The sequence below is a fragment of the Nostoc sp. genome (assembly GCF_036917675.1).
Taxonomy (GTDB): domain Bacteria; phylum Cyanobacteriota; class Cyanobacteriia; order Cyanobacteriales; family Nostocaceae; genus Nostoc.
The window spans coordinates 57,672-115,342 of the sequence record NZ_JBALCT010000034.1 but is presented as its reverse complement, the minus strand read 5'-3'; the positions used below and the strand labels follow the sequence as shown (position 1 = coordinate 115,342).

Genomic DNA, 57,671 nt, shown 5'->3' with positions numbered 1-57,671 from the left:
GAAATATTCTTTTTATATGGCAGCACTAGTAAAAAACAACGCGAGGAAATGATCGACCGTTTCCAAAACGATCCTCAAGGTCCACCGATTATGATTCTTTCTCTAAAAGCGGGTGGAGTAGGACTGAATTTAACACGAGCAAATCATGTATTTCATTTTGACAGATGGTGGAATCCAGCCGTGGAGAATCAAGCCACAGATCGAGTATTTCGGATTGGTCAAACCCGAAATGTGCAAGTACATAAATTTGTTTGCACTGGTACTTTAGAAGAAAAAATTCATGACATGATTGAAAGTAAAAAACAACTGGCTGAACAAGTTGTAGGTGCTGGTGAAGAATGGTTAACTGAAATGAATACAGATCAACTTCGCAACTTACTACTACTTGATCGTAGTGCAGTAATTGACGATGATCCAGAATAAGTTTGTAGTGAGCGATTTATTGCTCACTACAAACCCGTCAAAATTGGTGTAGCAGACTACTAAGTTTTGGAATTTATTATGACTAATTACACATTACAAGCAAGCCGCGAATGGTGGTCACAGCAATGGCTAGATTTACTAGATTCCTATCGTTTTAAAAAGCGTTTGGAACGTGCAAGAAATTATGCTCGTCAAGGAAATGTTTTGAGCATTGAGTTTAAAGGTGCAAAAGTATTGGCTAGGGTGCAAGGTAGTGAAATCGAACCTTATAAAGTTTCCCTTTCCCTTGAACCCTTTAGTGATGAGCAATGGAGTTATGTAATTGAAACCATGTCTCAAAGGTCTATTTTTGCTGCCAAACTTTTAGCAGGAGAAATGCCACAAAATATAGAAGAAGTGTTCACGGCTAATGGTCTTTCAATATTTCCTTTTACCCTTGCCGATATTCAGAGTAAATGCTCTTGTCCTGATAAAGCAAATCCCTGTAAACACATTGGTGCGGTATACTATCAGTTAGGCGATCGCTTCAGTGAAGACCCCTTTATACTATTTCAATTGCGGGGACGTACCAAAGAGCAAATCATCAGCGATTTGCGTCAGTTACGTAGTGCCAAGATTGAACCCAATACTACACAAACTCTTGATGTTCAACAGTCAATTCCTAATAACAAATACTCGGTAAAAATTGACTCTTTCTGGCAATACAATGAGCCACTAGAGTCAACCTTGGTAGTGATTGTGCCCTCCAGCAGCGAGACGATATTAGATGTATTAGGAGCAATTCCCCTAGCCAAGGAAGAGGAAAATGCAGTAAATTCAACTTCGACTGATGTGGTAATGAAGTATTTGAATACGGTTTACAGAGATGTGAGCCAGAAGGCTGTTCTAGCAGCAATGAATGTGGGAGGAAGTTGACACTAATTCGTAATTCGTAATTCGTAATTATGAATTAGGTTGACTGGGTAGTTCAATTTTTAAGTAGGTAGTCGTAATTAAATATAAGATCAAACCTCACCCTCAATCCCTCTCCGAACTCACGGAGAGGGAAGCCGGAGGCAGGGTGAGGTTTAATTTACTAATAATCGAATAATCCCCTATGCGATCGCTAATTCCCAACTCAACCACAACATTTAACTTCTCACCCCTAGCTTGACCTTTGATAAATACCTCTGCTTTTTCTTTTCCAGAAGAACACTGAATTTTTCTTCAAGACTATTTTCCAGTAGTTGCGGTTGAGGGGATCAAGTATTTATCATACCAAGCTAAATAACGCTCTAGAACATCACGTTGATAACTCGGTTTGCTGATTCCGTGGGACTGTCCGGGATAAACTACTAACTGAGTATCAATTCCGAGACTTTTCAGGGCTTGATACATCTGTTCAGAGTTTAGCAGTGGTACAGAACCATCCTTGTCACCTCCCAGAAATATTGTCGGTGTCACAATTCGGTCAGCGTGAAGAAATGGGAAAGAAATTCGCAGCCATGTATCCAGGTTCTTCCACGGTACGCCTAACTCCTGTTCGTAGTCATAAATATACTCATCTGTACCATAGGTCGCCAGAATATTTGATTCACTAGCCCCACTAACTGCGGCTTTAAAGCGAGTATCTTGAGCAATAGTATAGTTGGTTAACATCCCCCCATAACTCCACCCACCAATTCCTAAACGCGATGGCGAAGCAATTTTGCTAGCGATCGCATAATCAGCACCGGCAATAATATCTTGAGCGTCTTTGTTTCCCCAGTCTGCATAAATCGCTTTGGAGAAGGCTTCACCTCTTCCTGAACTCCCGCGTGGGTTAACACCGACAACGACATAGCCTTTGGCCGCAAACAGTTGCCAATTAAACATAAACTGATTTGTGAACTGCCCCACAGGTCCGCCGTGCAGCATCAGCAGTGTCGGGTATCTCTTCCCTGACTGAAAGTTAGGTGGCTTGACGAGAAAACCGTGAATTTCTGTTCCATCCTTACTATTAAAGGTGATTTCATTTGTAGTTGCTAAATTTAGTTGAGCTAGCAACTGATCATTTTGGTGCGACAATGGACGTAAATCTTTACCTTTGAAGGCAAAGACTTCATTTGGTTGTTGTGGCGTTGAAGAAAGTAAAGCGATTTTGTCATCGCGTCCTAAATCAAAGTTACTAATATTTCGCCTTCCTGCTAACAATCGCTCAATTTTGCCACCAGCTACGGGTATCTTTGCAAGGTGAACGTTGCCATCATCTTCGATTAAAAACAGTATTGATTTTCCATCTTTTGTAAAGTGCGGTTTGACAACATTGCGATCAAGCCTAGAAGTCAGTAGACGCGGAGTGCCGCCAAGGGCAGAAATCACCGCTAGATGGTAAACTGCGTATTCAATGAGTTTGGGTGAACCTCCTTGAAGATAGGCAATTGACTTCCCATCTGGACTCCAAGCTGGACGGCTACCCCAATCAGGATCGCTATCAGGCCCAGGAAAAGTGGTTAGCTGGCGGGCTTTTGCTCCAGGTTGGGCAGCGATGACATAAAGATCCCAATTATTGTTGCGATCGCTATTTTCACCGCGTTTGCTCACAAAAGCAATATTTTTGCTATCACTTGACCAAGCAGGTAAAGACTCATTAAATGAACCTGGGGTGAGAATCTCTGTTTTGCGAGTTGCTAAGTCCAATACATAAAGATGTTCTCGACTTTTGTCGATAAAACCGACACCATCTTCTTGGAAGTGAAACAGATCGATAACAATCGGTGATGGGGTTTTGCCATTAAAGGGAGTTTCTGGGGCTGGTTCAGAGGCAATTACGGCTAGTCGTTTACTGTCACCAGACCAGACAAAATCGCTAACATCACCAGCAAAGTCGGATATTTTTTCGGCTTCACCACCTGCTAGGTTGAGCAACCAAATTTGCTGTTTTCCAGATTCACGGCTGGAGGTGAAAGCTAGATACTTCCCATCTGGGCTGAACCGAGGGTTATATTCACTATCTTTACCGTTAGTTAAATGTAACGTTCGGGAAGCATCCCAAGAAGTCATGTAAATATGTTTATCTTGTGTATCATTTTTAAAATCGGTATTAGTTACTGTGTAAGCAATCCAGTCTCCAGTGGGAGAAAGTTGGGGATCGCTAATTTGGCGAAAGGCAAACTGATCCTCAAGCGTCAGTAGGCGTTTTTCTTGAGCTTGAGCCGAAATATTTATACCGAGTGCGATCGCTAAAACAGCACTTATTAAAGCGATTTTTTTTAGCTTTTTCATAACTATAGCAATCCTAATCATTCGTGAGAGAGAAAATCGCTGAAAAGCATGAAAATACGTACTTTTAATCTCAGTATTTTCTCACGTTTCAATTCGGATTGCTATAGATATCTTGAAGGAGGCAGCTATGCTGAAGGAATAATTGGATGGGGATTCAGACGCTCCTGATATGTTAAGCAATTTTAGGGGTTTAAGTTGCATAACAACTACTAAGGAATCAGAATTAAATAACATACAATTTATGTCCCTGGCTTACCTCACCCTCAATCCCTCTCCCTGGCTTACCTCACCCTCAATCCCTCTCCTTATAAAGGAGAGGGAAGCTAGAGATAGGATAAAGTTTTGCATTTTATTTAATCCACGTTCCTAAGCAGAGCGTTTGGTGTCGGAGTCTAAATCTCCGTCACCAAACGTAATTGCAAATTGCGAATTGGTTTAATATAGCCGCGACTTCAGTTGTTCGGCTCCTCCACACAACTTAGTCGGGTATTTTTGGTTAAGCTTTTTTCAACCAGCTAAACATAGCGCGTAAATCTTTGCCAACTTCCTCAATTTTGTGTTCAGCTTCTTTGCGACGCAAGGCGGTAAATCCTGGTTTACCAGCTTGGTTTTCCAGAACAAATTCCCGTGCAAATTGCCCAGATTGAATTTCGCTGAGAATCTTTTGCATTTCAGCTTTGGTTTGTTCGGTAACAATTCGCGGGCCACGGGTATAATCGCCATATTCAGCAGTGTTAGAAATGCTGTCGCGCATTTTCGCTAAACCACCTTCCACAACCAAGTCAACAATCAGCTTGACTTCATGCAGACATTCAAAATAAGCCAATTCTGGTTGATAACCAGCTTCTACCAAAGTTTCAAATCCGGCTTTGATTAAAGCACTCAAACCACCGCATAATACCGCTTGTTCGCCAAATAAATCTGTTTCGGTTTCTTCGCGGAAAGTAGTTTCGAGAACACCAGCGCGAGTACCACCGATACCTTTAGCGTATGCCATCGCGCGATCGCGTGCCTGACCACTGGCATCCTGATAAACTGCAAACAGCGCTGGTACGCCTTCACCCTGTTCATAAGTCCGCCGTACTATATGTCCCGGTCCTTTGGGCGCTATCATCACCACATCTACGTTATCTGGTGGTACAATTTGCCCAAAGTGAATATTGAAACCGTGAGCAAAGGCTAAGACATTCCCTTCTTGCAGATTTGGTTCAATCTCGTTTTTGTAAATTGTTTTTTGGACTTCATCAGGTAACAAAATCATGATGAAGTCAGCAGTGTTGGCAGCATCTGCAACATTTTTCACAGTTAACCCAGCAGCTTCAGCTTTTGCTACTGACTTACTACCCGGATATAATCCCACAATCACATTCAAACCACTATCTTTGAGATTGAGAGCGTGGGCATGACCTTGGGAACCATAGCCGATAATAGCAATAGTTTTTCCAGCCAAAAGGTCTAAATTGGCATCTTCGTCATAATACATCCGGGCCATAGAAGCATCTCCTGTCAGCAAGCATCATCAATTAGCAGACTTTTGATTGTACCTCAAATTGAGTAACCACTGTTAATATTATGTCCGTTTGATTGCTCATTAAACCCGAAGAACCCCACCCCGCCAAAGCTGTGCTTTGTCTCCCCTCCCCGCAAGCGAGGAGGGGCTGGCAGGGTGGATTAATTGTGTAGAGAGAAAATTTGGAATCCCCGTAACCTCGTCAGTCTGCTAACAGGGTAACTCGATTCATGAACGGAAGAATAAGGGTTTCAATTTTTCTAGGATGACAATTAATCCACCCTGGCAAGCGAGGAGGGGCTGGGGGTGAGGTTCTTTTATTATGGGTAATTTGGGGGACATGATATAACAATTCAAAATTCAAAATTCAAACATTTTAGACAATTTCAGACAGGGATTTAAACCCAGACTGAAATTTAAGCTATGTGTAATGTTACAGGTCTTAAACCCTTCGATTTCCGATGAACTGTGAGCCATCCCAACTGCGGGGTACTCCCGCTAAAACGGTACTCCGTTTAGCGGTGAGAGTTGTCACTGAATTTATCCGTTTTAACTCACGGGCTGGTGAAGCCAGGGAGCAAGAGGGAATGACAAATAACTAATGACTAACTCTGTTACATAAATCGCAACAATCCAGGCTTTGAGTTTTTCTTCAGTAATACTGGGTTTAACTTCATCCATCTGGGGGTAGATTATGTACGCTTCAATTAAATTACCGCGCACATCTGCTTTATTTGTGAGTGCGTTATTAGGAGGGGTGATTTTCACCAGTTGCGCCGCTTCCCATCAGTCAGGAAATCAGGCTTTACCTCAAGTTGCAGCCGATGGCGCGGCAAATAAAGCAATGGCACCTGCTAGTGAAAGCAGTATTTCTCAAAAGACGGAAGCTGCACCAATAGCCCGTTCTCGTCCCCAACTCATTAAGAAGGCAGCAATGTCTTTGACTGTCAACTCTGTAGATAAGAGTATTGATGCTGTTTCGCAAATTATCAATAAACAGCAAGGGGATTTGATCGGGTTGCAAGAACAACAACCCAAAAACGACAATCGGCGTTACACAGCAACAATCCAATTGCGGATACCAGAGAACCTGCTGGAATCTACCTTAGAACAACTAGCTAAATTGGGCACTGTCGAGAGTCGTAATATCACTGCCGAAGATGTGGGCGATCGCCTGGTGGATTTCCAAGCTAGATTAACTAATTTGCAGAAAACTGAAGTCAATTTGCAAAAAATTATGGATCGGGCGGGTTCCATTAGAGATGTGCTTAGTGTTGCTCAAGAATTGAATAATGTCCGCCAAACAATAGAACAAATTAATGCCCAACTCAAAAGCCTACAAAATCAAGTTGCATATTCCACTATTACACTGAACCTAGAAGCAGCAGTTTCTAGCACCAGTCCCCAACCTGCCTTTGGTTTGCAAGTTCAGGAAACTTGGAACAATTCTACCCACTCTTTGAGTGCATTTTCCATTGGCTTACTCAAGCTGGGTATTTGGTTAATTGTTTACAGTCCCTATTTGTTAATTTTTGTTGCTCTTGTCTATGGCTTTTCCCGTTGGCGGCGAACTCATTCACCACGTTTGATAAAAACACCAGAATCAACTAATTCTGGGTGAAGTTACATAAATCCTACATCTACCTTTGAGAAATTTACACAAGTAAAGAACAATTCAAATATTCCCAACTCTTATTGTCTGCGCCTTTATCTAGAAAAGTTCTGTTTATCCTGTAGTTTTGATTACTTTAATCATTCTTCAAATGTAAAGAGCAATACAAAATATCTGATGACAAATTTGATACAAATTTGTTAAGAATAGTTACAATAGACAGAATACAGGATAATATTTCTTATGGAAAATTCACTTGACAATAATCCACCCCATCAAGTAGTGATTGTTGGCGGTGGCTTTGGTGGACTTTATGCGGCAAAAACACTGGCGAAAGCGGCAGTAAACGTTACTCTGATTGATAAACGTAACTTTCATCTATTTCAACCTCTTTTATACCAAGTCGCCACAGGTGCGTTATCTCCTGCGGATATTTCTTCGCCGTTGCGTTCTGTACTCAGCAAGAGCAAGAATACGAAAGTGTTGCTGGGAGAGGTGAATAATATAGATCCAGAAGCGCAAAAAGTGATTGTGGGCGACAAAGCAATAGCTTACGATACGTTAATTGTCGCCACAGGTGCCAAGCATTCCTACTTTGGCAAAGACAACTGGGAAGAATTCGCCCCAGGTTTGAAAACTGTAGAAGATGCCATAGAAATGCGTCGCCGGATTTTTACAGCTTTTGAAGCCGCAGAAAAAGAAACTGATCCAGTAAAACGCCGTGCTTGGTTAACTTTTGTAATTATTGGTGGTGGTCCAACTGGTGTAGAATTAGCAGGCGCGATCGCAGAATTGGCAAACCAAACTCTCAAAGAAGATTTCCGCAACATCGACACATCGGAAGCTAAGATTTTGCTATTAGAAGGTCTGGATCGCATTCTGCCACCCTTTGCACCAGAATTATCACAAGAAGCCGAAGCATCTTTAACGCGGTTGGGGGTGATTGTCCAGACAAAAACGCTGGTAACGAATATTGAAAATGATCTTGTTACCCTCAAACAAGGCGATCAAGTTAAAGAAATTGCCTCAAAAACGGTATTATGGGCAGCAGGTGTGAAAGCTTCAGCAATGGGAAAAGTGCTAGCAGAACATACAGATGCTGAGTGCGATCGCGCTGGGCGGATTATCGTCGAATCTGACTTAACTATTAAGGGACATCCCAATATTTTTGTAATAGGCGACTTAGCAAATTTTTCTCATCAAAATGGGAAACCCCTACCTGGTGTTGCACCTGTAGCGAAGCAACAAGGAGAATATGTCGCAGAACTAGTCCAGCATCGGCTTGCAGGTAACAGTTTGCCACCCTTTTCTTATGTTGATCACGGTAGTTTAGCGATGATTGGGCACAACTCTGCTGTGGTAGATTTGGGTTTTATCAAGCTGAAAGGTTTCTTTGCATGGCTGTTTTGGCTGTTGATTCACATTTATTTCTTAATTGAATTTGACAACAAATTAGTAGTGATGATTAAGTGGGCTTGGAACTATTTCACCCGTAGTCGCGGAGCCAGATTGATTACAGGACAAGAATCCCCACCCACTCAGGAATTGGCGATCGCAACAGTTATTACAACATCAGAAAATAGTAAACAGCCAGTAAATATCTAATTGGGCATTGGGCAATTCAATTTTGGATTTTGGATTTTAAATTTTGGATTAAATTTCAATCTAAAATCCAAAATCTAAAATCTAAAATTCTTACTCCCCGCTCTCATAAATTAGCAGTAAGCTGTTTGAGGGCGTTTTTCATAATCTACACATGGCAACTATTAACGACAACTACCTGAAACTGAAAGCGGGCTACCTGTTTCCAGAAATTGCTAGGCGGGTGAATGCCTTTGCAGAAGCGAATCCTGATGCTAAAATCATCCGGTTGGGCATTGGCGATGTTACCGAACCTCTGCCGGAGGCTTGCCGGACAGCGATGATTAAAGCTGTGGAAGAAATGGGCGATCGCAATACTTTCAAAGGCTACGGTCCAGAGCAAGGCTATGCTTGGTTACGAGAGAAAATTGCTACTCACGATTTCCAAGCACGGGGAGCAGCGATCGATGCTTCAGAAATTTTTATCTCCGATGGTTCCAAGTGCGACACAGGTAACATTCTGGAAATCTTTGGTCATGACAACATCATCGCCGTGACTGACCCCGTTTATCCCGTATATGTAGACACTAACGTTATGGTGGGAAATACGGGAGATGCTAACGATAAAGGCGAGTTTGAAGGCTTAGTTTATCTAGCAATTACGGCTGAAAACAACTTCACCGCCGAGATTCCCTCAAATAAAGTCGATTTAATTTATCTCTGCTTTCCCAATAATCCCACTGGCGCAACTGCTACCAAGGAATATCTCAAAGCATGGGTGGACTATGCCAAAGCTAATAACTCGATTATTTTCTTTGATGCAGCCTACGAAGCTTACATTACCGATCCGTCGATTCCCCACTCAATTTATGAAATTGAAGGTGCAAGAGAAGTTGCGATCGAATTTCGGTCTTTTTCCAAGAATGCAGGTTTTACGGGAACCCGTTGCGCGTTAACCGTAGTACCGAAGACACTCACAGGAAAAGCCGCCGATGGTTCCGATGTGGAACTCTGGAAACTGTGGAATCGTCGCCAGACTACCAAATTCAATGGTGTTTCTTACATCGTCCAACGGGGAGCCGAAGCGGTTTACTCTGAAGAAGGACAGACACAAATCAAAGGACTAGTTAGTTTCTATCTAGAAAACGCCAAAATTATCCGCGAGAAACTCACAGCCGCCGGATTATCAGTTTATGGTGGCGTGAATGCACCTTACGTCTGGGTAAAAACGCCTAATGGTTTATCCAGTTGGGAATTCTTTGATAAGCTGCTGCAAACTGTCAATGTTGTCGGCACACCTGGTTCTGGCTTTGGTGCTGCGGGTGAAGGTTACTTCCGCATATCAGCGTTTAATAGCCGGGAGAACGTCGAAGAGGCGATGAAGCGGATTACTGAGAAGTTTAAAATGTAAGGCGATCGCTTTTAGCCGCTTTTGTTAAACTCATTCTATTAATCTAAAGGTTACGGTGGGCTGTATTCTCCACCGCAACCTGATAGATAATTATTGAGATTCAGCTTACTTATATTTTGGTTATGACTGCTGCTATCCCCGTTTTCAAGCCTGTTAGCCAGATGCAGTTAGCACCTGGTAGCACGGTGACTATTCCAGATGTTAGCTGGGAAGAATTTGAATCTATTTTACAAGAATTGGGAGAAAAAAGAACTATACGAATTGCCTATAGCCAGGGTACTTTAGAAATTATGGCTCCTTTACCAGAACATGAAATACCCAAAGATTTAATTTCTGATATTGTCAAAATATTGCTGAAGGCTAAAGATATTAGATACCAACCTTTTGGTTCCACCACCTTTAAACGGCAAGGTGTAGCAGGAGTTGAACCTGATGCTTGCTTTTATATTCAGAATTATCAACAAATGATTGGTCATCGCCGCTTACAACCTGATGATCCGCCGCCAGATTTAGCGATTGAGACTGATGTCACATCGAAAACTACTCTTGATGCTTATGAAGCCATTGGAGTCCCAGAATTATGGGTTTACGATAGTGGAAACCTTTCTATTTATTTGCTGAGAGATGGGAAATACATAAAATCTAATACTAGTCCTAATTTTGAGGATATAGCTCTTACTGAGATTATCCCGGCTGCTGTGGAACGTAGTTGGCAAGTAGGAAGTTTTCAAGCTTTGGAAGAATTGGAAGCGATGATTTAGTAAATAATAAAGTAGCCACTGGATGATGTAAAAAATAATTAATGTAATCTCAAAGATAAGCATTATCGAATAAACTTATTTAGCTCCTCAACTAAAAGATGTACTGTTGTTGAAGGATTATCATTTACTGGATTAGAAGGGTTATATTGCTTAAGAAGACTTTTAGCGTGTTTGATGGCAGTAGATTGCCGATTTTCTATTTCCTCATAGATTGTTGCACTATTTTTTTTATATTTGTGTGCAAGTAATTTATCGTTCTCTAACTTATCGATGTAATCTTTGCGAGGAAGTCCAGTATTTAAAAATTCAAAATGCAATACATACCATAATTCAAAAGCTTCATTAGAATAAGCAACTTTAAATCCTTCTCTTTCAGCGTTTGCAATAGCGTTGTTAAAATCTTGCTTAGGCCAATCATCCCTATCAAATACGCACCAAACTTGATCGTAATCTTCTTCAGCCTTTAATTTTTTCGCCTCTTGTACTAGTTTACTTGGATTGTATCCAAATCCTCTAACATCAATTTTCTTGACAGTCGTGGGAACGCGAAAGCTCTTGAAGTAATTTGGCTCGGTTTTTTCACCTTCACAAATAATTAAAAATATTTGCCTAAGTTCTCTTGTTTCAACTTTTCTATCAGCATAGCCACGGTTTTTAGGCATCAGGCTCACCAAGAATTTGACTTAAGTCACCAATAAATGGAATAGCACCATATCTGCCTTTGATATAATCACTTTCAAAAGAAGCATCATTTGGTATTTTATATTCAACTAATGAATATAAATCTGTAGCACCATATTTATTTTTTTCAGTAAACCAAATCTGATCTCTGCGAAAGAGTTTATTACTGAGCAAATTGGTGTCATCAGTCATAAATATTAATTGTGCGTTATTAGAATTTGTATTTTTGGAGTTAAATAATTCAACAATTGCTTTACTGATTAGTGGGTGAAGTCTCGCATCAAATTCGTCAAATATTAAAACTTTGCCATATTTAAGAGTATCTATTAAAAGTCCAGCAATAGAAATTATTTTTTTAGTTCCTTCCGACTCTTGACTATCTAAATCAAAAAATTTCCTAGAAACATAATTACCTTGCTTATTAAATTTTTTATGCCCAGTCTTAATTGAAGCTCCCTTAATTCTGATTTGTTCAATACCTAAATCTAGTTTTTTAATTAACTGAATAATTTCTGATTTATTATCATTATTTTCTACTAAAGAGTTTAGTGTATAACTCAAATGATCTTGATCGTCTAAACCTGAAACTATATTCACTTGTTTTGTAAGCCAATCTAGTATTCTCTCAGCTATTTCAACGTTGAATTGAGCAGCTACTGATAGAAAAAGTGCATTTTTCCTAGTTTTTGGGTAAATACCCTTACCTTTGAATATGTTAGATAGATATTTTATCTTACGTAAATTTCCGTCAGAAACTCGCTCAAAAAGACGAGTTTGGTTTGTCTTAGGAACGTAAAATAGCCACTCAGAAATAACCCTTTTTTGATTAGCTTCAAACCCATATCTATACTTTGTACCATCTAATAGAAACACAATTTCAAAAAAAGATGGTTTTGCTTCAGTTTCTGTACTTAGCTCAAACGGCTCAACTCCTATTTTTTCAGTACTTTGAGTCTCTTTAGAGGAATTGATCATAAACCACTTCATAAAGCTCAAAGCTTTTGGAAGATTACTTTTACCACTGGCATTAGCACCATAAATCACAGCCCTATTAAGTAATTTGAGGTCATCATCTAGTGCAAAAACATTATTATCATCAAGTTCTTTTTCTTTCGCAACAATATTGGCAGCTACCATACTAAAAGTGACTTTATCCTTAAAGGATCGGTAATTACCAATACTAAACTCTATGAGCATAGTAAATTTTTATCCAAAACACCATATTTGTGAGCATTTTACAAATATAGGACTCCTGTCTGATTTCTGAACAATATTTTAGATAAAACCCTGATAAAACGGGCTTTGCAGTCTCAGGATGTTTTCAAAAATATAATCGGAGTCCTATATATAAGTTAAGCATAGCGGTTATCGCGCATACATGACTACTCTGACTATGCGATGCCTACGGCGGTAAACTACGCACTTTTCCAATTATCCATTAATTACATCAAAAAATTATTTCTGAGAATTACTTCCACCTTCTTCGCCATCATCAGGTAAATCAATTTTTGGCTCAACTTTTTGTCGTCCATAATTAGCCAAAGTTATTCCTTCTTCTAAATATACAGCAGAGTATTTACTTAACCCGATACGCTGTGATGAGTAAATTCCCGAATGACCTGAAAATAAATAGCTCACTACACAGCCAATAGCAATAAATACCCCTGATTCCAAACCAAATAATTCAATTCCCATTAAGGTTGATGCCAAAGGTGTATTTGCTGCACCCGCAAACACACCAACAAATCCCATTCCTGCTAACAGTGGTGAAGGTAATGCTAAAAGCAACGACAAAGCATTACCTAAAGTTGCACCAATAAAAAACAAAGGGGTCACTTCCCCGCCCTTAAAACCTGCTCCTAGAGTTAGAGCAGTCAGACCTAATTTGGCTGCAAAATCCCAAGGAGGTAGCTGAGTGTGGAAGGAATCAACGATAGTAGGGATACCAAGCCCAATGTATTTAGTTGTGCCACTCAATCCAACAATTGCTGCTATCATCGCACCCCCTATCAAAGGACGCATTGGAGGATAAGATATCTTTGCTTTAAAAAATTGACTAATTTGGTGAGTTACTTTAGCAAAGAATCTCGCTACAATTCCAAAAATTGCACCTGCAATAATGGCAGAAATCAGCCCCCAAATTGTGAGCGTCGGTATAGACGGCGCGTGTTGGTATGCGGTATGATGCAAACCCAATAGTAAGGTTACTTGATTTCCAACGATCGCAGCAATTAAAGAGGGAAAAAGAGCATCATAATTAATTTTACCAATTGCTAAAACTTCTAGACCAAATACAGTTCCAGCTAAGGGAGTACCGAAAACTGAAGCGAATCCTCCACTGATACCTGCGGTTAATAAAATTCGCCGATTGGCTCCTTTAAAATGTAATATTTTAGTTAATTGGTCAGCCAAAGAAGCACCCATTTGTAATGCTGTACCTTCACGACCGGCTGAACCTCCAAATAAATGGGTGAGGTCTGTTCCTAGCAAAACAAGAGGAGCCATACGAAAGGGAATAATATTTTTGGGGTTATGGATTTCTTCAAGTAAAAGGTTATTTCCAGCTTCTACAGTCCGACCGAATTGATGATAAATCCAACCGCTCAAAAAGCCACCAAGTGGCAGCAAGGCGATGATCCAGCGATGGGATTCTCGCCAATCAGTTGCCCATTCTAATGATGCCAAAAGAGCCGCAGAAGCTGTTCCAGCAAGAATACCAACTACAACGGAAATAGGCAACCACTTAATTAAGTGTGGTAATGCAATAAACGGTTCAAATTGACGAAACTGTTTCATAAATACACTGGACAACATCCCATGACTCCTTGAGGCGCGATTTGTAGACTTATACTTTCTACAGGGGAGTCAGGTAATGCATTTAGCCAAGCCCTACTCTCCCGCAGTCAGCGAAGAAAGTAGGAGCCATCAGCCTTTCAGTGATGATTTTGGGGACTGAAAAGGCGGTTTTGGCGAGCTCCATCGCCATTGATTTGACTTTACAGCAGAATTCAAGTATTTGAACCACATCTGAAAAATTTCTTTTGTAGTTGCATATTCCCTGTTTAGCTGACTGCAATTATAGTATTTCACGAAATATCTGCTACATCTACATTCTTAATACCGCAAGGCGTATGAAGTACAAGGGATAAACTCAGAACCTCTATAAGTAACCGGATCTAAATTAATGGCGATCGCATCGTACTTGTAATTACTGCCTATATCAACAACTTATTCCTATAGATAGATGCGTTTTTTATATCTATTTTATTACCAATAGACAACGGAGCGAAAAAAACTAAATTAGTATTTAGAAAAGTTAAGTAGGAAAACCGTACTTATCTGATAGGTTTTCTATACCATATATCTAAGTTTATCTGGATACAATCAAAGTGTGGCTTAATTGATGCTGGTTTCTAAAAAATTTATACAGCATTAGCAGGAGAGCAAAAATATGACAAATCAATTGAAAACGGCTGCTTTGCTAGCGATGCTAAGTGGTCTTTTGATCGCAATTAGTTACTGGGTAATTGGCGGTTATAGTGGGTTGATAATCGGAATTGGCTTTGCAGCAATAACAAACCTATTTTCCTGGTACCAATCAGATAAGATTGCGCTGGCAGTATACCGCGCCCAGCCTGTGAGTGAAAGAGAAGCACCAGGACTTTATCGGATGGTGCAAAGATTGAGCGATCGCGCTCATATTCCTATGCCCAAAGTTTACATTGTCCCAAGCCAAGGTGCTAACGCTTTCGCTACAGGGCGCGATCCCGAACACGCTGCTGTGGCTGTCACCGAAGGAATTTTGAATATATTACCAGAGGATGAACTCGAAGGCGTTATCGCCCACGAACTCACCCACATTATTAATCGTGACACCCTCACACAAGCGGTTGCTGCTACTGTTGCTGGTGCTATCTCATTCCTAGCGCAAATTGTCAGTTACAGCTTATGGTTTGGCGGTGGTTCACGAGATGACAACAGAGGGGCAAATCCTTTGGGAGTTTTGTTAACAGTAATGCTTGCACCTGTGGCTGCAACGATTATTCAGCTAGCAATTTCCCGCACACGAGAATTCTCGGCTGATGCAGGTTCTGCTAGATTAACTGGTAATCCCCGTGCCTTAGCCAGGGCATTACAACGCTTAGAAGCCTCGGCAAAGCAGATGCCTTTAAATGCTAATCCAGCTTATGAGCCGTTATTAATTATCAATTCCATCTCTGGACAGTTTTTGGGTAACTTGTTCTCTAGTCACCCTGCTACAGAAGTGCGAGTTGCAGCATTGCTTAAATTAGAGCAACAACTGCCAACAAAAGCTTATTAATTTGTCATTTGTCGTTTGTGAAATTAACAATGACTACTGATTATCACTATAGAGTGCAGTTTTTATCCCAGAGTAAGGTTTGCAATTAAGGATATTTAACTATGACTGCTAACAACATTGAATCCTTTAAACCCAGAGCAATTGAATCTACCAAATCCATAGTAATTGGAGGAATTAGTTCCCAAAGCGACGAACTAATAGAAACCGAAATGGCTGGCGAAAGTGATGAAGTGAAGCGTGAAATCAAAGCGCTGATTGAGGCGCTAAAAAGACGCACTCAAGCTGATTCGGCGAGTACTCTGACGCGTGAAACGTATTTGAAAGCTGTGCGTCAAGCACGGGAATTAATTGAAGGAAGGAAACTGATGGAACGCGATCGCTTAGAAGACTCGTGGGGGATAATTCAGGACGAAGCTGAGAGAAACTGGCACTTAATGATGAAAGATGTAGTAGACTTCAGCTTTCGCCTGCAAAAGGCGGCTATTGCTGCTTGGGAAACCTTCAATAACCCTTACTCTCGTTAAATAGAGTGATGTGATCGCAGACAAATGTAGAGGCGCACAGTTGTACATGGGTATCAACTTAAGCTGACACCGAGTCTACACAAGGTTTTACCCGCCTTTGCAGGTTACAAAAACTCAATTTTTTCTTAGTCCGCGGAGGTGGACGAAAGTTTGTGTAGCCGCGAATCACCTTCGCCCTGGCTCTTGAAAACAGGGGCTTGCGCTCTATGATTTTCGGTCACGGATAAGATAAAGGAGTAACATAACTCCTCATACAAGTACCAATGACCTCAACCTTGCGGAAATTTCCTCGTCTTAATACCCCAACCCTGCATCAATTGCCCAATGGTTTGACAATCATCGCTGAACAGATGCCAGTTGAAGCTGTAAACCTGAATGTATGGATTAAAGTTGGTTCAGCAGTAGAATCTGATGCCCTTAACGGCATGGCTCACTTTCTAGAGCATATGATTTTTAAGGGAACAGAACAACTAGCTAGCGGCGAATTTGAACGTCGAATTGAAGAGCGGGGTGCTGTTACCAATGCCGCTACTAGCCAAGATTATACTCATTATTATATAACCACTGCACCCAAAGATTTTGCCGAGCTTGCTCCACTACAAATAGATGTAGTATCTAATGCTAGTATTCCTGATGATGCTTTTGAACGTGAGCGATTAGTAGTTTTAGAAGAAATTAGGCGTTCAGAGGATAATCCCCAGCGCCGGACATTTCGACGGGCGATGGAGACAGCCTTTGATGAGTTACCTTATCGCCGTGCGGTATTGGGGCCAGAATCGGTGATTGCCGAACTTAAACCCCAGCAGATGCGGGATTTTCATGCTAGTTGGTATCAACCTCAGTCAATTACTGCTGTAGCTGTGGGCAATTTGCCTGTAGAAGAATTAATTGCAACCATTGCCGAAGGATTTACAAAAGCCACTAAAACTCCCGACTCCCAAGCACAGACGCGATTAATCGCGTCTGTACCAAATCCCCACTCACCATTAAATCCTGAGTCAGCATTTACAGAAATTGTCCGTCAAGAATTTATAGATGAAAGTCTCCAGCAAGCAAGGCTAGTGATGGTTTGGCGGGTTCCAGGAATGACTCACTTAGATCGCACCTATGGACTGGATGTTTTAGCAGGAATTTTGGGACATGGACGGACATCAAGACTGGTGAGGGATTTACGAGAAGAACGGGGATTGGTTTCTTCAATTTCTGTGAGCAACATGAGCAATCAGCTGCAAGGGACATTTTATATTTCAGCTAAATGTGCAGTAGAAAATTTAGCACAAGTAGAGGATGCGATCGCACAACACATTCGCCAAGTCCAAACCGAGTTAGTCACAGAATCAGAAATTGCCCGCGTGGGGCGGCGAGTCGCTAACAGATTTATTTTTGGCAATGAAACACCAAGCGATCGCGCTAATTTGTATGGTTATTATCAGTCTTTGGTGGGAGATTTGGAACCCGCCTTTAACTACCCAGCGATGATTCAGAGCCAAGATGCAACTGACTTGATGCAAGCTGCCAAAGAGTATCTTTCTCCAGATGCTTATGGTGTAGTTATCGTCAAGCCGTAAATTAAAAATTGGGCATGGGGCATTGGGCATTGGGCATTGGGAAGACGAGAAGAATTAATAACTAATACCCAATGTCCAGTTACTAATCCAAAATCCAAAATCTAAAATCCAAAATTGCATGATGTGGACTCAAATCGATGCTCATATTAGCCAGGTGACGGGCGAAAAATTTCAGAGTCAGCAACGGCGATCGGTTGGTGGCGGGTGCATCAACCAAGGTTATGCTGTTTCTAATGGTGAGATAACCTACTTCCTCAAGCTTAATCAAGCATCCCAAATTGCGATGTTTGAGGCTGAGGCATTGGGTTTAAAGGAAATGCTAGCTACAGCTAGTATTCGCGTCCCAAAACCTCTAAGCTGGGGTGTAGCTGAGAATTCTAGTTACATCGTGTTGGAATGGTTAGAACTTGGTAGCGGTAACAGCAATTCATGGGAAGAGATGGGGCGCAAGTTAGCGGCGATGCATAAAGCTAGCAGTAGCGAAGGTTTTGGTTGGAAAATTAACAATACCATTGGTTCAACGCCCCAAATCAATACTTGGACAGCAGACTGGGCAGAATTTTATATTAAACATCGCCTGGGTTATCAATTTCAGTTGGCAAGGCGACGGGGAGGAAATTTCCCTCAGCAAGAAAAATTACTCGTAGCTATCCCTGAACTATTGGCGAATCATCAGGTGCAACCTTCTTTAGTACATGGCGATTTATGGGGCGGAAATGCTGGGTGTACAGCATCAGGAGAACCCGTGATTTTTGATCCTGCAACTTATTTTGGCGATCGCGAAGTTGATATTGCCATGACAGAATTGTTTGGTGGGTTTCCCGCAGCATTTTACAAAGGTTACAACGAAGTTTTTCCTTTAGATCCAGGCTATGAGCAGAGAAAAACGCTCTATAACCTGTATCACATTTTGAATCACTTCAATTTATTTGGCGGCGGTTATGCTTCCCAGGCAAACCGGATGATTGACCAGATTTTGCGCTAACTACAGGATTGCCCTAGTTCGTAGCGAATTCTCAGCGTACCTTTGTGTTTCCCTCCGCGACGGCAGTCGCTCATGGGGAAACCCCCAAGACTGCGCTGCCTTCCCTTTGCCTTTAAATTTCCTCAATTCGTCTTCAACCCTCAATTCGCCACCATTTGATTTACCATCAGCACCAATGCCAGCAAACCCAAAATCGTCATTAATCCCGCAGGCATAAACTTGCGTGTTTTAGCCAGTCGAAATGCAAAGACTACCACTAAAACACCAGTAACTAACACTGCTAAAATCAAACCCCAGGTTTGCCCTTGGAGTTGAAAGTAAGCCGCAAGTATTAGCAATAAACCGCTAATGCTACCACTTAAGAGTGAAACCCTACTTCTAGCCTGAATGTAGCCAATAATGCCACCAGCGATCGCTAATATGCCGTAGGCAAAAGCAGCAACTATACCTAAATTCATTGTTGAAACCCATGTAGATTTTGACTTTAATGCCAGGTCAGCAGACAATTTACCATAGCTATTTAGCTATACCACACAGTTAATTGATGGATAATCAAGGGATGCCAATGGCAAGTACTTCTTCATATACAAAGGTTCAATATCTCCAGCGCCAAGCAGCCTCACTTTTACTGTACCAATCTGTTCTGCAAGGCGAAGTGGGGATGGCATTTCTGGAACTGTTGCAAGCTATACGTTATACTGACGCCGATGCACGGGGTTGCCTCCAAGCCTACGGCAGTTACTTCCACGCTTTGGCTGCTAAAAATCAAAACTGGGAAGACTATTTAATTACTCAACTTCTTTTCTCTGAGAATCCCTTTACAAAGCTAGCCCAACTACGAGAATTTGAAGATTTACCCCCAGCTTTAGTAGCAGCAGTTCAGCATGATTTACAAATATTGCAAAGTCTCTATGAATGTAGCAGCGCTTCTTTGAGTGAGTGGATACAAGGCATAGCTAATATGCCGATTTCACCAGTAATATGGTATAAAGAGCAAGAATTGGTAGGAGTAGAGACAAAGTTCGCTACATATCTACAAGAGTTAGATAATTGGGGTGATGCTGTAGAAGAGTTAGCAGCTTATTATCGGCAATATGGCTCTGGTTTATTTGCAGAATATCGCGCTTTACGCTGGCAAGCTGGACAGTTTATTGGTATTCGGTATTCTGACCCGATTAAGCTAAGTGCGCTTGTCGGTTACGAGTCTCAAAGAGATGCTTTGCTCAAAAATACAGAGTTTTTGTTATCAGGAGAGATGGCACTCCATGTATTACTTTACGGTAGTCGCGGTTCTGGCAAATCTTCTTTAGTGAAATCTTTGTTGAATGAATATAGCAATCGCAGCCTCCGCTTATTGGAAGTGGCAAAATCTGACTTAAAAGACTTACCAAAAATTGTGGAACATTTACGGGGAGTGTCACAAAAATTTATCATCTTTGTCGATGATCTTTCTTTTGAAGAAGATGATGATGCTTTTAAAGCCCTCAAGGTAGTTTTAGAAGGTAATTTAACCGCACGTCCTCAAAATGTAGTTGTGTATGCTACTTCCAATCGCCGTCACTTGATTCGGGAGTTTTTTGTGGATAGACCTACCCCCAAGGATAACGAGGAAATCCATGCTTGGGATACGATGCAGGAGAAGCTTTCGTTTAGCGATCGCTTTGGTTTAACCTTGACCTTTGAACCAGCCAATCAGAAAACTTATTTGATGATTGTACAGCATCTAGCCGCACAAGCTGAAATTAACATTACCCAAGAAGATTTGGAATTTCAAGCATTACAATGGGCAACTCGTCACAATGGTCGTTCTGGACGCACAGCACGCCAATTTGTTGATTTCTTAAAAGCAGATTTAAGAATTTTTGGTATAAATAACAATACATCCAACACCTAGCGTTAAGTCTTTTTATATGTGTTTTTTAATTACGAATTATGATGAGAGCTACTTATTCTGATAATTTAATTACGCTAAAAACCAGCAATATGCAATCAGTAATGATCAGCAATCGATTGATACTAGGGATAGTTGCTTTTAGTGTGAGTTTTGGACTTAGCCTTGTGCCAAACTGGGATTTTAATAAAGCCTTTCTCACAGGTGTAATTACTGCTGTTACTATCTATGCAGCAGCATTATTTGTAGATAGACGACGCAGAAATTATGAAATGTTTGTTTTAGGTTCTCTCCGCAAGCGGATTAAAGATATGGAGGGATTGAAGGCTCGTGTTGTCAGAGAAATAAATCAAATTGAAGAACATCATAATTTATTATATGCTGAGTCACAACAGCTGCAAAATCAAGTAACAGAAAGTCGTAACCAAAGGGATAATCTACATCGAGAATTAAGAACATTTGCCGGACATAAAAAGCAGTTAGAAACCGAAATTATTAGTCTGCAAACTGAAATTAATAACTTGCAAAAAAATCAAGTAGAATTAAACAATACTTTTTCTGTACTCACAGCAGAGAAGCGCCGTCTAGAGTCGAATTCTAATGTATCTCGCACTGAAATCACCCAGCTGCAAAATCAAATTTCCGAGCTCCAACAGGAGAAACAAGAAATAGAAAGCAATTTAACTCTTTTAGGCAGACTCAAACCCCAATTAGAAGAAAAATTACACGGACTGCGAATTGCAATTCAAGAGCTAGAAGTTGAGACAAACCAAAAAAATAAATTACTTATAGCGACAAAAACCGAAAGAGAAAATATCCAAGCTATCCTGAATTCTTCACAAACCCAACTAGCAGAACAAAAAGCCGAGTTGCAGCAGTTGCAAGGGCAAGTTTCATTATTGCAAGAAGAACGAGACTCATTGCAAAATCAAGTATGGGAATTACTCCAACAAATAGAAACATTTAACCCACAACCTTTGTCTAATAATTCCCAAGAAGATGATATTGAATTGTTTCCTTTCTCTGAAATGATTGAATCTTCAGCAATTATAGACACTTCGGAAGTTGATACATCGGATAATATACCCCAAGAATGGGCTAGTTTTTTAGAAAATTTACCAGGATATGAGTTACAAGTATTAAAAGCTATACTCGAACAAGATAATCCCAATGCTGCTATTAAAAAAATTGCCGAAGCAAACATTACCATGCCCAATCTATTAATCGATTCTATAAATGAACGGGCAAATGATACTATTGGTGAATTAATAATTAATACAGATTCGGAAAGTCCAGAAGTTTACCCTGAGCATCTGATGTATGTCAAAAAAATGATTGCAATATATGACTATCTCATGGCTAGACATACTTCGTCAAATTAAATTATTATTGCCGTCCTCAGATTAGTAGTAAAGTGAATATGTACCTTACCTACTTACTGCGTGCTTCTGCGTTGAGAATAAAGTGAAATGTAATACATGGCAAAGCTGAAAATCTCGAAGAAAATCTCCACTGCTTTAATCAATTCCCTTGGTGCGGGAGTAGTACCAAGAGTGGGAGTTGAATATATAGCAGTAGGTCGAGAAAAAGAACTCAAAAGCCTATTACAAAATCTCGATGATATTGCAGAAGGTGTAGCAGCATTTCGCTTCATAATTGGTAACTACGGTTCTGGGAAAAGTTTTTTACTGCAACTAATTCGTAACCGGGCTATGGAGCAAGGTTTTGTAGTAGCTGATGCTGATTTATCCCCTGAACGCCGATTAGCTGGAAGCAACAATGAAGGTGTAGCCACCTATCGAGAATTAATGAGCCACCTAGCTACAAAAACTCGTCCTGATGGTGGTGCTTTAGTCTCTATTTTAGAAGGATGGATTAATAAAATTCAACAAGAAGTGGTTAAAGAAACTGAAATGCGTCCGAATGACGATGGTTTTGATGACCAAGTTGAATCGAAAATTAGGGAAGTAGTTCAGTATATTGAAGACTTAGTTCACGGTTTTGATTTTGGTAGCGTGATTATTGCTTATTGGCGTGGCTACCGATTGGATGATGATAATTTAAAAAATGCGGCGATGCGCTGGTTACGTGGAGAATTTACTACTAAAGTTGAGGCGAAAGCAGCTTTAGGAGTACGCGTCATTATTGATGATGATAGTTGGTATGACTATATAAAACTGTTTGCTAAATTTGTAGCTGAAATTGGCTATAAAGGACTGTTAATTTTAGTTGATGAAGCCGTACATTTATATCAAATATCTACTACAGTCTCGCGAGAAAAGAACTATAATCGACTCCTCGCAATGTTTAACGATACCATGCAATGTAAAGCAGAACATCTTGGTATTGTTGTTGGTGGAACCACCAAGTTTTTAGAAGACCCCAAACGAGGACTTTTTGCAGACCAAGCTTGGCAAAGACGCACAAAAGAAAGTCGTTTTGTTGCACAAGCTAATGTTCAGGAACATTTAGGGCCAGTGATTCGCTTAAATCCCTTGAGTGAAGCAGAAATCTTGACGCTTCTGCAACGTTTAGCTGAGATTCATACACTCAATTTTGGCTATGAACAGACTTTGACAAATCGTGAGTTGAAGGAGTTTGTGCAAGAAATTATTAATCGCTTGGGTGCAGAAGCATTACTTACACCAGGGGAAATTGTGCGAGATTTTATGAGTGTGCTGAATATTCTTCACCAAAATCCAGGAATTGCGTTTGCTGAATTAATTCATGGTTCTAAATTTAAACCTACTGCTATGGGTAAGGATGCAGATGTGGATGAGGATAATGCAGCCGAATTTAGTTTGTGATTAGCAAACCACGGATGCGGAGGCAAATGTATGGTGTGTTACACTTTGTTTTTTTATGCTTTAGGTTAATCACTTAACTTGCTAGTACTATTCAGATAATTGTTTGAGTACATTTTGAACCTCATCTGCCTTTTGTGGATTAGGTTGAATGTACCTTTCAGCCGCTATTTTGAGATATTTTTTGAATATTTCCTGAGAAACTATTATTTCAAAGATACTAAACCAGAAGAACAAGCCGATTTAATACGCTTGGGTTAAAGCTTTATCCTCCCTAACCCTCCTTAAAAAGAAGCGAATTAGAGTAAGTCTTTTTAAGCAAGCAGTAGGACTGTTTCATTCGATTAGCTAGGGATTTTGTCAAGAGCATGAGCAACAAGCATTAGCATTTTTATTTTGAAGTTTAACAGTACTTGCCTAAGCGATCGCAAAAGCATAGATAGCTTAACTCACTTTAGGAGACAAGGAAAAACCTCGTTTCCAGCAAGAGGCCGGAAATGCGCCTCATTAGGCATTCCCACTCTCAGACTATTGGTGACAACTTAAGAAAAAGGTAATGTCAACAGGTGAATAACTCAATTAATGGTGTGAAGCTACAAATTTGGGTAACTTGGCTATTTTATGCTGTTTTAATTCATGTGGCTGATACAGTCGCTAACGGATCGTACTCAGAAAATCATCTGAGTCTTTAACAAATTTTTTGAAAAATTCACAATAACACAACGTTTTCTAAAGTGTGCGTAAATCATATTTACACCACTATCAGTAGTATGTAAACGTATATGAATATTTCAATAGTTATCTAGCTATTGCTCAATATTTTTTATGAGAAAATAACCGTAATTATATGGAATTATATTTTCTAATAAAAATAGCTACCTCTGTGTCTGTTCATGATAAATGCTGTTGACGAACTGAAAAAATTAACCTATGGTATCAACAATATTGCGATCAGATAGCGTTCCTTTTATAAAAATACAAGGGTAATAATAACTAACTTTAGGGGGATCGCCTTCTTGAAAGAGGATATTAAATTCTAGTGAAAGTGAAGGTTGGTGGTTAATTTCCATCCTGTAGCGATCGCCTCCGTGGTCGATTACGTGTGAGAATGTTGCTGTTGTCAAACTTTTTGGGAACTATAGGATTGTCAGACTAAAAACTTGTCAGTCAGTCTGCCAATAAAATAGAGATGACTTAGCTGCGATCGCAGGGCAATAGTGAATAAGTAACAATGAGTAAAAGTAATTTAAATACATGAATAACAAGCCAGATATAAAAATGCTTTATGTACCAGAAGATAGTTTGATTCTAGTAGTGGATGATACTAATACAAATCTAGAATTTGTATTTGAGGTATTAACTAATATCGGTTTTGAAGTTATTACAGAAAATGATGGGCAAAGGGCACTTAAGCAAGCTGAATATAGACTGCCTGATTTGATTTTACTAGATGTAATGATGCCGGGAATAGATGGATTTGAAACCTGTAAAAGACTGAAAAATAATTTAGCTACTTGTGATATTCCCGTAATCTTTATGACGGCAAATTCTGATACGGATAGTAAGGTAAAGGGTCTAAGTATCGGGGCAGTTGATTACATCACTAAACCCTTTAATGAAGAAGAATTATTAGCTAGAATTAAAACCCATCTTCAATTACGAAATCTTACAAAAACCTTAGAAAAACGAGTTGCAGAAAGGACAGCAGCGTTGTCTAGGGCATTAAAAGACCTACAAGAGTCTCAACTTCAGCTTGTACAGACAGAAAAAATGTCTGCCCTTGGTCAATTAGTAGCAGGAGTTGCTCATGAAATTAATAATCCAGTTGGTTTCATTCATGGAAATCTCGGACATGCTTCAGTATATTTCAAAGACATGATTAAGGTCATTGATCTCTATCAGCAGCACTATCCTAATCCGGTTCCAGAAATTCAAGAGGAAATTGCAGCGATAGATTTGAAGTATATGCTTTCCGATCTACCTAATTTAATTTCCTCAATGCAAGAGGGTGTTCAGCGCATTCGCAACATTAGTACCAGTCTAAGAACCTTTTCTCGCTCAGATAGCGATCGCAAAGTTTTTTGCAACATTCATGATGGCATTGACAGCACAATCATGATCCTTAAACACCGCTTAAAAGCATCCGAGCATCGACCCGATATTCAAGTAATTAGAGATTACGATAATTTGCCAGAATTAGAATGCTTTATCGGACAACTAAATCAGGTATTTATGAATTTGTTAGCTAATGCTATTGATGCTTTAGAGGAGTCTAATATAGGACGCACCTATAGTGAAATTGAAGCAAATCCTAATCAACTTTTGATTCAAACCACTCTGACTGAAGATAAAAATCATATCTTGATTCGGATTAAAGATAATGGGGTGGGAATGTCGGCTGATGTCCAGCAAAAAATCTTTGACTATTTATTCACCACCAAGGCTGTCGGTCAAGGCACAGGATTAGGATTATCAATTGCCCATCAAATTGTTATCGAAAAACATGGAGGAACTCTGGAGGTAAATTCAGCACTAGGACAAGGTTCAGAGTTTATCATTAAGCTTCCCATTTAAGAATCATGGGACGTAAGCTAGAAGAGACTTTGCAAAACCGGCAACTATCGCAACGACAAGGTTGAGAATTTGTGATCACCATCACAATTCATTCGGAACAAAAGCAAGCATCAAATTTTCTGAAGAAAGATATTATGTAGTTACTTTAGAGACATTTTGGGGAACTCTAGAACTATACTTCCAAGATTGTGTCCTCAAAATCTATGACCAATACACTTAACCGCTCAATAGCTACGCTTAATCTTTCTTTAGAACGCGATGTATTTTTACGTACATTAATCAGAGAATTATCTGGCACTTTGCAGGACGTAGTTGGCTTAGAAGAAGCTTCAGGATTTATTAGTGTAGTTGGTGAAAGGATGGGTTCACAGCTCAACCAAGATTACAAATCTGCCCTGGAAGTCTCCAACCTTTCCCGTAAGCAGGTAGCTGATGTCTTGGTTGATTTAAAAAAACGAATCCAGGGCGATTTTTATGTGATTGAGCAAAATGATCAAAAAATAGTCTTTGGCAACCGCACCTGCCCATTTGGTGACAAAGTACTTAATCGCCCTGCCATGTGCATGATGACTTCAAACGTCTTTGGGACGATCGCAGCTAGTAACCTGGGGTATGCAAAAGTAGAATTGCAAGAGACAATAGCAAAGGGTGCTTCTGGATGTAGAGTTATTGTCTACTTAAAAATTACAGAAGAGGCAGAAGATGCAGAAGGTCGAGAATACTTTCGGGGACTAGAATCTGTGTAAACTCTTCAGTGCTCAACCAACCCCAAGATACAAACTTGAGTGCAGATATGTAAAGTAGAGTCAAACCCTGAAATTGGAAACCCCATGACTCCTGAACAATTTCTTGAATTTGCCAGAGTTTTACCAGAACCTTTACTCTTGGTGAGTGGAGAGGGTCAGCTGTTGGCTACTAATAAACCAGTAGCAGATATGTTGGGGTTACGCCGTCAGGAACTGCGGGGAAAAATGCTGTTTGAATTTGTAACTGAGTCTGCTAACGGTGTTGTAAAGTACCTGCAAGCCTGTTCAAGTAGCAGGACAATGGTTATTGGCTCCTTGACTTTACGAAAGAATGATGGACAAACGTTAATATGTCGTAGTCAAGGAGCCGTTTTTCACCACTAAAGCTGTGGGCAAAGGTACTGGACTAGGGCTATATATAAGCTATCAGATTATAGTTGAAAAACATAAAGGACAACTTAGCTGTTTTTGTGTTCCTGGAAAAGGTGCAGAATTTGTAATTAAGATACCTATTAGCTCAGTCTAATAAAAAGCTAGAGGGTTCTAAAGCCCATCATCATTGAACAAGGACTCTATATCCCTGGTTCCGTTTCGTTTAGGACACGGACAACATCTATCCCCTTAGTTAAAAGATATGACAAACGCCTGTCTGCTCATTAGCAAACAGGCGTTTCTTGTAGCACAAAGTTCTATTGAAACTCGGTTAAATCTTAGTAGTAGAATCAGCTGAGGGTTGAGACTGACTAACCGAATCTAACTTTGGTAAAAGCAGGAGATTTTGTGCTTTTACACTACTGTTGATTGTTGCTTGCAAAATTGGGGTATGGGAGATGGAATTGTTAGCCAATGTAAACAGTGGATTTGACAAAATCCCTGCTATGGAAGTGGCAATTAATGTTACCACTAACCCGACCTGCAAAGGTCTTAGCCCAGGCAAATCCCAACGCACTTGGGGATAATTCTTCACCACGTCGGACATTTCATGGGGTTCTTTAACTACCATCATCTTAACTACGCGAATGTAGTAGTAGATGGATACGACGCTGGTAACTAAGCCCAGCAAAACTAACCAATAAAGTCCTGCTTGCCAACCAGCCCAGAATAAGTAAATCTTGCCGAAAAACCCCGCGAATGGTGGAATCCCACCTAAGGAAAGCAGGGAAATACTCAACCCTAGTGTTAGGAGTGGGTCTTTTTGATATAAGCCAGAATATTCGGAAATCTGGTCGGTTCCCGTCCGCAGTGAGAACAGAATGATGCAGGTAAAACCGCACAGGTTCATGAACAGGTAAACCAGTAGGTAAAATATCATACTGGCATACCCTGCCTGTGTACTAGCAATCAAGCCAATCATCACAAAGCCAGCTTGGGCAATGGATGAATAAGCTAGCATCCGTTTCATGCTGGTTTGGGCTAGGGCGACTACGTTACCCAAGATCATGCTGAGAACGGCCAGAGCAGTGAAGACAAACCTCCACTCGTCAGCAACAAGGGGGAAGGCTGTTGTCAGCAAGCGGATGGCGAGGGCAAATCCAGCTGCTTTGGAACCGACAGATAAAAAGGCGATGACTGGGGTGGGAGCGCCTTCGTAAACGTCTGGTGTCCACTGGTGGAAAGGTGCAGCAGAGATTTTGAAGCCAATACCGGCGATCGCAAAAACCAAGGCAATCACTAAACCTAAAGATTGACCGACTTTCGCTGTGGCAATGCCATTAGCGATCGCACTTAGTTCCGTTTGTCCTCCAGATAGTCCATACAGCAGTGATACACCGTACAAAAATATTGCCGTGCTGGAAGCTCCAATTAACAAGTATTTCAGCGATGCTTCATTGGAGCGGGGGTCACGCTTAGTATAACCTGTCAACAAGTAAGAGGAGATACTCAGGGTTTCTAGGGAGATGAAAATCATCACCAACTCACTAGCCCCGGATAAAAACATTCCTCCTAAAGTAGCACTCAGCAAAATAGCGATGAATTCGGCTAAAGGGGTGCCACTCTGCTCAACGTAGCGAATTGACATCAGTATAGTGGCAACCGCAGACAAGGCAATAATACCGCGAAAGACGATACTCAGGTCATCACCGTTAAAGCTACCGGTAAAAGAGATGGGATTAGGAGAGTCCCATTGAAAATATAGGGCGATAATCGAAGCAAATAAACCTGCGATCGCTAGATATCCAATCCAGCGTGCGGATGTACGCCCCAAAATCAAATCAACAATCAAAACCCCCAAGAGGGTGAGAATAACAATCCCCTCTGGCAAAATCGTTCCAGCGTTTAACTGGGATGCAATATTAGCAAAATCCATGAGATGTATAGGTTTTGGCGATTAGACATTAAGGCTAACTCTGTTCACTCTAGCAAGTTTTCTAATTCCGGGACTAGCTTTTTTGTTTAAGAGCCTCACAGCTTGGGTACAGATTGCGAACGCCTACGGCACGCTACGCGAACGCACCAACTCACTAGCTTACCAGCAGCTTTCTCAGTATCTAAGGATTCACCTAAAAACTTTTATGTAACAGTCTTTAAATTACGAATTACGTTAGCGTCGCGGTAGCGAGTCCGCGAGCGTCATAACGAATTACGAATTATTTTAACTTTGCCCGAATCCTTGACCCCGCAAAACCTTTGACCATACAACTAATTCGCCCTGATCACCGCCTGCGGCCAGTAACTTGCCTTGGGGATGCCAAGCTAGGCTAGAAAATCCTCCTGATACACCTGTGATAATTTGGGATACTTCCTGGGCTTTGTTCCACAAACATAACCAGCCATCAGCAGCAGCAGAAGCGAGGAGGAAGCTTTTGGGTGCAAAGGCGATCGCATTGATCACACCCACATGATTAGTTAAAACTCGCGCTTCCCAACCTAAAGAATCATCCTCTAGCTTTTCCCACACCACAATACCTTCAACGCTAGAAGATGCCAGTATTGGCGCACCTACTTTGGTAGTAGCTTCTGACCATGCCAATTGGCGAATTTTACCAGGGAAACCACGCATCACCCAAGGGTCGGGGTTGTTCCATTCTAAAACGGTGACACTGCGATCCATGTTGCCAGACGCCAGGAATTTGCCATCGGGCGACCAAGCCATAGCTAAACTGACAGTAGTCATATCTAAGATGTATGGGTCTTCATCCCAGTTTTGACTATGCCAAATCTTGACTCCCTTATAACCACTAATAGCTAAATACTGTCCATCAATGCGCCAATCTATACCCAATACTGAAGAGTTGTCGAAATTCAGCGTCACGACAATTTCATGAGTATCTGCATCCCAGACTTGGACGTAACGCCCCAAGCTAAAAGCCAATTGGTTGCTAGTGTAATTCCAAGCTAGCTTGTCAACCCATGCGGGAGCATTTGACAAAGTGGCGATTAATTCAGTATTCTGCCAAATTCTGACTTGTCCATCTTGTCCGCCAACGGCTAAAAATTTTCCATCTGGCGAAAAGGCCAGACAGTCTACTGATTTACCGTTAGCAGTTTGCAAAGTTGTGAGTTCGCCATTATTCCACAGAACAACTTCACCGGCGGCGGAAGTTGCTGCTAAAGTTTTACCTTGTGGCGACCAAGCGATCGCAGTTACATAATCTGAAAGTGTTCCCGAATAGTGTTGTTCAAATTCCTTAGATTTGGTTATGGAGTTCATATTTGTAAAGAGGGCATTGGGCATTGGGCATTGGGCATTGGGCATTGGGAAGAAAGTTATTTTCCCTCTGTCCCTCTGCTCAGGAACAGCTTGTTTTATGCTAGACACGCGAGAAAATCTTGCTTGAGTTGGGCTGCATCAAGGTTGCGACCGATGAAGACTAATTCGTTTTTGGGGGTTTCGCTTGGTTTCCAGGGGCGATCGGGTTTGCCATCAAATATCATGTGTACTCCTTGGAATACAAATCGATTATCTTCTCCAGCAATATTTAAAATACCTTTCATCCGAAAGATATCTGGCCCTTGGGTACGCAGTAACTCGGAAATCCAAGTGTTTAATTTTTCTCCATCGACTGCACCTGCTTCTACTAAAGCCACAGAAAAGACAGTTTCATCGTGTACGTGGGCATCTTCGCCTAAGAAATTTGGATCAATTTCTAATGCGCGGTCTAAATCAAAGGCTTTTACACCTAATAAAGCATCTATTCCTAGTTCAGAATTTTGGGTACGGTAGATTTTTGCGATCGCATTCATCGCCCGAATCCGTTTTTCTAATTCATCCAACTCTTCCGGTGCTACTAAATCTGTTTTATTAAGTAAAATCACATCAGCAAAAGCAATCTGTTCTTGGGCTTCGTCTGCATCCCAATGCTGCCAAATATGCTTGGCATCTACGACTGTCACCACCGCATCTAGAGACAGTTGACTTTGCAAGTCTTCATCAACAAAAAATGTCTGAATCACTGGTGCAGGATCGGCTAGTCCAGTTGTTTCAATCACTATATGGTCAAATTTATCGCGCCGCTTCATCAAATTGCCAATGATCCGAATCAAATCGCCGCGCACTGTACAACAGATACAGCCATTGTTCATTTCAAATATTTCTTCATCTGCATCGATAATCAATTGATTATCAATACCCACTTCCCCAAATTCATTGACAATCACAGCAACTTTTTTGCCGTGTTCGTAGGTGAGGATGTGATTGAGTAGAGTCGTTTTACCTGCTCCCAAATAGCCTGTCAGAACTGTAACGGGAACTAAATTGTTAATTACATCAGCCACCATACTCTAAATGCCTCTTGTTATATGGATAATCATTATCACCCATGATAAATCTTTTTATATTTTTGTGCTGACTTCTTTGCGATTGAAAATTGTTGGTCGAAGGTGAAAGAGTTTATTTTTTTTGCTGCTCCTCGTACTTATTATTGATTTAGCTAAATTATTCGTTTCCGGCTGACAATCCTCAATTTGCGTTCAATCTGAATATTGTTTGCTTCAAAGGCTTGCCGTACCCGTAGACGGAACTCTCGCCCAACGTTCCATTGTTCCATAGGTGCGGTTTTAATCCAGACGCGCACTAACATACCCATGTGGGATAGGTCATCAATCCCCAACACTTGGGGCAATTCTGGCAGGCGATCGCGCCATTCTACTTCCCTATACAATTGTTTGCATACTTGCTTGAGAATCTCTAAAACCTGCTTGGGGTCGTTTTCATAGGCCACCACAATGGAAAAGTCTACCCGTGACCAGAAGCGAGTTAGATTGCTGACATTCGTGATATTGCTATTGGGAATGGTAATTAGTTTACCTTCGTTATTACGTAGTTGAGTCACCCGCAGGTTGAGATTTTCCACCAGTCCGCTTTTATCCCCAATCTCAATTACATCTCCCACAGCAAATTGATCCTCCATCAAAATCAAGCAGCCATTGACCAAATCTTTAATCAGACTTTGGGAACCAAGAGAAATTGCAATCCCGATGACAGCACCCCCTGCCAAAATTGAACTGGTAGGCATATTAAAGATATTTAAAGACTGCAAGATACCCAAGGTGATGAAAACAAAAGTGATTAATCCTTTGAGTGCGCCGGAAACTGTTGCAGCTCGCAGTGCAATCCGTTGAGTTTCACTCAAGGGGAGAGAGGGATGGGTTATCCAGACATCAGTGAGGCGGTCAATTAAGGTTTTACCGATCCGAATAACAAGACTGATGAAAAACCAAATAATCAGTAGCGCCAGGGGCCTGGCTACAGCCTGCGTCCACCATCTCATGAGGTAGGGGACGCGATACATGATGACCACAATCCCGATGTACCACATCAGAATAAATGCCCAAAACAGTAGCAATGTGAGAAGAGAATAGATCCCCAGTTGGCGCTTGAGGCTGAACTGGTGTTGGATCATTTCTAGAAAGTGCGATCGCCCATCGGCGATGGTGTCTGGCTCTGTTTTGTTTTCGCTGGTCTCTATTGTGTGAATAGTTGTGGATGTTTCTGCCTCAGATCGCTTGACCACATCCTGTTTTACCGCAGCTATATGCTCTTGATGGCGTACTTGCAATGCCGTCTGTTTGCGAATTAGAGTTCGCCGCAGTAACCACAACATAACACTCCCCAACACTAAGCCGATGCTAATTTGCAGTGCCTGCCAAATCCGTTGCAACAATACCTTATGCGAGAAGAGTCTATTAATGCGTTCCACTTCTGCTTGTAATATTTTTTGCCAATCCTGCGCCAATTCCTCTAGAGTTTTCCCGTAGTAGTCAGCATCTGGATCTGTTACTGTCACCAGCCTTAAAGGACGGGTTGTTTGATCGTCACTTAGCTGTAGGATTAAGCCTTTATTCAGAATGGCAATAGAAACCAGAGGAGTTTGTTTGGCTTTGTTAGTTCGGTCGAGCGCTCGCATCAGCCGTTGCGTAATTTCTTCGGCACGTACCTCTACTGGAAGAGATCCGTCTGGCGGTTGACTACGATTAAAAACAGTGGGAGAGACAATCTCAAACAATAAGTTTCTATCTAAGGGTGAATGCACAGACGCAATTTCATACATACCGAGGCGGGTAACACCACTAGGTGGCTTGTGCGGATCGTTGGATGCTGCGGTAGGTAACAAAGGCAGTTGACTGTGAGCGATCGCACTCCAACCAAGCACCATTGCGATCGTCATCACACTGACTAGCACAAACCGAATTATTGAATAGAGGAAGCGATTAAACAAGAACATAATCTATGGGAAAGTGATTAAGCAACTGATATTAGTGTCGGTCATCGTCCTACTTTAATTTCCTCTCATAAATTAATTTTAGATATTTTAAGGTTAATAGAAAAAACTGGCGATCGCTTTTTATATAAAAGCTCTAAAATTCAGAAGTGCAAAAGCTTTCGGCGAGTTACAGAACAAAATAGTTTAAAAATATTTTTCAAATGTCAACTAGTGAACGCACATTTAAAGGATGATATAAAATGTCATCTTCGTTGTCACTAACTCAGGAGTTTGATGGTAATGAAATCTTTAAATTCGTTTTTAGCAGTAGCACTGGCGATCGCTTCTTTGAGTTTTCCCGTATCCGTCAAAGCCGATACTGTGAATGCCCGTTGCGATGTGTTCCCAAAAGGACAAGACCGCGCCACATCCTCTGGTCGGTGTACCTTTTCCCAACGGCAGGGTGCGGTTAGCATTCAACTGGAAAATGGTCGTAGCTATGACCTCCTCCCTGTGGGTAATCGACCCGGCAATTATCGCGATCAAAATGGTGATACTGCCTATCGACAAGCTGGACTTGGCGATCGGGGACAGATTTATCGCCTCAGTGGCGAGTCGATTTTTGTCTACTGGGATACATCTGCCAATCGACAAAACTCAGGTAACAGAAATGGTAGGGCTACTGCTAGACGTCAACCTGAGGCGGGTACTACCGTCCCTCCGTTGAGTGATTTAGTGGGGGCAAGGGCAGGACAGGCAGAAAACACAGTCAAAAAACGGGGTTATCGATGGGTCAAGAGTGATGATTCAGGCTACGGCTATTGGCTAGAAGACAAAACTAACTACTGTGTAACAATCCGAACAGACCAAGGACGCTACCAATCGATTGTTTACGCAGGGGGTCCACAGGATTGTCGGAATTAGTTGCTATCTGGACAAACAATCCAATTTAGCGCTCTTTAATCACTCTCCGCAGAAAATAAAGTTTAGTTTGTCAACATTTAGGCGAATAAAAATCATGAAACTGAAAACATTACTTGTTACCACTGTTTTATTTTTAGCATCAATTACTACTACTTTTCCAGTGAAAGCAAATATTACTAATGAACAAGTGCAAGGAATTAATGATGTTTCTGTAACCTCAAATCCTTCTGTTGTAAATCAGTTAAGCCAACCTTATATCATCGCTAAATCTAATTGGGTGAGGCTATCTGGAGGACGATCGAGAAGAATTAACCTACGTACAAGACCAACTATCAATTCACCGACTAGCGGCTACGGTTTAGGTGGCGATCGCGTCCAAAACTTGCAATGCGTTCAAGACAAAGATAGACGTGGTAGTCAGCTTAACTGGTGTAAAGTTAAATTCCCGAAATCGGGAGCATTTGGTTGGGTTCGTAGCGACAACATTATTTTCAGCGATGGTGGTGAATAAAATTGATGTCTTGATTTTGAGAGTGTACTAATCAGATTTCTTACAAGCAGAGTGATCGTAACCACAAAAAGTTTATCTAGTATAGGTTTCGACCGGATTTAATGGTTTTGAAAAATAACAAAGTGTTTTGCGGTTGCGATCGCTCTCAAGTCAGCCAGCTTTGGATTAGCAGCTCGTCACTCACATCTTTGTGAGAAATCCGGGACTAGACAATCAAAACTAGAAAAATTCTCATAGTAATTAATCTTATGCAGTGTCATCAAATATGACACATGACGCAAAAACTTCTTGTCTGTAACTTCCAGTGACACTTCACGATCGGCTTACGGATTCTGATTCGTTATTTTCCTCAATAATCACCAGACATTTTTAACATGAAGCTTCAAAATTTGCTTTTAGTAGTCGCAACCGCGCTCGCTGATCCAGTTCAAGCTGGATTAGCCGAGCAACCTTCACTGCAATCATCTCTCTACCGCACCACTCAAATCCCTTGCCCCGTTGCTGTTGGGCCAGAAGAAATCGACGGCAAAACGACGATCTGTGGCATTCTCACCGTTCCCGAAAACTACACCCAACCCAACGGACGCAAAGTTGAAATTACTTACACCATTTTCAAGAGCAAGAGTCTTGCACCCCAGCATGATCCCCTCTTAGTTTTACATGGAGGTCCGGGCAGCAGTGATATAACGAATCTATCAGTAGTCCCTCGATTTTATGAACCTCAGCGTCAGACCCGTGACGTGATTCTATTCGATCAGCGCGGCTCTCGATTTTCGGGCGATCTGGCTTGTTCTCCCACCTTCATTGGGTTGGATACGCTGGCTAAAGATTCCAACATCCAATGGCGCAACCAGTATGCTGAATTTACTAAAAAATTTGCTGCCAGTCTCGAAAAGGATCTGTCTAACCTCGCTGAGATTCTCTCATATTACAAAGTCTGCTCTCAGTTACTACAGGCACACGGCTTTGATCTCAATCAGTACAACACTACTAACAATGCCACAGATGCAATCAATCTGGCGACAGCTTTGGGTTATCAAAAGGTCAATCTCTATGGCATTTCTTACGGGACTTATCTAGCATTGCGAATTATGCGCGACTATCCCCAACGTCTGCGGAGTGTCGTGCTGGATTCCACGATTCCCCCTCAAGTGAAAAAGTACGTAGATGTACCGAGGGATTTGGAAGTGGTGATGCTGAATTTGATTGAAGACTGTCAGAAGGACACCGCCTGTAATGCAGCGTATCCCAATCTCAAAGCACGCACGATTGCGCTTCTAAAAACACTTGCTAAGAAGCCCATTTTGATCGCGGGAACTGATAAAGCAGTGTCAGTGGCAGATTTTGCTGCCTTAGTTGAATCAGTGAATTTTGATCTAGATGCACGGAAAGCTGCTTACATTCCATTGATCGTGTCGGAATTAGAACGAGGCATCACCACGACTTATACAGGTGTCGTATCAGGCAAGATTTTCCTGACTCCCCCAACCAAGCCGATTCCGATTGGTCGTTCAGAACAACTTCTTGCCAAAGCGGATGAGTTGCGAGAACAAGCCCGCAAACTTTTGACTGAAACTGCCAACTTAGCTGAAGCCAATCGTCCCTCTCAGAAATGGCTACAGCAGGTACTGACGATGATCGAAACCCTGCCCGAAAAAGAACGCCCCAAAGCCAGAGCTAATCTTTATGGCGTGGGCTTTCAAACTCAAAAACCGCGCGATCGCAGTGTTTTAATCGCCTCGATCGCGGAAATCTTCCCAGAGAACAAGAGACAGCCGCTGATTCAACCTTTGCAAACAATGTCAAATACAGAAATGCGTCATGTTTATGAATCGATTGGGACTATTTTCCGCTCTGTCCTGAAAATAGATAGCGACGAGGCTGAGGGTGTGTTTAGAAGCTTCGATTGTCAAGATTTAGTCCCTTCTAGCGATCAGGCTCAGACGAACGCAACGTTTAAAGCGCTGGAGATGCCTAGTTTGGGAGTAACTAGAGCGCTGGGTGCTCGGCAAGCCTACGCCATCTGTCAAATCTGGTCTGTCAAGCCTGCTCCGCAGCGCGATCGCGAAATCGTAAAAAGCAGCATTCCTACCCTGATTCTCCAAGATCGCTATGATGCTCAAACACCTACAACTGTGGGCAAACAGGCACTAGCAGGATTAAGAAATGGCACATTGATAGAATTTCCCAATTTTGGGCATGGTGCTCTTGTATTTTCGCAATGTGCTAGAGATGTCGGAGCCGCATTTGTGACGAATCCCACTTCTTCCCCCAATGCAGCGTGCAAGGAAGCTTTGAAAACCAAGTTCGTGCTGCCTCCAACTTCGTCAAAGTAGGTTGTCATGCAGCATCCTGCCAAAGCGGTAGTTATTTGAACTGGTGCAAAGTGCAATTTGTCAATTTAAAAGCCTGTGGAAATTAAGAAGCGAATTCTATGGAAGTTGATTTGATGTATCAACCGTCATTCAATTCGAGCAGGGGTGCTGATGTCGCTTTTGACCCGATTGGAGCCATGATAAATATAGAAAAAAGACTGAGACAGTTACCAATTTAATCGATCCGGTTGTCAAAGATTACCTGCTTCACAATTCTCGGTGGCGATCGCCTGGAGGCAAGGCAATCTTGTTGGGGATTATGCTAGTCGTATCAGTGCTGGCATATTTAGGTATTTACGCGGGCAAAAACCCATTTGTCATTTGGCTTTGGGTTCCCTACACGATTGCCGGCTCGATTGTGGGCTATTTCCTGCTTTACTTTCTGGATCGCGAACGGCGAGTCCGCTTCTTTCATTTCCTTACGATCGCCAGTGTTTTCTTCATCACTGCCCCTGCCGCCGCTTTTTTCAATACCGTCTCTCCTTACCCAAAGGCAACAGTTGGATTCGTCGAGGAGGGGCTGAAGATTCTGCCAGTTCTTTTGTTGGCAATTTATATCCCGAACCTGATCCGGACTAGAAAAGACGGAATCGTCTATGGGACACTTGCAGGGATGGGCTTTAACATCATTGAGATGGGAGTCTATATCGCTAATCTGATCCATAAGTCACCTATGCTGGACACTTTGGTTCAACAATCTACGCGCTTCGGATTGTGGGGATTAAGTGAGCACATTATCTGGTCAGGTTTTGTAGGCATGGGTATTGGATTCGCGGCAGAGTCAACACAGCGTGGATGGAGTAAGTGGAAGCGATTCGTCCTATTTTATTTGATCGTTGCTATCATGCACAGCGCGTTTGATTTAGGTCTTATGGTGTTTGGAATAATAGTCATATCTAGTATTGTGAGTTTCTTGCAAGGTATTCCTATTGACTTTGACAGCGCGGGCAAGAACTTTGGACCGCTATGGGACGGAATGCGATATGGGTCATACGTCTACAACATTGTGTTAATCATTATCCTGATCGTGCAAATCAAGCGGTCATTTCGCATGGAAAACAGACTGCAAGCGGCTGAACTGTCAACTGAAGAATCGACTGTGGTTCCAGAAGAGGAGCTGAAGAAGATAAGGAGCGAACGACTGTTCTTTAAGCGGAAGTATAAAAACTTTCCGAAGGCGATCGGGTTAAAGATTGTGCTCTACCAAAATCTGTTGGCAATGCAAAAACATACAGCGCAGCTTGGTCTTCCCATTGATAAAGTAGAGCCTGTTGTCGTGTTACGGAAAGCAATTCAATCGCTCAGGACAAATCATCTGCAAGGACGGGTCGAGAGTGTCGTTGATTGACATAGCACATGCGATCCCCTTACTTTTAATGAGCAAACAACTGAACTGTTGCAATGTCTTGTACCTTTTCTCAATGTCAAGGAAATGTATCCATTGCAGATAGTGGAGAATAAAGCAACGGCAAAATTTTCAGATCAATACACTGTTCAAATCAATCTGCTTTAATCTATGAAAACATTGCGAATCTTGGCTCCTGTCATATTGGGTTTATCCGCTTTCACCGGGACGAGTTCTGTTAATGCTCAAGCTGTGATTGACACTGTAGACAATGGTAATTTGAGTGTAACGAGGCTGTCTTTAAGAAGTGGCTGCGCTGTACTTTTTAACCCGCAAGGAGAACTTCTGCAAAATGGTCGATCTTGTAGTGCGAGAGACATCAGTGAAGCTCAGACAGCGATCGATAGGTATCTGCGGGAACAAGGTACACCTGAAGGTGACGATCGCACCTCGTTGAGTCAGGGGCTGACGTTGATCTGCTACGGTGAAGGTCGCAGACCTAGCATCGCCAGCCGAAATAGCTACGAATGGGACGATCGCAGCCATCGATACGCCCTACGCGATCGTGTAGAATCATCAACGGAGGATTTCGATTCCGATGTTCAAGTCGAGATTCGCGATATGAAGGGGAGAATTCATCTAACCAGAAAGCTAATTGCACCGATCAATTCGGGCGGGACTGACGGATGGTGGAACCTCAACGATCTCAAGATCACGCCCGATCGGATTACAGGAAGATACCGGATCAATGGGCTAAACAAACCTCGTGTCACTATTGATCGGCGTAGCGGTCGGATTGCGATTGATGCAGGTACAAGTTTTCGGGGTTCCTGCGACGCAGGCAACTGGAGCGATCGCAGGAACCGATTTTAGCTTGTTGAGTCAAGTGGGGTTGCATTACAGCTTTATTCGTAGTTTAGTTCAGTCAGTATCCTTCATCTAAGCGATCTATCTACGCCTAGGCTGTTAATCCATCGTTGTAATTTCAGTACCAGTGAAGACCTGTCCAGTGCAATTTTGCTGAAACTATGTGCTTTAAAATACTATTATTGAATGGTTCATTTGCAGCTAAACTATAAATAAAGCTGATAGATTAGCCAAGAGGTTAAGAGCAACTCTTGCAATAGAACATGGCTACGGTGCTATTTCAGAAAATTTTGTCAAGTAGTTGAGTAGAAATTGAGCTAGAAGAATGTCTGGTTCGACTATGCACTCCAGAGCCGATTTCCAAAGCGATACCTTCTCTACGAGAGGCTACGCGTAGCTTGCTTCTCCGAAGGAGTACGGTGAGCTTCTCTACCAGATGCTTCTCTCCGAGAGGCTCCGCCAACGCGAACGCTAAGGCCAAACTTTTCGGTCTACTGACTTTGATGGATAAGTGAAGATTTAATTTTCTCAAGAGAACAAAAAATCTTGAACTGCTTCTAAAACAACTGCTGGGTATTCTTCATGCAGTCCCAGAGAACCAGAAATAATAACGCTTCTCACCCCTGGTAAGGCTGCCAAAGCGTTCATTTCTTCTCGTGATTTCGGGGGGCTGGATTCCCCAATTACTACCATGAGCGGTACGGTTAAAGACTGCACAAGTTCCAGAAAATCAGATTGTTCGTGTACAGCATCAAGATTACCAGTTACAAAGGCGGCAGATGCAAATCGCGCTCCTGGTTGTTGAGTCGTGTGCCACTTCTTCTCGATGAAACTGGGTGTAATTTTAGCCGCGTCAGTAAAGACATGACGGCGGTACATAAAACTTAAGAAAGATTGGGTAGTGTTGAGTTTGTAGATAGCTTGACCAAGTATAGGCGATCGCACCAATTCTCTGACAATGCCAGCTATTTGCTGACTTGCCCCCATTGTCGGCAAAGGTCCACGCCAAGTAGGAGCTAACAATACAATCTTTGAGAAAACAGCCTGTTGTTTCACAGCTAATTGTAAAACGTAACTAGCAGCATGACCAGCCGCGATCGCAATAATGGGAGTATTAAAAATAGCTTTGACAAAATCTTCCAGAAATTGCTGATATATTTCCGGTCGGTAATTCAAGCTAGGGCGAGAAGATTCACCAAATCCAGGCCAGTCTATGGCTACAACTTGAAAATGGGGAGCTAGTAACCTGGCAAGTTCGCCCATTTCCAAACGCGTCGAAACAGTGCTGAAAGATGGTAGTAGCAATAGCGGTGAACCTTTACCAAGGGTTTCATAAACAACGCGCAATTGCTGATTTTCCCAATTCCAGAGATATTCTTGAACTACTCCACCAAAGCCAATAGCAGCAGAGGTAGATAATAAATTTGTTGACATAAGACTAAATTTTGGTAGTTGTATGTTATTCGTCATTAGTCAGTTGTCCTTTGTCTTTTGCAAATGACCAATGACCAATGACTAATGACCAATAACCAACGTTTTAGCTAGGCAAATTTAACTTACATTCCAATGCTTTTTTTTGCATGGTTTTAAAAATGTTGTAAAACCCATTAGCACGGGAAGGTGTCAGACTAACGTTTAAACCTGTTTCTTGAATAAAATCTGGAGTAAGTTGGACAATCTCAGTTGGCGTTAGTCCATGCAATCCTTCAACCAAAAGCCCGACTAATCCTTTGGTTAACTGGGAATCAGACTCGCCCTGAAACACAACCTTACCGTCATCCAAGGCTGCTGTGATATAAACTTGAGACACGCAACCAGGAACTTTATTTTCGGGTAATTTTTCAGCTTCTGGGAACTCATTGAGCTTCTGAGCATACCAGATTAGCTGTTCGTAGCGCCGCTTCGGTTCGGAAGCGCGTTGAAAGCGCTGGACAATTTTAGCAAGCGCAGGTGGCAAAGAATCTAGAGTTGAGGACATAACAGAAGCTGCAAATGATCGGTCTTACCTTGAGTGTAGATTATCTTTGGAGCGATGCCTACGGCAGGTTACGCCTACGCGCTTCCGGTTCACTTGGCAGTATAAAGCTAGCCATTATTGGCTATAACTTGTCAAATCCAGATAATTATTGCGTAGGCGCAGCCCAACCTAGGCATCGCATTCATCTTCTGTCAAATTTTTTAATGCGTCTAATCACAAAAACTTAATTTTATTTTAAGTACAATGTTTTATTAATTCTCAGCAAATTTTCTGCGTGTCCACCATTGGCGCAGCGTTTAAATTTTAACTCTCGACTGCCACAATTTGGCGATGCGATGCCTACGGCTAGGTGCGCCTACGCACTTACAAAATTAGCTGCAAGTAGATTTTAACTAAGCAGCTAGATAATAATCAATAGTTAAAAATTAAAAATCAAAAAAAAATTCTGATTTTTAATTTTTAATTTCTCTGCCTTACGGATTAATTCGTAGTTTGTGCAGCTAGCATCTGCTTCAGCTTTTCTAATTCCGAAGCCCAACGAGGATCTGGACGAATAGTGTCTGAATCGGTAGTCGTGGTCGTGCTTTCACGAGAACCACCGCCACCGCCACCGCCGCCACGACGAGGCTTCTTAGAGCTTTTCTCCCGACGGCTACCTTCTCTGTTAGGGATAGGAGTAGGAGTAGCAGTACTACTACTAGCAAGAGTAACTGGTTTAGGAGCTTGCTGCTCCTCGCCCTCATCACCCTTTGTACGAGGTAATGCCTTCTCTAGTTTAATGGGAGTGTCTTTGAACATCTGACCATTATATTTTTCAATGATTTCGTCAGCTTGTTCGTCATTGTTGACTGTAAGAAAACCAAAACCACGGCATTTGCCAGTTTTGCGATCTTTAATTAATTTAGTAGTTACAGCATCACCTTCTGCTGCAAAAACTGCTTGCAGATCTTGACGATCTATTTCATCTTTAGGCAAATTACCTATATATAGGCGAATGGACATGAACTATACCTCCAGAGTTGAATGAACATGGCAAGGCGAGAAAACAATCACTTAGCTTTGGCTTTTAAATAGATGCTATTGACCAAGACTGCCATTAACCAATTTTTTTGCTCGAAACTGTCAACTTATACAACAATACAGTTTTTCGTCGGGATCAAGCTTGTTTAATCCAAAGGCTCACACTATGGTGAGCTAATAACACCTTAATTCTAAGAATTGTAAATTTAATAGCCTACTGCCTGCTAAAGTACACGCTTTCTTCCATGCCCTTTTTCGCAGAATAAAATACCATCCCTTACATTACCACGGTATTTTCTACGTAGCTAGTTTAGCGCATACATTTCCGACCTTAGTATTAGTGCATCGTAACATAAAACACATTTTTTTATGCAAGGGGGCATATTTTGAAACAAAAACCAGCCACGGGCTGGTTAATTTGCTGCTGTGTTGGCAGGATAAAAGGTATGGATCTGGGGAAAAAGCATCGGAATTCATAACTAAGCTGTGGTGCTGAGTTACGTCGGCTGCTCTTGTTTGTGTAAATAAATGTAACATTTTTTAAGAAAACCTGCAACTTTTGTTTACATTCTGGGTTGTCAGTTGTCAGTTGTCAGTTGTCCTTTGCAAATAACCAATGACCCTCATCAGTGCTGAGTTTTGAGTGCTGAGTGCTGAACTAGGAACTGTTTTGCCCAATGCCCAATGCCCAATGCCCAATGATTAACCAGTGAGAAAAACGTATGCGCCCCAAGCCTGTGCTGCAACTGCTAAAAAAATAGACCAAATGGGATGGGGGCTATGAATGGTTTTACCACTTTGAGTTTCCAGGGTTTGGATATCGATCCAAGGTGTTGCTCCTCGGCGGAACCAACCTGTGACGATAATTTGCCGACCAACCAGATCCTGGTGATTAACTGACTGTCCGAACCAAGAAATGTGGTGTAATTTCACCAAGCCCGCGCTTGATTGTAAGATTAAATCTTGCGCTAGGGAGTTGCTAGTACCTTGACGACCTAATAGTTTGCCGACAATCCGCACGCTGATGCTGTCAATGGGTAAGGCAGAAGGGTCAGCTAACAGGGTGGGTAGGTAATCGTCAGTTTGCACAGTGGCAGGTTTAATATCGGGGAAAAAAGGATTAATCCGCATCACCGTACCGATGCTAAAGCCAATCAGAAGGCAGCCTGTAATGAAAGACCAATCTTCATATATCCACTTTAGATTTAAAAACTTGAGTGCGAATGCTAGTTGCCACGTTAGCCAGACCAAAGCTGCAAACAGCAACCCTAGAGGAATTCCCAACCAGGGAGCGATTTGTAATAAGAAAGACTGACGCTTAACCTTTGATGGAACGCTTGCAAAATGTAGTTCGGTGTCTAGATGCCAGTGACGGGCTATTTGGCAGAGACGTTCGATGCGATCGCCCATTAAAGGATGACTATTATTAATTGTAAACCATCGGCGATAGGGATTGGCAGTATCCCACTTCAAAAATGATTCAAAAGATAGATTGCTGGCAATAGTACCCAAAGAAAGGCTCTGTTGGTGGCTGACTGGTGTTAAGAGATTTAAGCTTTCCAACTGCCAACTGGTATGTTCTTCTTTTTGGATATCAGCTGCAATACCAATGGCAATTTTGAGTAAAGCCCGGATTAGCGCATTCGGATTACCAGTAATTTCAGATGCGACGCGATCGCTATAATAAAGCCGCAACCGCGACAACCACAATGCAGTCCCAGTCAGCAAACACCAAACTCCATAAATTAGACTAGCCAGAATTGTCACCGGCCAGCGCCAAATTTTCCCTGATATTTTGTCTGCCAACGCCGACACTTGCTGATATAGCTTATAAATTGGTAGTGTCACCAGCAGCAACAAAGACATCACAGCAAAATCCCAGTGAGCAATATGCCCTAGCTGCGTGGCGTAAATAGTGGCGATTTCATCATCTGCCAGTTGTTCTAATAGCCCTTGACTCACAACAATCCTGGCATTACGTGGTAAACTACCATAGGTCAGGATAATTGGTGCAGCCATCGGTAAAATCCGCAGTTTGGGTAACGGCCAGTGTCGTTGTTGGCAACAACGTTGTAGCACCCGAACGGCTTCGCGGCTATGAGTATTCAATACATCTTTGGGAAATTCTCGCTGACCATACAACTTCGCCAGTAACAGATCCAGCAACCAAGGTGATACTCCGATCAAAATCACCAAGACTATTAGCAACAATTTAGTAGGGTCGCGGTATAAAAGCTGCAACGGCTCTAGATAAGGTAGTTTGACTAAAGTCTGGTTGATAAATCCCATTGCTAACTTCAGGATTGCCCGCATCACCCAAAACAGGGCAATGAATGTTCCTGCTGACAGTAGCCGCAACGGGATTAATTTCGGTTTACGTAGGGGTTGCCATGCTCTGGCGCGTTGTGCTTGTCGCCAATAAATAACGCCGAATAATTTGGCTTGGGTGCGGGTAACGGAACCCATGAAACCGTTTAGGGGTGTAGTCGGTGGTGGTAGTGGTGTCGCTACTGTCGCTTTGAGTCTAGTTAGTGGCACCATCGGCGGAGTTTCGTCGCTCTTGGTTTCTATTACTTGATCTTCTGGCTTTTCCTCTAATGTAGGAGTAACTGGGGGAGTAACTGGGATTGAATCTGGGGTTGAATTCTCAAAAGCAACAAATCCAGTTTCGACATTTTTTGATTCTCGCTCAGGTTTTTTACGTTTTGTCAGGTGTTCGAGAGCGCGTGTTGCCCACTCTTGAACTTGGGGATTGTTACTCTCAATGAGATTCTGGGAAATAGCGATCGCTTTGGAAACTTCGCCAGTGCGAGCATAAGCCATCACTAAACCAACCTGGGCTTGTAAGCTAACAGTCGCATGATTTTGACTGCTAGCAATCGGTTCTAGTTGAGCGATCGCTGTTTGGTAATTTCCCTGCTTGAGGGCAACTAAACCAGCCTCCAAAGACGATTTGGCATGTGAAGGCATACAAATTCTGGCACTCCAATCTCTTCTAAGTGATCCACGTTTGTGCAAAAGCGCGAACCTCGGATGCCGTGGAACTCAACCGCGCCCAAGTTTTGCTTGTCAAGTGAATTGCTCAAGCAAGAATTCAGGAGTCAGTCGTCAGAATTCAGTTGAGCCTTCTGTAGGAATAATTCTGAATTCTGGATTCTGAATTCTGTATTCTTCTTCATTCCTCCACTGGTTGTTGACTAGAAAATACTGGAGCGATCGCGCTTAATTTGAACTCTGGATGGTCGCCCAATAACTGTTGGCAATTCCATTCATTGCGGAATAGCAACACTGGGCGTCCCATACTGTCTTTAACTGTAGTGGTATTGAATATTCGTCCCACCTTTTCTAATGCTTCCCAACCACCGTCAACCCAACGGGCGACACTGTAAGGCAATAAATCTAATATGGTTTCTACACCATACTCATTTTGTAAGCGAAACTGCACCACCTCGAATTGCAACTGACCCACCGCCGCCAAAATTGGATCGCGCTTGGCTTCATCAGTTGAATACATAATTTGCACAGCACCTTCTTCGCGTAATTCCGCAACGCCTTTTTGGAATTGTTTAGACTTCGAGGGGTTGGGATTCCTGAGCGTCGCAAACAGTTCCGGCGAGAAATACGGAATGCCCTCATATTCGAGCTTTTGTCCCGTGTAAATTGTATCCCCGATCGCAAAAACACCGGGATTGTTCAAACCGATCACATCGCCAGGATAAGCCACATCAATCGATTCTCGCTCTTGGGCAAAGAGTTTTTGCGGGCGAGACAGACGGATGAGTTTACCGATGCGGGCGTGATTCACCATCATATCTTTTTCAAACTTACCAGTGCAGACCCGGATAAATGCGACGCGATCGCGGTGTTTCGGGTCCATGTTCGCTTGCAGTTTAAAGACAAACCCCGAAAACTCCGGGTATGTAGGGGCAACTTCGCCAACACTGCTGTAGTGAGAACCGGGTTTCAGGGCATAGTCGAGGAAATACTTGAGGAATAACTCTACCCCAAAGTTAGTCATGGCGCTACCAAAGAACACAGGCGTCATTTTGCCTTCGTGTACCAACTGCAAATCTAACTCTGGCCCAACTCCTTCTAACAGTTCCAGATCATTTTTCAGTTGATAGTACAGGCTTTGTTCTAGCTGTTCTTCTATTCTCGGATCACCTAATTCCACTATTGTATCAAGGGCTTCTCGGCTACCGTGGGCGCTGCGTTCAAACAGGTGAATTTGTTGTTTGTATCGGTCAAAGACACCTTTAAAGCGATCGCCCATACCAATCGGCCAATTTACCGCATAGGTTTGCAATCCCAATTCTTGCTCAATTTCATCCAACAGTTCCAGAGGTTCTCTTCCTGGGCGATCGAGCTTGTTGATAAATGTAAAGATTGGGATACCCCGCAACTTACACACTTCAAACAATTTGCGTGTTTGGGGTTCCAAACCTTTTGCCGCATCAATCAGCATCACAGCATTATCGGCGGCGGCGAGGGTGCGATAAGTATCTTCACTGAAGTCTTGGTGTCCGGGAGTATCTAATAAATTTATTTGACAATTCCGGTATTCAAATTGCAACACTGTGGAGGTAATAGAAATACCCCGTTGTTGTTCCATCGCCATCCAGTCAGAGGTAGCCTTACGCTGTGCCCGTCGCGCCTTAACCGCCCCAGCTTCGTGAATTGCACCTCCGTACAAGAGTAGTTTTTCTGTTAGTGTAGTTTTACCCGCATCAGGGTGAGATATAATTGCAAAGTTGCGGCGAAGTTCAACCGCTTGAAGAAGTTCAGACTCAAGTTCAGTAGACATAAGTGTATTTGTTTGTTTGCAAGCTTAATTTTTTTTGACTCTAGCAAGTCTTTTAATCTTAAGACAACGATGCTCATGATAGGGTCGTAATATAATCAACAATCTGACTAAATAGGAGAAAGCAATGTACGACACAGACAAGCGAAAGCTTCTATCTGCCTTGTCTCATGGAGCGATTTTTTTCAGCACGACATTAGTATCTGTAAGTGTACCTATTGCCATACTGCTTGTATCTGATGATCCTGTTGTTAAAGAAAACGCCAGAGAATCCATCAATTTCCACTTTAATGTCTGGCTTTATGGAGGGATTCTAGGAGCGCTGTTTTTTCTATTCGGTTGGTTAGTCTTACCTCTATTATTGCTAGGGCCACTAGCCGGACTGGGATATCTATTGCATTGGGGATTAACAATTTGGGCGCTCATCGGAGTTTTTAACAATCCTGATATACCCTTCCGTTATCCCTATATTTTCCGAGTTTTCTAACACAGATTATGGGCATTGGCCATTGGGCATTAGTAATTGTCAATTATTTGCTACCAAGTACAACATTTGATTAATTCGTAGCGAATTCTCTGCGTGCCTCTGTGTTTACCTCTGCGACGGCAGTCGCTCATGGGGGAAACCCCCAAGACTGCGCTGGCTTCCCTTTGCGTTTAAATTTCAACCCTCAATTCGCCACGATTTTGCCAACAGACCATACTTACCATTTTGAATTTTTAATTGCTTACTATGTTGTTTTTTTTCCAGTCCGTCGGATAGGTGCAACCAAGCTGTAGAATACAAAATTGCCCCATAACTTGATTAAGAGTAGGGCAAAAGACAGTTAAGCACTGTTTGTAGTCTGTCCGACGGCAGGAAAATTTTAACCTGCTTTTATGACGCTTTTTTTTGTGTCCATTTGCGTTGTTTTTCTTCATAAAATTTTATGTTTCCTATACATCGCCCCCGTCGTCTGCGTACCCATCCTCAACTGCGCCGGATGGTTCGTGAAACTGTTTTGACAACAAGCGATTTAATCTACCCACTATTTGCCGTACCAGGTGAGGGAATCGCTAACGAGGTGAAGTCAATGCCCGGAGTCTACCAACTTTCGGTAGATAAAATTGTCGAAGAAGCAAAAGAAGTTTATGACTTAGGAATTCCTGCAATTATTCTATTTGGTATTCCGGCTGATAAAGATTTGGATGCCACTGGGGCTTGGCATGATTGCGGTATCGTCCAAAAAGCAGCGACTGCGGTAAAAGCAGCAGTGCCAGATTTGATTGTAATTGCTGATACTTGTTTGTGTGAGTATACTAGCCACGGTCATTGTGGTTATCTGCAAGTTGGTGATTTGACGGGACGAGTTTTAAATGACCCAACTCTAGAATTGCTGAAGAAAACAGCAGTTTCTCAAGCAAAAGCTGGTGCTGATATTATTGCCCCTTCTGGGATGATGGATGGGTTTGTGCAGGCAATTCGTGTGGGTTTGGATGAAGCCGGATTTCAAGACACGCCGATTATGTCTTATGCTGCTAAGTATGCTTCCGGTTATTATGGTCCATTTCGGGATGCAGCAGACTCGACACCGCAATTTGGGGACAGAAGAACTTATCAAATGGACCCAGGTAATGCCCGCGAAGCCCTTAAAGAGATTGAATTGGATATCGCTGAAGGTGCTGATATGCTGATGGTTAAGCCAGCCTTGGCATACATGGATATTATCTGGCGGGTGAAGGAAGCGAGTAACTTACCAGTTGCGGCTTACAATGTTTCTGGTGAGTATGCGATGGTGAAAGCTGCGGCTCTCAATGGTTGGATTGATGAGGAGCGAGTAGTTATGGAAACTTTAACTGGGTTTAAACGCGCTGGTGCAGATTTGATTTTGACTTACCATGCCAAAGATGCGGCGCGATGGTTAAAGTAAGGTGGGCGATTGAGTAAGAATTTAAGAAATCTCACGCAGAGGCAAAGCAGTCACTCATGAGTGACTGCCGCGCAAAGGCTCAAAGTTGTGTTTTACTGTCTGGGCATGAGATTGTTTTATTTTGGCTTTCACCGGACACCACTAGCTAGAATTCCTAAAATTTTATTGACATCTTTAAGATAATATTCACTTAAGTCAATCTGGATAGATTGCCCTTCTAATTTTAAAAATTGCCAAATACTTCCAGTTGTGACAGTTCCATAAATTATCAAATTGTCATTACCTGCTCGTTCGTTAAATATTCTTGCTGCTAACATTTCGGCTACACATTGTCCTAAACCAGCAGGAATGTTTTCTTTTTTAGCTTCCACAATTATAATGACTGGTGCAGTGATAATTAGTCTTTCTGAAGAACGGGTAATTATAAAATCACAGATTCCATTTAAACCTTGTGCAGTATCAACATTGAATTCAACACCAGAAAACAAATTTATCTGGTCATTTAATTGTCGTCTCAAATCTAGTAAAATCGGAGAAATAATCATCTCCGAGCGAGCTTTTTCACTATTACTGGCAATAGCTATAGGTAAATTATATTGAAGAATTTCTTTTAATAAATCACTGCATTCTATATCTGGTGTATTAGCAAAAATATCAGTTCTCTCAATAGTATTTATTTGAAAGTTCTGTTTGACTTTCTCTAAAGTAAAATCACTATATGCCATAATGAATTATCCTGAAAACAAATATTGACATCCAAAATTTATGAATCTAAGGAATAGCGATTTATAAAATCTTACGGTGTTCATAGTTTAATTTTTCCTCGAATTTCATAAATTTTACGCAGGATGCGTTCCTGGGTGGTTGATGCAAGTACTTCTAAATCGGTAATAGCTTCTTTCGTTAATTCAACGCTGTAACTCATTCCCACTGCAAACCCAGTTTTTTTGCTATTTCCTTAGCCGGAACTCCACCTTCTCCTGCTTGAGTACGCTGTAGAGAGTCAAGTAATTGCTGCTTCACTTCTGGCTTTACTTGTTTACCTTCATCGGGGTCAATTAGTAGAGATTGAATGGTTTCAGCAACAGTTTCCTGGATTAGTAGCTTGAGTTCTTCAATAGTCAAATCTTTGACTTGCATAGGGTTAATAAGTAGTAACTATTTACCTTACTATAGCAATCCTAAATCATTCGTGAGAGACAAGTTTATCTAAATCAACTCCGTATCTGTTGGTCGGGGAGATAAAAGTGGCTATTGGCATGGTGGGATTCTTATTCATCAGTCTCAGGTACTACTTCTTCTGCTGTGGTTTCATCCTTAGAAATGTCAATGGCTTGTAAAACCTGTTTCACTATTTTTGGGTGCAATACTTTTGCTGAATGAAAAGGAATCACTACTCTCACTTATTCTCGAAAATAAATCCTGTGATTTCCTTTACTTCTAATTTGAAGAAAGCCTACTTTTAATAAGAGCTTTTCAGCTTATCTTGCAGTGAGGCGTGGCAGTTTAGGCAGCTTTTACCTCCAAGGTTATTGTGAATATTTCCTTCTTCTGAAGCGCCTGTTTTTCTGAATTTGACAATGTTTCTATATAAAGCTCAACTGCTTCTTTAATATTTGCCTGTACTTCTTCTAGGGAATCACCTTGAGATTGACAACCAGGTAGTTCAGGGCAATAAGCATAATATCCATATTCATCTTTTTCGATAACGATGCTAACTTTATACGACATATCAAAGTTACCTTTACTCATTCAATAATTATTATCCCCTCTCATCTCCCTCATCTCGCCATCTTCTGCGCTAGGGACTTCCAAATGATAATTTATTTCTTGGTAATCTCCTACGGTGTACACACAAGTCATGAAATTACCCAAAACAAAAACCTTACCCTGTTCTGGCGGATATCGCTCTGGGAACTCAGACAGAGGAAAAATTTACCCAACGGTAAAGCGCTACGGTGTACACACAAGTCTTTCTGAATACAATTTACGGTTAAGTTTCATAGCCCCTGAAATACCTCAAGAAAGGTTTTACGTAGTAAAACCTGTCCCTCTCCTTAGTAAGGAGAGGGATTAAAGATAGGACAGGGTGAGGTTTTTCTTTTGTTTTGGGTAATTCGATGAGGTTATCAACGCCAAGTTATAAAATATTGTTGGAGGGTTGCGATCGCTTAAGCTTGATTTCGTAGTCTTTCTAGGTTCTGTTGATGCAACTCTGGGAAGTTTTCTAAATCATCTATTGACTGTGGTGCAAATCAGCCACATTTGCCACAGTGGGAGGCGATCGCTCATAAAACCTCTAAAATTTAAATTAAATAGCTTTGATATAGTTATGGCAATTACTCGCTCTATGCTTGGGGCGCTTCGTTTAAACAACCTAATCTCTAACTAGTGCGATCGCTCACCGTATTTCCGACAGCAGCACGATAAAATTCTAAAACCATAATCGTACTAAAAGGTCTAAATGGCAGAAACACTATTCTTCAACGCCTTACGGGAAGCCATTGATGAAGAAATGGCGCGTGATTCCAGCGTATTCGTTCTCGGTGAAGACGTCGGACACTACGGCGGTTCCTATAAAGTTACCAAAGACCTGTACCAAAAATATGGCGAACTCCGCGTTCTAGACACCCCCATTGCCGAAAATAGCTTTACCGGCATGGCAGTGGGAGCCGCGATGACTGGGTTGCGTCCCATCATCGAAGGCATGAATATGGGCTTTTTACTACTCGCCTTTAACCAAATAGCCAACAACGCTGGGATGTTGCGCTACACTTCTGGCGGTAACTTTAAAATTCCGATGGTAATTCGTGGCCCTGGAGGTGTGGGAAGACAGCTAGGTGCAGAGCATTCCCAACGACTGGAAACCTACTTTCAAGCTGTGCCAGGGTTAAAGATTGTTGCTTGCTCCACACCAAGAAACGCCAAAGGACTACTAAAATCCGCTATCCGCGATGATAACCCGGTATTGTTCTTTGAACACGTTCTGCTTTACAACTTGAAAGAAGATTTACCAGAAGAAGAATATTTACTACCCCTAGATAAAGCAGAAGTTGTGCGTCAAGGAAAAGATGTCACAATTATCACTTATTCGCGGATGCGGCATCATGTGCTGCAAGCGGTAAAAACTTTGGAAAAACAAGGTTATGATCCAGAAGTTATTGATTTAATCTCGCTCAAGCCATTAGATTTTGATACCATTGGCGCATCAATACGTAAAACCCATAAAGTGATTGTGGTGGAAGAATCCATGCGAACTGCGGGTATCGGCGCAGAAGTCATCGCCTCAATAAACGATCGCTTATTTGATGAATTGGATGCGCCAGTACTGCGGCTTTCTTCCCAAGATATCCCCACGCCTTACAACGGCAATCTAGAACGATTAACAATTGTCCAACCAGAGCAAATAGTAGAAGCTGTAGAAAAAATGGTAGCGTTGCGAGTCTAGGGAATAGGGAATAGGGAGTACGGAGTAGGGAAGAAATTCAACTACTACTCCCGACTCCCGACTCCCGACTCCCCATTCATAACTGTACAAAAGAGAGCTATTATAGCCTTTGTCAGTTGCGAGTTATAGTATGCAAAGACAGCGATCGCTATTAATTTTGATTGGAGTCCTGATAATCGCCGCCATTGTGGTGATTAATACAATTTCGATTCCGCTAGGACTGGACTTGCGCGGAGGTTCACAGCTCACAATTCAAGTGAAAACAACACCGGAGATTAAGCAAATCACCGAACGCGAATTGGAAGCTGTGAAAAAAGTCGTTGAAGGTCGGATTAACGGTCTTGGCGTTTCTGAACCAGTCGTGCAAACTGTAGGGAAAGATCAAATCCTCGTACAGTTGCCGGGAGTGAGCGATCCACAGCAAGCTGAACGGGTTCTAGGGGGTACAGCACAGTTAGAATTTCGCACGCAAAAGCCTGGTACGGAAACCCAACTGTTTGCTTTCCAAACATCACGAGCTGAATTGAAAGCAAAGCAGCAAGATTTGAGAAAGAGTAACGAGCAAGCAGCAATTGTCAAAAATCAGCAAGATTTGCAGAAAAATAATCAAGCGATCGCTGAATTGTATGAAAGCACAAACCCCCCACTGGCAGGGAAATTCCTCAAAGATGCAGCCGGTGAACCCACTCAAAACAACAATTGGAATGTTGCCATTCGCTTCGACCAAAAGGGTGGTGAACTGTTTGCCGAACTGACGAAAAAACTTGCTGGTACAGGACGCAGCATTGGCATTTTTCTAGACAATGAACTGATCAGCGCTCCGAGTGTCGGTCCAGAATTTGCTGCTAGTGGTATTAGTGGTGGTGCTGCTGTGATTACAGGTAGGTTTACCGCCCAAGAAGCTAACAACTTAGGTGTGCAGATCCGAGGGGGTGCTTTACCTGTACCAGTGCAAATCGTCGAAAACCGCACTGTTGGGGCAACCTTAGGTAAAGATAGTATTCAACGCAGTCTTTACGCTGGTAGTGGCGGATTGCTGTTAGTATTGATTTTCATGTTAGTTTACTACCGACTACCAGGTTTAATTGCCGACGTTGCTTTGATTATCTATGCGCTATTGACCTATGCGACTTTCGCTTTGCTAGGCGTTACATTAACTCTCCCCGGTATTGCTGGATTTATCCTCAGTATCGGTATGGCAGTTGATGCTAACGTATTGATTTTTGAGCGCACCCGTGAAGAACTACGCGCTGGTAAAACTTTATATCGTTCTATAGAGGCAGGATTCTACCGAGCTTGGTCTAGCATTTTAGATAGTCATGTCACATCATTAATTTCTTGTGCAGCACTGTTTTTCTTAGGAGCAGGTTTAGTTAAAGGCTTTGCTTTGACATTGGCGCTAGGGTTGGGGGTAAATTTATTTACTGCCATTACTTGTAGTCGCACACTGCTGTTCCTATCATTGCAATTTCCCAACTTGCGTAAGCCAGAGTTGTTTTGTCCGAATCTCTCAACGTCAATTAAGTCTGGTGCGGAGGTGCAGTCATGAAATTTAGTGTCATCAAACAGCGAAAATTATGGTGGACAATTTCTACCATCACCACGATTATTAGCATCGTGGCGATGGTGATTTCTTGGCAACAACTAGGCGCACCGCTACGTCCCAGTTTAGATTTTGTTGGTGGTACGAGACTACAATTTGAACGCGATTGTACACAACCAAACAATTGCACTCAACCGATTGAAATCTCTGATGTCAGGGAAGTAATTGACGCTCAGAAACTAAATAATAGTAGCATCCAAGTTATTGGTCAAAAGCAACAGGGAATATCGGTTCGCACAAAGACATTAGATGTCGAGCAACGCACCCAGTTACAAACAGCTTTGACTGAAAAAATTGGAGCCTTTGACCCGAAAGCCACCCAAATTGATACCGTTGGTCCGACACTTGGTCGTCAACTACTTTCCCAAGGGTTATTAGCTCTGGTTGTCTCCTTCGCTGCGATCGTTATTTATTTGAGTGTGCGGTTCCAGCTAGACTATGCTGTAATCGCAATTATTGCCTTGTTCCATGATGTTTTGATTACGCTGGGTGTTTTCTCCATCTTGGGATTAGTAGCAGGTATTGAAGTTGATAGCCTTTTCGTAGTTGCTATTTTGACTATTACTGGTTTCTCGGTGACAGATACCGTGGTCATCTACGATCGCATTCGAGAAATATTGCATATACATCCTAACGATCACATTGACAAAGTTGTTGATGATGCAATCAATCAAACTTTAACGCGATCAATTAATACCACGTTCACGGTTTTGCTAACATTATTTTCCCTATTCCTATTTGGCGGCGAAACCCTGAGAAACTTTTCTCTAGCTTTGATTATTGGCTTCTCAATGGGCGCTTATTCAAGTATTTTCCTGGCTAGTCCTCTTTTAGCTTGGTGGCGAGAGCGCAAGGGTGAAACAAGCGTGGGAAACAGCCCTGAATCGATTGATACATCTGCCAGTTCCCAGGATAGTTAAAACTTGTGTGTATTTCGCAATTGGGTTAAAGCATTTTGAATTGCTCATCTATGCTTTGCAATTTTATTCCCCTATGGATCAACCGGAAGAACCATTAACTACTGTCCCAGACTTTGCTCAACAAGTACAAAAGCTACATCAGCTAACAGTATATGGCAGGTGGCTATTTGTCGGCTGTTTATGGCTCACAATTGCGCCTCTTAGCTTGTGGGGTCTACGTGCAGAAATTTCTTTGTGGCAACAATATTTTACCTGGGTGGCAGTGAGATATGGACTCTTCTACCATCCACTGTCTACTTTTGGTTTAGCCTTTTGTATTGGGATGACTGCTGCTGTTTTAGTTTGGCAAAGTCGGAATATCTTGCTCGGACTACCACAGCACGAAAAACAACGTTTAGAAAAACAAGTTTATCGGATACGTCAACAGGGAGCAACTCATCCTCTGTGGAAATGGGTTTGTCAATAATTAATTTTTCTTTCTCGTTGCATATACATATACACGTACAGCAATTTCTAGCAAAATATGACTTAACTATACAAACATATTGCCAAAAGTGAATGCCATACATGAACGAGTCTCAGATTCAATTTAATGAACGCAAGTCTGAAATTGACCTTTACCAACTCCAAGAACTGTTAAACGTTTCAGCTTTCTGGGCAAAGGGACGCAGTATTGAGGATTTAGGCATAGCTATTGCCAATAGTGAGCCAGTAATTTCCGTCTGCCTTGGCGATCGACTCATTGGCTTTGCTAGAGCAACATCTGATGGCATATATCGCGCCACAATTTGGGATGTTGTGATTCATCCAGAGTATCAAAGTAGTGGGCTGGGAAGCCATTTAGTAGAAACCGTTTTGAGTCATCCCCGCATGAGGTATGTTGAGCGCGTTTACCTGATGACTACTCACCAACAGGGTTTCTACGAAAAGATTGGTTTCCAGCCCAACACCACCACTACGATGGTGCTATATAACCAAGCTAACCTTGCTTTCGTTCCTGCTACAGAAGATCAGCTTCAGGAATCACTAGGGGGATAGAAATTTGGAGTCTGGTAAGCTGCTGAAGTGGTTCCTTCGCAATTGGAAAGGGCAGGATTTCTAATTTTCCTCCCATAACTTCCACTTGAGTGTGATTGATTAATAGCCTCATTCCTGGGGAAAGAGCAGCGTTTTGTTGGTTAATCTGGGTTAGCTGGTCTTCAGATTTGATCAAATCAATCGGCTCGCTCCAGAGTATGGCATGGGTTGGTACATCCAGCCAAATGTTGACAAAATTATTTGTAGGGACAGTGCTAGTAGAAATACAGATGCTGCCTTCCTCCATTTGAGTAATGGTAGCGTCTATTAAACTTATCAATATTTGGCGGAGCCAGAGGTAATCTGCCAAAACATAAATTTCTGGGTCGGGGGGTAACAATTGCAAGGGAAAATTGCGATTAGCCGCCAGCATATAAGTTAAGTTATGAACCTCCTCCAAAATTTTGGCTAACGGTCTGGGCTGAATATCTAATTTATTCGTACCGTGTTCAATTCTAGCAACGCTGAGAATTTCATCCATCAGCTTCAGCAACTTTAGTGTTCGCTCCTGAGCTTGGGCAATAAATTCTCGCTCTTCAGCTGGATCTTCACACAAATCTGACAAAATTAACTGATGCAAGCCTATCAGACCATTGAGGGGCGATCGCAATTCATGGGTAGTCCGTGCCAAAAAACCAGCTTTAAACTGGCTCATTTCCCTTGCCATTTGGTAGGCCAGCTGCATAAGTTGTAGCTGTTGCGATATTGCTGGTATATCCTCTTGATCTAATGGCGCTACTGGGGATGAGCTAGATGAAAAGTTTGACGATCGCACAAATAACTGACGGAAAACCATACCTAGTGCTATTCCGGCTCCTAGATATATCCAGTTGCTCCAATTCATAATCTGGCAATTATTAAAAAAGTTAATTGACCACAACAGCGCAAACTAAAGTTTTGGATTTCTCTGTTGTTCAAATCAGGAAAACAATATTATAGCTACCTATATCTGGTTATCACTCGATAAATCTAAATTTATCGCACCTTGCCGCAAAATCTGCCAATTTATCCCTGTCCATTTAGCAACGGTGGAAGGTACACCCATCCCTAGTATTTCACTTTGATATTCTGTCGTTGCTAGAGTCAAAACCTTGGGAAACTGAACCTCAATTTCTGCTATACTTTGCAAAGGCGGCTGACCAGAAAAATTGGCGCTAGTAGTAGCAAGAGGGCCTGTTTGCGCCAAAATAGTTTGAGCGATCGCACTGTTTGGGACTCGGATACCAATTGTTGTCGGGTCGATGGGATTCATAACTTTTGGCAGGCGTTCTGAAGCTGGTAATACTAACGTCAGCCCTCCTGGCCAATATTTATCTGCTAGTTCTTGCCAAACTTTATACTCGTTCTCACTACCTTTGACATACACCCATAAATCTTCAGCACTAGCAGCCATTAAAATCAAAGGTTTGTCTTGACTACGTTGCTTCGCCGCAAAAATTAATCCTGCTTTTTCTGGTATAGCTGCAAGTGCAGGAACTGTATCAGTGGGAAAGCTTACCAACAAGCCAGCGCGTGCGCTAGCTATTAGATTTGTTAGAGAAACTTGTGTCATTTTTACAAAGTTAGGAGTGAGGAATTTCATAACTCATAACTCCTAACTCCTAACTTTTATA

56 protein-coding genes and 1 riboswitch (2 of these 57 cut by a window edge) are annotated in these 57,671 nt (G+C 42.0%); of the genes, 31 read left to right on the top strand and 25 right to left on the bottom strand.

The features are described 5' to 3' along the window. Both V7K31_RS12235 and V7K31_RS12230 read left to right on the top strand, forming a co-directional pair. On the top strand, nt 1-423 hold the 3' portion of the coding sequence (locus V7K31_RS12235) for an SNF2-related protein (RefSeq protein ID WP_335094604.1). Its footprint begins 4,287 nt before the window's first position; 423 of the gene's 4,710 nt are visible here — the last part of the coding sequence; its start codon lies off the left edge, out of view; its stop codon occupies nt 421-423. Between the two features lie 78 nt (nt 424-501). Beyond that, nucleotides 502-1,338: an SWIM zinc finger family protein gene (locus V7K31_RS12230; RefSeq protein WP_335094603.1), complete on the top strand. Its 837-nt coding sequence runs from the start codon at nt 502-504 to the stop codon at nt 1,336-1,338. Nucleotides 1,339-1,635: 297 nt separating this feature from the next. Here the strand turns inward: V7K31_RS12230 and V7K31_RS12225 are convergent, their stop codons facing one another. Beyond that, nucleotides 1,636-3,666, bottom strand: coding sequence for a S9 family peptidase (locus V7K31_RS12225; RefSeq protein WP_335094602.1), 2,031 nt, complete (start codon nt 3,664-3,666; stop codon nt 1,636-1,638). Nucleotides 3,667-4,162: 496 nt separating this feature from the next. Beyond that, on the bottom strand, nt 4,163-5,158 hold the full coding sequence (gene ilvC, locus V7K31_RS12220; RefSeq protein ID WP_335094601.1) for a ketol-acid reductoisomerase: 996 nt from the start codon (nt 5,156-5,158) through the stop codon (nt 4,163-4,165). A gap of 479 nt (nt 5,159-5,637) precedes the next feature. Between ilvC and V7K31_RS12215 the strand changes: the two genes are divergently transcribed. From V7K31_RS12215 to V7K31_RS12195, 5 genes are all read left to right on the top strand, one after another. After that, nucleotides 5,638-5,778, top strand: a complete 141-nt coding sequence (locus tag V7K31_RS12215; protein WP_335094600.1) for a hypothetical protein — start codon at nt 5,638-5,640, stop codon at nt 5,776-5,778. 92 nt (nt 5,779-5,870) lie between these two features. Beyond that, complete coding sequence (locus V7K31_RS12210; RefSeq protein WP_335094599.1) at nt 5,871-6,797, top strand: DUF4349 domain-containing protein; 927 nt, start codon at nt 5,871-5,873, stop codon at nt 6,795-6,797. 234 nt (nt 6,798-7,031) lie between these two features. Further along, complete coding sequence (locus V7K31_RS12205; protein ID WP_335094598.1) at nt 7,032-8,393, top strand: NAD(P)/FAD-dependent oxidoreductase; 1,362 nt, start codon at nt 7,032-7,034, stop codon at nt 8,391-8,393. Nucleotides 8,394-8,544: 151 nt separating this feature from the next. After that, nucleotides 8,545-9,780 (top strand): LL-diaminopimelate aminotransferase, encoded by a 1,236-nt coding sequence (locus V7K31_RS12200; protein WP_335094597.1) that lies wholly within the window; start codon nt 8,545-8,547, stop codon nt 9,778-9,780. A 122-nt stretch (nt 9,781-9,902) separates the two neighbouring features. Continuing rightward, nucleotides 9,903-10,541, top strand: coding sequence for a Uma2 family endonuclease (locus tag V7K31_RS12195; RefSeq protein WP_335094596.1), 639 nt, complete (start codon nt 9,903-9,905; stop codon nt 10,539-10,541). A 62-nt stretch (nt 10,542-10,603) separates the two neighbouring features. On the opposite strand, the gene V7K31_RS12190 is transcribed toward V7K31_RS12195, so the two are convergent. The 3 genes from V7K31_RS12190 to V7K31_RS12180 form a co-directional block, all read right to left on the bottom strand. After that, nucleotides 10,604-11,203, bottom strand: a complete 600-nt coding sequence (locus V7K31_RS12190; protein WP_335094595.1) for an RloB family protein — start codon at nt 11,201-11,203, stop codon at nt 10,604-10,606. Beyond that, nucleotides 11,196-12,359 (bottom strand): AAA family ATPase, encoded by a 1,164-nt coding sequence (locus V7K31_RS12185; protein WP_335094593.1) that lies wholly within the window; start codon nt 12,357-12,359, stop codon nt 11,196-11,198. The genes V7K31_RS12190 and V7K31_RS12185 overlap by 8 nt, the downstream gene beginning before the upstream one ends. A gap of 318 nt (nt 12,360-12,677) precedes the next feature. Then, a complete protein-coding gene (locus V7K31_RS12180) occupies nt 12,678-14,018 on the bottom strand; it encodes a voltage-gated chloride channel family protein (RefSeq protein ID WP_335094591.1) in 1,341 nt (446 codons plus the stop codon). A 113-nt stretch (nt 14,019-14,131) separates the two neighbouring features. After that, nucleotides 14,132-14,215: riboswitch (Fluoride riboswitch) on the bottom strand. A gap of 458 nt (nt 14,216-14,673) precedes the next feature. Here V7K31_RS12180 and V7K31_RS12175 point away from each other — a divergent pair. The 3 genes from V7K31_RS12175 (at nt 14,674) to V7K31_RS12165 (ending at nt 17,635) form a co-directional block, all read left to right on the top strand. After that, the gene (locus tag V7K31_RS12175; protein ID WP_335094590.1) at nt 14,674-15,543 is read left to right on the top strand and encodes a zinc metalloprotease HtpX; all 870 of its coding nucleotides are present in this window, start codon (nt 14,674-14,676) and stop codon (nt 15,541-15,543) included. Between the two features lie 101 nt (nt 15,544-15,644). Then, a complete protein-coding gene (locus tag V7K31_RS12170; protein WP_335094588.1) occupies nt 15,645-16,067 on the top strand; it encodes a hypothetical protein in 423 nt (140 codons plus the stop codon). 263 nt (nt 16,068-16,330) lie between these two features. Continuing rightward, the gene (locus tag V7K31_RS12165) at nt 16,331-17,635 is read left to right on the top strand and encodes a M16 family metallopeptidase (RefSeq protein ID WP_335094587.1); all 1,305 of its coding nucleotides are present in this window, start codon (nt 16,331-16,333) and stop codon (nt 17,633-17,635) included. On the opposite strand, the gene V7K31_RS12160 is transcribed toward V7K31_RS12165, so the two are convergent. Then, the gene (locus V7K31_RS12160; protein ID WP_335094586.1) at nt 17,608-17,733 is read right to left on the bottom strand and encodes a hypothetical protein; all 126 of its coding nucleotides are present in this window, start codon (nt 17,731-17,733) and stop codon (nt 17,608-17,610) included. The genes V7K31_RS12165 and V7K31_RS12160 overlap by 28 nt on opposite strands. A 23-nt stretch (nt 17,734-17,756) precedes the next feature. Between V7K31_RS12160 and V7K31_RS12155 the strand changes: the two genes are divergently transcribed. Then, nucleotides 17,757-18,620 carry a fructosamine kinase family protein gene (locus tag V7K31_RS12155; protein WP_335094617.1) on the top strand — a complete coding sequence of 288 codons (864 nt, stop codon included), beginning with the start codon at nt 17,757-17,759 and terminating at the stop codon, nt 18,618-18,620. Nucleotides 18,621-18,760: 140 nt separating this feature from the next. Here V7K31_RS12155 and V7K31_RS12150 read toward each other — a convergent pair whose 3' ends face one another. Beyond that, entirely contained in the window at nt 18,761-19,078 is a 318-nt protein-coding gene (locus V7K31_RS12150; RefSeq protein WP_335094585.1) for a TMEM14 family protein, read from the bottom strand. 86 nt (nt 19,079-19,164) lie between these two features. On the opposite strand from V7K31_RS12150, the gene V7K31_RS12145 reads away from it, so the two are divergent. From V7K31_RS12145 to V7K31_RS12135, 3 genes are all read left to right on the top strand, one after another. Next, the gene (locus tag V7K31_RS12145) at nt 19,165-20,514 is read left to right on the top strand and encodes an ATP-binding protein (RefSeq protein ID WP_335094584.1); all 1,350 of its coding nucleotides are present in this window, start codon (nt 19,165-19,167) and stop codon (nt 20,512-20,514) included. Nucleotides 20,515-20,603: 89 nt separating this feature from the next. Beyond that, nucleotides 20,604-21,893 (top strand): tellurite resistance TerB C-terminal domain-containing protein, encoded by a 1,290-nt coding sequence (locus V7K31_RS12140; protein WP_335094582.1) that lies wholly within the window; start codon nt 20,604-20,606, stop codon nt 21,891-21,893. Between the two features lie 96 nt (nt 21,894-21,989). Then, the gene (locus tag V7K31_RS12135; protein WP_335094581.1) at nt 21,990-23,318 is read left to right on the top strand and encodes an ATP-binding protein; all 1,329 of its coding nucleotides are present in this window, start codon (nt 21,990-21,992) and stop codon (nt 23,316-23,318) included. Between the two features lie 920 nt (nt 23,319-24,238). Here the strand turns inward: V7K31_RS12135 and V7K31_RS12130 are convergent. Further along, nucleotides 24,239-24,439 (bottom strand): hypothetical protein, encoded by a 201-nt coding sequence (locus V7K31_RS12130; protein ID WP_335094580.1) that lies wholly within the window; start codon nt 24,437-24,439, stop codon nt 24,239-24,241. A 130-nt stretch (nt 24,440-24,569) separates the two neighbouring features. Between V7K31_RS12130 and V7K31_RS12125 the strand changes: the two genes are divergently transcribed. The 4 genes from V7K31_RS12125 (at nt 24,570) to V7K31_RS12110 (ending at nt 27,161) form a co-directional block, all read left to right on the top strand. Next, nucleotides 24,570-25,889 (top strand): hybrid sensor histidine kinase/response regulator, encoded by a 1,320-nt coding sequence (locus tag V7K31_RS12125; protein ID WP_335094579.1) that lies wholly within the window; start codon nt 24,570-24,572, stop codon nt 25,887-25,889. Between the two features lie 203 nt (nt 25,890-26,092). After that, entirely contained in the window at nt 26,093-26,635 is a 543-nt protein-coding gene (locus V7K31_RS12120) for a methanogen output domain 1-containing protein (protein WP_335094578.1), read from the top strand. Between the two features lie 84 nt (nt 26,636-26,719). Next, entirely contained in the window at nt 26,720-27,019 is a 300-nt protein-coding gene (locus V7K31_RS12115; protein ID WP_335094577.1) for a PAS domain-containing protein, read from the top strand. Between the two features lie 4 nt (nt 27,020-27,023). Next, on the top strand, nt 27,024-27,161 hold the full coding sequence (locus V7K31_RS12110) for an ATP-binding protein (RefSeq protein WP_335094575.1): 138 nt from the start codon (nt 27,024-27,026) through the stop codon (nt 27,159-27,161). 177 nt (nt 27,162-27,338) lie between these two features. Here the strand turns inward: V7K31_RS12110 and V7K31_RS12105 are convergent, their stop codons facing one another. From V7K31_RS12105 to V7K31_RS12090, 4 genes are all read right to left on the bottom strand, one after another. Next, nucleotides 27,339-28,943, bottom strand: coding sequence for an NAD(P)H-quinone oxidoreductase subunit N (locus V7K31_RS12105; protein WP_335094574.1), 1,605 nt, complete (start codon nt 28,941-28,943; stop codon nt 27,339-27,341). A 285-nt stretch (nt 28,944-29,228) separates the two neighbouring features. Further along, a complete protein-coding gene (locus V7K31_RS12100) occupies nt 29,229-30,287 on the bottom strand; it encodes a WD40 repeat domain-containing protein (protein ID WP_335094616.1) in 1,059 nt (352 codons plus the stop codon). Between the two features lie 95 nt (nt 30,288-30,382). After that, nucleotides 30,383-31,354 carry a CobW family GTP-binding protein gene (locus tag V7K31_RS12095; RefSeq protein WP_335094573.1) on the bottom strand — a complete coding sequence of 324 codons (972 nt, stop codon included), beginning with the start codon at nt 31,352-31,354 and terminating at the stop codon, nt 30,383-30,385. 152 nt (nt 31,355-31,506) lie between these two features. After that, on the bottom strand, nt 31,507-33,300 hold the full coding sequence (locus tag V7K31_RS12090; protein WP_335094572.1) for a mechanosensitive ion channel family protein: 1,794 nt from the start codon (nt 33,298-33,300) through the stop codon (nt 31,507-31,509). A 279-nt stretch (nt 33,301-33,579) separates the two neighbouring features. Between V7K31_RS12090 and V7K31_RS12085 the strand changes: the two genes are divergently transcribed. The 5 genes from V7K31_RS12085 (at nt 33,580) to V7K31_RS12065 (ending at nt 39,307) form a co-directional block, all read left to right on the top strand. Then, nucleotides 33,580-34,203, top strand: coding sequence for a hypothetical protein (locus V7K31_RS12085; protein WP_335094571.1), 624 nt, complete (start codon nt 33,580-33,582; stop codon nt 34,201-34,203). A gap of 94 nt (nt 34,204-34,297) precedes the next feature. After that, on the top strand, nt 34,298-34,714 hold the full coding sequence (locus V7K31_RS12080) for an SH3 domain-containing protein (protein ID WP_335094570.1): 417 nt from the start codon (nt 34,298-34,300) through the stop codon (nt 34,712-34,714). 374 nt (nt 34,715-35,088) lie between these two features. Beyond that, nucleotides 35,089-37,050: an alpha/beta fold hydrolase gene (locus V7K31_RS12075; RefSeq protein WP_335094569.1), complete on the top strand. Its 1,962-nt coding sequence runs from the start codon at nt 35,089-35,091 to the stop codon at nt 37,048-37,050. A 298-nt stretch (nt 37,051-37,348) separates the two neighbouring features. Next, the gene (locus tag V7K31_RS12070; protein WP_335094568.1) at nt 37,349-38,437 is read left to right on the top strand and encodes a PrsW family glutamic-type intramembrane protease; all 1,089 of its coding nucleotides are present in this window, start codon (nt 37,349-37,351) and stop codon (nt 38,435-38,437) included. A 168-nt stretch (nt 38,438-38,605) separates the two neighbouring features. Beyond that, entirely contained in the window at nt 38,606-39,307 is a 702-nt protein-coding gene (locus V7K31_RS12065) for a hypothetical protein (protein ID WP_335094567.1), read from the top strand. A 522-nt stretch (nt 39,308-39,829) separates the two neighbouring features. On the opposite strand, the gene V7K31_RS12060 is transcribed toward V7K31_RS12065, so the two are convergent. Next, on the bottom strand, nt 39,830-40,735 hold the full coding sequence (locus V7K31_RS12060) for an alpha/beta fold hydrolase (RefSeq protein WP_335094565.1): 906 nt from the start codon (nt 40,733-40,735) through the stop codon (nt 39,830-39,832). Between the two features lie 103 nt (nt 40,736-40,838). Then, nucleotides 40,839-41,279 (bottom strand): SufE family protein, encoded by a 441-nt coding sequence (locus V7K31_RS12055; RefSeq protein WP_335094564.1) that lies wholly within the window; start codon nt 41,277-41,279, stop codon nt 40,839-40,841. Nucleotides 41,280-41,293: 14 nt separating this feature from the next. Here V7K31_RS12055 and V7K31_RS12050 point away from each other — a divergent pair, with 14 nt between their 5' ends. Continuing rightward, on the top strand, nt 41,294-41,506 hold the full coding sequence (locus V7K31_RS12050; protein ID WP_335094563.1) for a hypothetical protein: 213 nt from the start codon (nt 41,294-41,296) through the stop codon (nt 41,504-41,506). Nucleotides 41,507-41,759: 253 nt separating this feature from the next. On the opposite strand, the gene V7K31_RS12045 is transcribed toward V7K31_RS12050, so the two are convergent. The 3 genes from V7K31_RS12045 to prfC all read right to left on the bottom strand — a co-directional run bounded on the left by V7K31_RS12045 (nt 41,760) and on the right by prfC (nt 47,103). Next, a complete protein-coding gene (locus tag V7K31_RS12045; protein ID WP_335094562.1) occupies nt 41,760-42,281 on the bottom strand; it encodes an RNA recognition motif domain-containing protein in 522 nt (173 codons plus the stop codon). 720 nt (nt 42,282-43,001) lie between these two features. Then, nucleotides 43,002-45,269, bottom strand: a complete 2,268-nt coding sequence (locus tag V7K31_RS12040; protein ID WP_335094561.1) for a M48 family metalloprotease — start codon at nt 45,267-45,269, stop codon at nt 43,002-43,004. A gap of 205 nt (nt 45,270-45,474) precedes the next feature. Continuing rightward, nucleotides 45,475-47,103, bottom strand: a complete 1,629-nt coding sequence (gene prfC / locus V7K31_RS12035; protein ID WP_335094560.1) for a peptide chain release factor 3 — start codon at nt 47,101-47,103, stop codon at nt 45,475-45,477. A gap of 124 nt (nt 47,104-47,227) precedes the next feature. Here prfC and V7K31_RS12030 point away from each other — a divergent pair, with 124 nt between their 5' ends. Next, nucleotides 47,228-47,587 (top strand): DUF4870 domain-containing protein, encoded by a 360-nt coding sequence (locus V7K31_RS12030; protein ID WP_335094559.1) that lies wholly within the window; start codon nt 47,228-47,230, stop codon nt 47,585-47,587. A 442-nt stretch (nt 47,588-48,029) separates the two neighbouring features. After that, entirely contained in the window at nt 48,030-49,010 is a 981-nt protein-coding gene (gene hemB / locus V7K31_RS12025; RefSeq protein ID WP_335094558.1) for a porphobilinogen synthase, read from the top strand. 128 nt (nt 49,011-49,138) lie between these two features. Here hemB and V7K31_RS12020 read toward each other — a convergent pair whose 3' ends face one another. The 5 genes from V7K31_RS12020 to V7K31_RS12005 all read right to left on the bottom strand — a co-directional run bounded on the left by V7K31_RS12020 (nt 49,139) and on the right by V7K31_RS12005 (nt 50,741). Continuing rightward, a complete protein-coding gene (locus V7K31_RS12020) occupies nt 49,139-49,735 on the bottom strand; it encodes a hypothetical protein (RefSeq protein WP_335094557.1) in 597 nt (198 codons plus the stop codon). Between the two features lie 80 nt (nt 49,736-49,815). Beyond that, nucleotides 49,816-49,935 (bottom strand): type II toxin-antitoxin system RelE family toxin, encoded by a 120-nt coding sequence (locus tag V7K31_RS31860; RefSeq protein ID WP_442941265.1) that lies wholly within the window; start codon nt 49,933-49,935, stop codon nt 49,816-49,818. After that, nucleotides 49,932-50,150 carry a hypothetical protein gene (locus V7K31_RS12015; protein ID WP_229484506.1) on the bottom strand — a complete coding sequence of 73 codons (219 nt, stop codon included), beginning with the start codon at nt 50,148-50,150 and terminating at the stop codon, nt 49,932-49,934. The genes V7K31_RS31860 and V7K31_RS12015 overlap by 4 nt, the downstream gene beginning before the upstream one ends. A 131-nt stretch (nt 50,151-50,281) precedes the next feature. Continuing rightward, nucleotides 50,282-50,413 carry a hypothetical protein gene (locus V7K31_RS12010; RefSeq protein ID WP_335094555.1) on the bottom strand — a complete coding sequence of 44 codons (132 nt, stop codon included), beginning with the start codon at nt 50,411-50,413 and terminating at the stop codon, nt 50,282-50,284. Between the two features lie 103 nt (nt 50,414-50,516). After that, a complete protein-coding gene (locus V7K31_RS12005; protein WP_335094553.1) occupies nt 50,517-50,741 on the bottom strand; it encodes a type II toxin-antitoxin system HicB family antitoxin in 225 nt (74 codons plus the stop codon). A 733-nt stretch (nt 50,742-51,474) separates the two neighbouring features. Here V7K31_RS12005 and V7K31_RS12000 point away from each other — a divergent pair. From V7K31_RS12000 to V7K31_RS11980, 5 genes are all read left to right on the top strand, one after another. Then, complete coding sequence (locus tag V7K31_RS12000) at nt 51,475-52,458, top strand: alpha-ketoacid dehydrogenase subunit beta (RefSeq protein ID WP_292762059.1); 984 nt, start codon at nt 51,475-51,477, stop codon at nt 52,456-52,458. A 130-nt stretch (nt 52,459-52,588) separates the two neighbouring features. Continuing rightward, nucleotides 52,589-54,007 (top strand): protein translocase subunit SecD, encoded by a 1,419-nt coding sequence (gene secD / locus V7K31_RS11995; protein ID WP_335094615.1) that lies wholly within the window; start codon nt 52,589-52,591, stop codon nt 54,005-54,007. Continuing rightward, nucleotides 54,004-54,981 carry a protein translocase subunit SecF gene (gene secF, locus V7K31_RS11990; protein WP_335094552.1) on the top strand — a complete coding sequence of 326 codons (978 nt, stop codon included), beginning with the start codon at nt 54,004-54,006 and terminating at the stop codon, nt 54,979-54,981. Before secD ends, secF begins: the two co-directional genes overlap by 4 nt. 73 nt (nt 54,982-55,054) lie before the next feature. Next, complete coding sequence (locus tag V7K31_RS11985; protein WP_335094551.1) at nt 55,055-55,447, top strand: hypothetical protein; 393 nt, start codon at nt 55,055-55,057, stop codon at nt 55,445-55,447. 101 nt (nt 55,448-55,548) lie between these two features. Further along, nucleotides 55,549-56,019 (top strand): GNAT family N-acetyltransferase, encoded by a 471-nt coding sequence (locus tag V7K31_RS11980; protein ID WP_335094550.1) that lies wholly within the window; start codon nt 55,549-55,551, stop codon nt 56,017-56,019. On the opposite strand, the gene V7K31_RS11975 is transcribed toward V7K31_RS11980, so the two are convergent. The 3 genes from V7K31_RS11975 to prmC form a co-directional block, all read right to left on the bottom strand. Beyond that, nucleotides 55,982-56,902 (bottom strand): sensor histidine kinase, encoded by a 921-nt coding sequence (locus tag V7K31_RS11975; protein WP_335094549.1) that lies wholly within the window; start codon nt 56,900-56,902, stop codon nt 55,982-55,984. The two genes, V7K31_RS11980 and V7K31_RS11975, sit on opposite strands and share 38 nt — an antisense overlap. A gap of 99 nt (nt 56,903-57,001) precedes the next feature. After that, the gene (locus V7K31_RS11970; protein ID WP_335094614.1) at nt 57,002-57,610 is read right to left on the bottom strand and encodes an L-threonylcarbamoyladenylate synthase; all 609 of its coding nucleotides are present in this window, start codon (nt 57,608-57,610) and stop codon (nt 57,002-57,004) included. Nucleotides 57,611-57,659: 49 nt separating this feature from the next. Further along, nucleotides 57,660-57,671, bottom strand: the 3' portion of a protein-coding gene (prmC, locus tag V7K31_RS11965) for a peptide chain release factor N(5)-glutamine methyltransferase (RefSeq protein WP_335094548.1). It continues 876 nt past the right edge of the window; only the last 12 of its 888 coding nucleotides appear in the window; its start codon lies beyond the right edge, outside the window; its stop codon occupies nt 57,660-57,662.

What these genes read in the sequence shown, in the direction of transcription:
- V7K31_RS12230 (WP_335094603.1), top strand. Translation starts at nt 502, where the DNA reads ATGACTAATTACACATTACAAGCAAGCCGCGAATGGTGGTCACAGCAA.
- V7K31_RS12225 (WP_335094602.1), bottom strand. Translation starts at nt 3,666, where the DNA reads ATGAAAAAGCTAAAAAAAATCGCTTTAATAAGTGCTGTTTTAGCGATC.
- ilvC (WP_335094601.1), bottom strand. Translation starts at nt 5,158, where the DNA reads ATGGCCCGGATGTATTATGACGAAGATGCCAATTTAGACCTTTTGGCT.
- V7K31_RS12215 (WP_335094600.1), top strand. Translation starts at nt 5,638, where the DNA reads ATGAACTGTGAGCCATCCCAACTGCGGGGTACTCCCGCTAAAACGGTA.
- V7K31_RS12210 (WP_335094599.1), top strand. Translation starts at nt 5,871, where the DNA reads ATGTACGCTTCAATTAAATTACCGCGCACATCTGCTTTATTTGTGAGT.
- V7K31_RS12205 (WP_335094598.1), top strand. Translation starts at nt 7,032, where the DNA reads ATGGAAAATTCACTTGACAATAATCCACCCCATCAAGTAGTGATTGTT.
- V7K31_RS12200 (WP_335094597.1), top strand. Translation starts at nt 8,545, where the DNA reads ATGGCAACTATTAACGACAACTACCTGAAACTGAAAGCGGGCTACCTG.
- V7K31_RS12195 (WP_335094596.1), top strand. Translation starts at nt 9,903, where the DNA reads ATGACTGCTGCTATCCCCGTTTTCAAGCCTGTTAGCCAGATGCAGTTA.
- V7K31_RS12190 (WP_335094595.1), bottom strand. Translation starts at nt 11,203, where the DNA reads ATGCCTAAAAACCGTGGCTATGCTGATAGAAAAGTTGAAACAAGAGAA.
- V7K31_RS12185 (WP_335094593.1), bottom strand. Translation starts at nt 12,359, where the DNA reads ATGGTAGCTGCCAATATTGTTGCGAAAGAAAAAGAACTTGATGATAAT.
- V7K31_RS12180 (WP_335094591.1), bottom strand. Translation starts at nt 14,018, where the DNA reads ATGAAACAGTTTCGTCAATTTGAACCGTTTATTGCATTACCACACTTA.
- V7K31_RS12175 (WP_335094590.1), top strand. Translation starts at nt 14,674, where the DNA reads ATGACAAATCAATTGAAAACGGCTGCTTTGCTAGCGATGCTAAGTGGT.
- V7K31_RS12170 (WP_335094588.1), top strand. Translation starts at nt 15,645, where the DNA reads ATGACTGCTAACAACATTGAATCCTTTAAACCCAGAGCAATTGAATCT.
- V7K31_RS12165 (WP_335094587.1), top strand. Translation starts at nt 16,331, where the DNA reads ATGACCTCAACCTTGCGGAAATTTCCTCGTCTTAATACCCCAACCCTG.
- V7K31_RS12155 (WP_335094617.1), top strand. Translation starts at nt 17,757, where the DNA reads ATGTGGACTCAAATCGATGCTCATATTAGCCAGGTGACGGGCGAAAAA.
- V7K31_RS12150 (WP_335094585.1), bottom strand. Translation starts at nt 19,078, where the DNA reads ATGAATTTAGGTATAGTTGCTGCTTTTGCCTACGGCATATTAGCGATC.
- V7K31_RS12145 (WP_335094584.1), top strand. Translation starts at nt 19,165, where the DNA reads ATGGATAATCAAGGGATGCCAATGGCAAGTACTTCTTCATATACAAAG.
- V7K31_RS12140 (WP_335094582.1), top strand. Translation starts at nt 20,604, where the DNA reads ATGCAATCAGTAATGATCAGCAATCGATTGATACTAGGGATAGTTGCT.
- V7K31_RS12135 (WP_335094581.1), top strand. Translation starts at nt 21,990, where the DNA reads ATGGCAAAGCTGAAAATCTCGAAGAAAATCTCCACTGCTTTAATCAAT.
- V7K31_RS12125 (WP_335094579.1), top strand. Translation starts at nt 24,570, where the DNA reads ATGAATAACAAGCCAGATATAAAAATGCTTTATGTACCAGAAGATAGT.
- V7K31_RS12120 (WP_335094578.1), top strand. Translation starts at nt 26,093, where the DNA reads ATGACCAATACACTTAACCGCTCAATAGCTACGCTTAATCTTTCTTTA.
- V7K31_RS12115 (WP_335094577.1), top strand. Translation starts at nt 26,720, where the DNA reads ATGACTCCTGAACAATTTCTTGAATTTGCCAGAGTTTTACCAGAACCT.
- V7K31_RS12105 (WP_335094574.1), bottom strand. Translation starts at nt 28,943, where the DNA reads ATGGATTTTGCTAATATTGCATCCCAGTTAAACGCTGGAACGATTTTG.
- V7K31_RS12100 (WP_335094616.1), bottom strand. Translation starts at nt 30,287, where the DNA reads ATGAACTCCATAACCAAATCTAAGGAATTTGAACAACACTATTCGGGA.
- V7K31_RS12095 (WP_335094573.1), bottom strand. Translation starts at nt 31,354, where the DNA reads ATGGTGGCTGATGTAATTAACAATTTAGTTCCCGTTACAGTTCTGACA.
- V7K31_RS12090 (WP_335094572.1), bottom strand. Translation starts at nt 33,300, where the DNA reads ATGTTCTTGTTTAATCGCTTCCTCTATTCAATAATTCGGTTTGTGCTA.
- V7K31_RS12085 (WP_335094571.1), top strand. Translation starts at nt 33,580, where the DNA reads ATGAAATCTTTAAATTCGTTTTTAGCAGTAGCACTGGCGATCGCTTCT.
- V7K31_RS12080 (WP_335094570.1), top strand. Translation starts at nt 34,298, where the DNA reads ATGAAACTGAAAACATTACTTGTTACCACTGTTTTATTTTTAGCATCA.
- V7K31_RS12075 (WP_335094569.1), top strand. Translation starts at nt 35,089, where the DNA reads ATGAAGCTTCAAAATTTGCTTTTAGTAGTCGCAACCGCGCTCGCTGAT.
- V7K31_RS12070 (WP_335094568.1), top strand. Translation starts at nt 37,349, where the DNA reads ATGCTAGTCGTATCAGTGCTGGCATATTTAGGTATTTACGCGGGCAAA.
- V7K31_RS12065 (WP_335094567.1), top strand. Translation starts at nt 38,606, where the DNA reads ATGAAAACATTGCGAATCTTGGCTCCTGTCATATTGGGTTTATCCGCT.
- V7K31_RS12060 (WP_335094565.1), bottom strand. Translation starts at nt 40,735, where the DNA reads ATGTCAACAAATTTATTATCTACCTCTGCTGCTATTGGCTTTGGTGGA.
- V7K31_RS12055 (WP_335094564.1), bottom strand. Translation starts at nt 41,279, where the DNA reads ATGTCCTCAACTCTAGATTCTTTGCCACCTGCGCTTGCTAAAATTGTC.
- V7K31_RS12050 (WP_335094563.1), top strand. Translation starts at nt 41,294, where the DNA reads ATGATCGGTCTTACCTTGAGTGTAGATTATCTTTGGAGCGATGCCTAC.
- V7K31_RS12045 (WP_335094562.1), bottom strand. Translation starts at nt 42,281, where the DNA reads ATGTCCATTCGCCTATATATAGGTAATTTGCCTAAAGATGAAATAGAT.
- V7K31_RS12040 (WP_335094561.1), bottom strand. Translation starts at nt 45,269, where the DNA reads ATGCCTTCACATGCCAAATCGTCTTTGGAGGCTGGTTTAGTTGCCCTC.
- prfC (WP_335094560.1), bottom strand. Translation starts at nt 47,103, where the DNA reads ATGTCTACTGAACTTGAGTCTGAACTTCTTCAAGCGGTTGAACTTCGC.
- V7K31_RS12030 (WP_335094559.1), top strand. Translation starts at nt 47,228, where the DNA reads ATGTACGACACAGACAAGCGAAAGCTTCTATCTGCCTTGTCTCATGGA.
- hemB (WP_335094558.1), top strand. Translation starts at nt 48,030, where the DNA reads ATGTTTCCTATACATCGCCCCCGTCGTCTGCGTACCCATCCTCAACTG.
- V7K31_RS12020 (WP_335094557.1), bottom strand. Translation starts at nt 49,735, where the DNA reads ATGGCATATAGTGATTTTACTTTAGAGAAAGTCAAACAGAACTTTCAA.
- V7K31_RS31860 (WP_442941265.1), bottom strand. Translation starts at nt 49,935, where the DNA reads ATGAGTTACAGCGTTGAATTAACGAAAGAAGCTATTACCGATTTAGAA.
- V7K31_RS12015 (WP_229484506.1), bottom strand. Translation starts at nt 50,150, where the DNA reads ATGCAAGTCAAAGATTTGACTATTGAAGAACTCAAGCTACTAATCCAG.
- V7K31_RS12005 (WP_335094553.1), bottom strand. Translation starts at nt 50,741, where the DNA reads ATGTCGTATAAAGTTAGCATCGTTATCGAAAAAGATGAATATGGATAT.
- V7K31_RS12000 (WP_292762059.1), top strand. Translation starts at nt 51,475, where the DNA reads ATGGCAGAAACACTATTCTTCAACGCCTTACGGGAAGCCATTGATGAA.
- secD (WP_335094615.1), top strand. Translation starts at nt 52,589, where the DNA reads ATGCAAAGACAGCGATCGCTATTAATTTTGATTGGAGTCCTGATAATC.
- secF (WP_335094552.1), top strand. Translation starts at nt 54,004, where the DNA reads ATGAAATTTAGTGTCATCAAACAGCGAAAATTATGGTGGACAATTTCT.
- V7K31_RS11985 (WP_335094551.1), top strand. Translation starts at nt 55,055, where the DNA reads ATGGATCAACCGGAAGAACCATTAACTACTGTCCCAGACTTTGCTCAA.
- V7K31_RS11980 (WP_335094550.1), top strand. Translation starts at nt 55,549, where the DNA reads ATGAACGAGTCTCAGATTCAATTTAATGAACGCAAGTCTGAAATTGAC.
- V7K31_RS11975 (WP_335094549.1), bottom strand. Translation starts at nt 56,902, where the DNA reads ATGAATTGGAGCAACTGGATATATCTAGGAGCCGGAATAGCACTAGGT.
- V7K31_RS11970 (WP_335094614.1), bottom strand. Translation starts at nt 57,610, where the DNA reads ATGACACAAGTTTCTCTAACAAATCTAATAGCTAGCGCACGCGCTGGC.